57 protein-coding genes (1 of these 57 cut by a window edge) are annotated in these 55,426 nt (G+C 69.2%); 34 read left to right on the plus strand and 23 right to left on the minus strand.

Annotated features, from left to right (window positions below):
• Nucleotides 1-120: 120 nt before the first annotated feature.
• Complete coding sequence (locus ACIBL3_RS43295; RefSeq protein ID WP_396359845.1) at nt 121-1,386, minus strand: glycoside hydrolase family 18 protein; 1,266 nt, start codon at nt 1,384-1,386, stop codon at nt 121-123.
• 103 nt (nt 1,387-1,489) lie between these two features.
• Nucleotides 1,490-2,380, minus strand: a complete 891-nt coding sequence (locus ACIBL3_RS43300; RefSeq protein WP_396359846.1) for an SDR family oxidoreductase — start codon at nt 2,378-2,380, stop codon at nt 1,490-1,492.
• 135 nt (nt 2,381-2,515) lie between these two features.
• Here ACIBL3_RS43300 and ACIBL3_RS43305 point away from each other — a divergent pair, with 135 nt between their 5' ends.
• From ACIBL3_RS43305 to ACIBL3_RS43320, 4 genes are all read left to right on the plus strand, one after another.
• A complete protein-coding gene (locus ACIBL3_RS43305; RefSeq protein WP_396359847.1) occupies nt 2,516-3,394 on the plus strand; it encodes a LysR family transcriptional regulator in 879 nt (292 codons plus the stop codon).
• A 10-nt stretch (nt 3,395-3,404) separates the two neighbouring features.
• The gene (locus ACIBL3_RS43310) at nt 3,405-4,115 is read left to right on the plus strand and encodes a transporter substrate-binding domain-containing protein (protein WP_396359848.1); all 711 of its coding nucleotides are present in this window, start codon (nt 3,405-3,407) and stop codon (nt 4,113-4,115) included.
• Nucleotides 4,116-4,239: 124 nt separating this feature from the next.
• Nucleotides 4,240-4,872 carry a hypothetical protein gene (locus ACIBL3_RS43315; protein WP_396359849.1) on the plus strand — a complete coding sequence of 211 codons (633 nt, stop codon included), beginning with the start codon at nt 4,240-4,242 and terminating at the stop codon, nt 4,870-4,872.
• Between the two features lie 108 nt (nt 4,873-4,980).
• Nucleotides 4,981-5,460 (plus strand): S8 family serine peptidase, encoded by a 480-nt coding sequence (locus ACIBL3_RS43320; RefSeq protein ID WP_396359850.1) that lies wholly within the window; start codon nt 4,981-4,983, stop codon nt 5,458-5,460.
• Nucleotides 5,461-5,532: 72 nt separating this feature from the next.
• Here ACIBL3_RS43320 and ACIBL3_RS43325 read toward each other — a convergent pair whose 3' ends face one another.
• A complete protein-coding gene (locus ACIBL3_RS43325; RefSeq protein ID WP_396359851.1) occupies nt 5,533-6,525 on the minus strand; it encodes a malate dehydrogenase in 993 nt (330 codons plus the stop codon).
• A 182-nt stretch (nt 6,526-6,707) separates the two neighbouring features.
• Between ACIBL3_RS43325 and ACIBL3_RS43330 the strand changes: the two genes are divergently transcribed.
• Both ACIBL3_RS43330 and ACIBL3_RS43335 read left to right on the plus strand, forming a co-directional pair.
• A complete protein-coding gene (locus ACIBL3_RS43330) occupies nt 6,708-7,850 on the plus strand; it encodes a glycerophosphodiester phosphodiesterase (protein ID WP_396359852.1) in 1,143 nt (380 codons plus the stop codon).
• Between the two features lie 23 nt (nt 7,851-7,873).
• Nucleotides 7,874-8,680, plus strand: coding sequence for a spermidine synthase (locus ACIBL3_RS43335; protein WP_396359853.1), 807 nt, complete (start codon nt 7,874-7,876; stop codon nt 8,678-8,680).
• A 17-nt stretch (nt 8,681-8,697) separates the two neighbouring features.
• On the opposite strand, the gene ACIBL3_RS43340 is transcribed toward ACIBL3_RS43335, so the two are convergent.
• A complete protein-coding gene (locus ACIBL3_RS43340) occupies nt 8,698-9,210 on the minus strand; it encodes a helix-turn-helix transcriptional regulator (RefSeq protein ID WP_396359854.1) in 513 nt (170 codons plus the stop codon).
• A gap of 77 nt (nt 9,211-9,287) precedes the next feature.
• Here ACIBL3_RS43340 and ACIBL3_RS43345 point away from each other — a divergent pair, with 77 nt between their 5' ends.
• The gene (locus ACIBL3_RS43345; RefSeq protein WP_396359855.1) at nt 9,288-10,151 is read left to right on the plus strand and encodes an MOSC domain-containing protein; all 864 of its coding nucleotides are present in this window, start codon (nt 9,288-9,290) and stop codon (nt 10,149-10,151) included.
• Nucleotides 10,152-10,222: 71 nt separating this feature from the next.
• Here the strand turns inward: ACIBL3_RS43345 and ACIBL3_RS43350 are convergent, their stop codons facing one another.
• Nucleotides 10,223-10,984 (minus strand): MBL fold metallo-hydrolase, encoded by a 762-nt coding sequence (locus ACIBL3_RS43350; protein ID WP_396359856.1) that lies wholly within the window; start codon nt 10,982-10,984, stop codon nt 10,223-10,225.
• Between the two features lie 81 nt (nt 10,985-11,065).
• Here ACIBL3_RS43350 and ACIBL3_RS43355 point away from each other — a divergent pair, with 81 nt between their 5' ends.
• Nucleotides 11,066-12,001: a GlxA family transcriptional regulator gene (locus ACIBL3_RS43355; protein ID WP_396359857.1), complete on the plus strand. Its 936-nt coding sequence runs from the start codon at nt 11,066-11,068 to the stop codon at nt 11,999-12,001.
• A gap of 1 nt (nt 12,002) precedes the next feature.
• Here the strand turns inward: ACIBL3_RS43355 and ACIBL3_RS43360 are convergent, their stop codons facing one another.
• Both ACIBL3_RS43360 and ACIBL3_RS43365 read right to left on the minus strand, forming a co-directional pair.
• The gene (locus tag ACIBL3_RS43360; RefSeq protein WP_396359858.1) at nt 12,003-12,263 is read right to left on the minus strand and encodes a hypothetical protein; all 261 of its coding nucleotides are present in this window, start codon (nt 12,261-12,263) and stop codon (nt 12,003-12,005) included.
• 80 nt (nt 12,264-12,343) lie between these two features.
• Entirely contained in the window at nt 12,344-13,078 is a 735-nt protein-coding gene (locus ACIBL3_RS43365) for a CAP domain-containing protein (RefSeq protein ID WP_396359859.1), read from the minus strand.
• Here ACIBL3_RS43365 and ACIBL3_RS43370 point away from each other — a divergent pair.
• Nucleotides 13,062-13,463, plus strand: a complete 402-nt coding sequence (locus tag ACIBL3_RS43370; protein ID WP_396359860.1) for a hypothetical protein — start codon at nt 13,062-13,064, stop codon at nt 13,461-13,463. The two genes, ACIBL3_RS43365 and ACIBL3_RS43370, sit on opposite strands and share 17 nt — an antisense overlap.
• Before the next feature lie 177 nt (nt 13,464-13,640).
• Nucleotides 13,641-14,018 carry a hypothetical protein gene (locus ACIBL3_RS43375; RefSeq protein WP_396359861.1) on the plus strand — a complete coding sequence of 126 codons (378 nt, stop codon included), beginning with the start codon at nt 13,641-13,643 and terminating at the stop codon, nt 14,016-14,018.
• A gap of 111 nt (nt 14,019-14,129) precedes the next feature.
• On the opposite strand, the gene ACIBL3_RS43380 is transcribed toward ACIBL3_RS43375, so the two are convergent.
• The 4 genes from ACIBL3_RS43380 to ACIBL3_RS43395 all read right to left on the minus strand — a co-directional run bounded on the left by ACIBL3_RS43380 (nt 14,130) and on the right by ACIBL3_RS43395 (nt 18,063).
• Complete coding sequence (locus ACIBL3_RS43380; RefSeq protein ID WP_396359862.1) at nt 14,130-14,987, minus strand: CAP domain-containing protein; 858 nt, start codon at nt 14,985-14,987, stop codon at nt 14,130-14,132.
• Nucleotides 14,988-15,249: 262 nt separating this feature from the next.
• Complete coding sequence (locus ACIBL3_RS43385) at nt 15,250-16,035, minus strand: CAP domain-containing protein (RefSeq protein ID WP_396359863.1); 786 nt, start codon at nt 16,033-16,035, stop codon at nt 15,250-15,252.
• Between the two features lie 98 nt (nt 16,036-16,133).
• A complete protein-coding gene (locus tag ACIBL3_RS43390; protein ID WP_396359864.1) occupies nt 16,134-16,796 on the minus strand; it encodes a GNAT family N-acetyltransferase in 663 nt (220 codons plus the stop codon).
• 142 nt (nt 16,797-16,938) lie between these two features.
• The gene (locus ACIBL3_RS43395; protein WP_396359865.1) at nt 16,939-18,063 is read right to left on the minus strand and encodes a GNAT family N-acetyltransferase; all 1,125 of its coding nucleotides are present in this window, start codon (nt 18,061-18,063) and stop codon (nt 16,939-16,941) included.
• A gap of 80 nt (nt 18,064-18,143) precedes the next feature.
• Between ACIBL3_RS43395 and ACIBL3_RS43400 the strand changes: the two genes are divergently transcribed.
• The gene (locus ACIBL3_RS43400; RefSeq protein ID WP_396359866.1) at nt 18,144-18,959 is read left to right on the plus strand and encodes a DeoR/GlpR family DNA-binding transcription regulator; all 816 of its coding nucleotides are present in this window, start codon (nt 18,144-18,146) and stop codon (nt 18,957-18,959) included.
• Between the two features lie 49 nt (nt 18,960-19,008).
• On the plus strand, nt 19,009-20,244 hold the full coding sequence (locus ACIBL3_RS43405) for an MFS transporter (RefSeq protein ID WP_396359867.1): 1,236 nt from the start codon (nt 19,009-19,011) through the stop codon (nt 20,242-20,244).
• Here ACIBL3_RS43405 and galK read toward each other — a convergent pair.
• Nucleotides 20,218-21,348: a galactokinase gene (gene galK / locus ACIBL3_RS43410; protein WP_396359868.1), complete on the minus strand. Its 1,131-nt coding sequence runs from the start codon at nt 21,346-21,348 to the stop codon at nt 20,218-20,220. The genes ACIBL3_RS43405 and galK overlap by 27 nt on opposite strands.
• Nucleotides 21,345-22,391 (minus strand): galactose-1-phosphate uridylyltransferase, encoded by a 1,047-nt coding sequence (galT, locus tag ACIBL3_RS43415; protein WP_396359869.1) that lies wholly within the window; start codon nt 22,389-22,391, stop codon nt 21,345-21,347. The genes galK and galT overlap by 4 nt, the downstream gene beginning before the upstream one ends.
• Before the next feature lie 167 nt (nt 22,392-22,558).
• Here galT and ACIBL3_RS43420 point away from each other — a divergent pair, with 167 nt between their 5' ends.
• Nucleotides 22,559-23,869, plus strand: coding sequence for a hemolysin family protein (locus ACIBL3_RS43420; RefSeq protein ID WP_396359870.1), 1,311 nt, complete (start codon nt 22,559-22,561; stop codon nt 23,867-23,869).
• On the opposite strand, the gene ACIBL3_RS43425 is transcribed toward ACIBL3_RS43420, so the two are convergent.
• From ACIBL3_RS43425 to ACIBL3_RS43440, 4 genes are all read right to left on the minus strand, one after another.
• A complete protein-coding gene (locus ACIBL3_RS43425; RefSeq protein ID WP_396359871.1) occupies nt 23,829-25,091 on the minus strand; it encodes an MFS transporter in 1,263 nt (420 codons plus the stop codon). The genes ACIBL3_RS43420 and ACIBL3_RS43425 overlap by 41 nt on opposite strands.
• 2 nt (nt 25,092-25,093) lie before the next feature.
• On the minus strand, nt 25,094-25,696 hold the full coding sequence (locus tag ACIBL3_RS43430; protein ID WP_396359872.1) for a helix-turn-helix domain-containing protein: 603 nt from the start codon (nt 25,694-25,696) through the stop codon (nt 25,094-25,096).
• A 67-nt stretch (nt 25,697-25,763) separates the two neighbouring features.
• Nucleotides 25,764-26,627, minus strand: coding sequence for a serine/threonine-protein kinase (locus ACIBL3_RS43435; RefSeq protein ID WP_396359873.1), 864 nt, complete (start codon nt 26,625-26,627; stop codon nt 25,764-25,766).
• A gap of 56 nt (nt 26,628-26,683) precedes the next feature.
• A complete protein-coding gene (locus tag ACIBL3_RS43440) occupies nt 26,684-27,526 on the minus strand; it encodes an alpha/beta fold hydrolase (protein WP_396359874.1) in 843 nt (280 codons plus the stop codon).
• Between the two features lie 168 nt (nt 27,527-27,694).
• On the opposite strand from ACIBL3_RS43440, the gene ACIBL3_RS43445 reads away from it, so the two are divergent.
• Nucleotides 27,695-28,078, plus strand: coding sequence for a YciI family protein (locus ACIBL3_RS43445; RefSeq protein ID WP_396359875.1), 384 nt, complete (start codon nt 27,695-27,697; stop codon nt 28,076-28,078).
• A 128-nt stretch (nt 28,079-28,206) separates the two neighbouring features.
• Here the strand turns inward: ACIBL3_RS43445 and ACIBL3_RS43450 are convergent, their stop codons facing one another.
• Entirely contained in the window at nt 28,207-29,196 is a 990-nt protein-coding gene (locus ACIBL3_RS43450; protein WP_396359876.1) for an N-acetylglucosamine kinase, read from the minus strand.
• A 257-nt stretch (nt 29,197-29,453) separates the two neighbouring features.
• Here ACIBL3_RS43450 and ACIBL3_RS43455 point away from each other — a divergent pair, with 257 nt between their 5' ends.
• The 10 genes from ACIBL3_RS43455 (at nt 29,454) to ACIBL3_RS43500 (ending at nt 38,617) form a co-directional block, all read left to right on the plus strand.
• Nucleotides 29,454-30,242 (plus strand): sugar isomerase domain-containing protein, encoded by a 789-nt coding sequence (locus ACIBL3_RS43455; RefSeq protein ID WP_396359877.1) that lies wholly within the window; start codon nt 29,454-29,456, stop codon nt 30,240-30,242.
• A gap of 23 nt (nt 30,243-30,265) precedes the next feature.
• Nucleotides 30,266-31,687, plus strand: a complete 1,422-nt coding sequence (gene ngcE, locus ACIBL3_RS43460) for an N-acetylglucosamine/diacetylchitobiose ABC transporter substrate-binding protein (protein ID WP_396359878.1) — start codon at nt 30,266-30,268, stop codon at nt 31,685-31,687.
• 127 nt (nt 31,688-31,814) lie between these two features.
• Complete coding sequence (locus tag ACIBL3_RS43465) at nt 31,815-32,726, plus strand: carbohydrate ABC transporter permease (protein ID WP_396359879.1); 912 nt, start codon at nt 31,815-31,817, stop codon at nt 32,724-32,726.
• Between the two features lie 13 nt (nt 32,727-32,739).
• A complete protein-coding gene (locus tag ACIBL3_RS43470; RefSeq protein WP_396359880.1) occupies nt 32,740-33,642 on the plus strand; it encodes a carbohydrate ABC transporter permease in 903 nt (300 codons plus the stop codon).
• A gap of 13 nt (nt 33,643-33,655) precedes the next feature.
• Nucleotides 33,656-35,002: an N-acetylglucosamine/diacetylchitobiose ABC transporter substrate-binding protein gene (gene ngcE / locus ACIBL3_RS43475; protein WP_396359881.1), complete on the plus strand. Its 1,347-nt coding sequence runs from the start codon at nt 33,656-33,658 to the stop codon at nt 35,000-35,002.
• A gap of 20 nt (nt 35,003-35,022) precedes the next feature.
• Nucleotides 35,023-35,424, plus strand: coding sequence for a hypothetical protein (locus ACIBL3_RS43480; RefSeq protein ID WP_396359882.1), 402 nt, complete (start codon nt 35,023-35,025; stop codon nt 35,422-35,424).
• A 67-nt stretch (nt 35,425-35,491) separates the two neighbouring features.
• Nucleotides 35,492-35,896, plus strand: a complete 405-nt coding sequence (locus ACIBL3_RS43485; RefSeq protein ID WP_396359883.1) for a hypothetical protein — start codon at nt 35,492-35,494, stop codon at nt 35,894-35,896.
• Between the two features lie 54 nt (nt 35,897-35,950).
• Nucleotides 35,951-37,012, plus strand: a complete 1,062-nt coding sequence (gene trpS, locus ACIBL3_RS43490) for a tryptophan--tRNA ligase (protein ID WP_396359884.1) — start codon at nt 35,951-35,953, stop codon at nt 37,010-37,012.
• An 8-nt stretch (nt 37,013-37,020) separates the two neighbouring features.
• Nucleotides 37,021-37,533: a 2'-5' RNA ligase family protein gene (locus ACIBL3_RS43495; protein ID WP_396359885.1), complete on the plus strand. Its 513-nt coding sequence runs from the start codon at nt 37,021-37,023 to the stop codon at nt 37,531-37,533.
• 28 nt (nt 37,534-37,561) lie between these two features.
• Nucleotides 37,562-38,617: a YihY/virulence factor BrkB family protein gene (locus ACIBL3_RS43500; RefSeq protein WP_396359886.1), complete on the plus strand. Its 1,056-nt coding sequence runs from the start codon at nt 37,562-37,564 to the stop codon at nt 38,615-38,617.
• Here the strand turns inward: ACIBL3_RS43500 and ACIBL3_RS43505 are convergent, their stop codons facing one another.
• Together ACIBL3_RS43505 and ACIBL3_RS43510 are read right to left on the minus strand one after the other, a co-directional pair.
• Complete coding sequence (locus ACIBL3_RS43505; RefSeq protein WP_396359887.1) at nt 38,618-39,751, minus strand: D-alanyl-D-alanine carboxypeptidase family protein; 1,134 nt, start codon at nt 39,749-39,751, stop codon at nt 38,618-38,620.
• A 44-nt stretch (nt 39,752-39,795) separates the two neighbouring features.
• Entirely contained in the window at nt 39,796-40,737 is a 942-nt protein-coding gene (locus ACIBL3_RS43510) for a zinc metalloprotease (protein WP_396359888.1), read from the minus strand.
• Nucleotides 40,738-40,957: 220 nt separating this feature from the next.
• Between ACIBL3_RS43510 and ACIBL3_RS43515 the strand changes: the two genes are divergently transcribed.
• The 8 genes from ACIBL3_RS43515 to ACIBL3_RS43550 all read left to right on the plus strand — a co-directional run bounded on the left by ACIBL3_RS43515 (nt 40,958) and on the right by ACIBL3_RS43550 (nt 50,890).
• Complete coding sequence (locus tag ACIBL3_RS43515; protein ID WP_396359907.1) at nt 40,958-42,295, plus strand: glutamine synthetase family protein; 1,338 nt, start codon at nt 40,958-40,960, stop codon at nt 42,293-42,295.
• Nucleotides 42,276-42,989 (plus strand): gamma-glutamyl-gamma-aminobutyrate hydrolase family protein, encoded by a 714-nt coding sequence (locus tag ACIBL3_RS43520; protein ID WP_396359889.1) that lies wholly within the window; start codon nt 42,276-42,278, stop codon nt 42,987-42,989. The genes ACIBL3_RS43515 and ACIBL3_RS43520 overlap by 20 nt, the downstream gene beginning before the upstream one ends.
• Nucleotides 42,986-44,332, plus strand: coding sequence for an aldehyde dehydrogenase family protein (locus ACIBL3_RS43525; RefSeq protein WP_396359890.1), 1,347 nt, complete (start codon nt 42,986-42,988; stop codon nt 44,330-44,332). The genes ACIBL3_RS43520 and ACIBL3_RS43525 overlap by 4 nt, the downstream gene beginning before the upstream one ends.
• Nucleotides 44,333-45,109, plus strand: coding sequence for a 3-oxoacyl-ACP reductase (locus ACIBL3_RS43530; protein ID WP_396359891.1), 777 nt, complete (start codon nt 44,333-44,335; stop codon nt 45,107-45,109).
• Between the two features lie 9 nt (nt 45,110-45,118).
• Nucleotides 45,119-45,844, plus strand: a complete 726-nt coding sequence (locus ACIBL3_RS43535; RefSeq protein WP_396359892.1) for a FadR/GntR family transcriptional regulator — start codon at nt 45,119-45,121, stop codon at nt 45,842-45,844.
• A gap of 79 nt (nt 45,845-45,923) precedes the next feature.
• Nucleotides 45,924-47,456 carry an amino acid permease gene (locus ACIBL3_RS43540; RefSeq protein ID WP_396359893.1) on the plus strand — a complete coding sequence of 511 codons (1,533 nt, stop codon included), beginning with the start codon at nt 45,924-45,926 and terminating at the stop codon, nt 47,454-47,456.
• Nucleotides 47,457-47,730: 274 nt separating this feature from the next.
• Nucleotides 47,731-50,487, plus strand: coding sequence for an AAA family ATPase (locus ACIBL3_RS43545; RefSeq protein WP_396359894.1), 2,757 nt, complete (start codon nt 47,731-47,733; stop codon nt 50,485-50,487).
• Nucleotides 50,488-50,653: 166 nt separating this feature from the next.
• Nucleotides 50,654-50,890 carry an SCO4848 family membrane protein gene (locus ACIBL3_RS43550; RefSeq protein ID WP_396359895.1) on the plus strand — a complete coding sequence of 79 codons (237 nt, stop codon included), beginning with the start codon at nt 50,654-50,656 and terminating at the stop codon, nt 50,888-50,890.
• On the opposite strand, the gene ACIBL3_RS43555 is transcribed toward ACIBL3_RS43550, so the two are convergent.
• Complete coding sequence (locus ACIBL3_RS43555; RefSeq protein ID WP_396359896.1) at nt 50,862-51,653, minus strand: AraC family transcriptional regulator; 792 nt, start codon at nt 51,651-51,653, stop codon at nt 50,862-50,864. The two genes, ACIBL3_RS43550 and ACIBL3_RS43555, sit on opposite strands and share 29 nt — an antisense overlap.
• Nucleotides 51,654-51,677: 24 nt before the next feature.
• Here ACIBL3_RS43555 and ACIBL3_RS43560 point away from each other — a divergent pair, with 24 nt between their 5' ends.
• Together ACIBL3_RS43560 and ACIBL3_RS43565 are read left to right on the plus strand one after the other, a co-directional pair.
• Nucleotides 51,678-52,508: a M55 family metallopeptidase gene (locus ACIBL3_RS43560; protein WP_396359897.1), complete on the plus strand. Its 831-nt coding sequence runs from the start codon at nt 51,678-51,680 to the stop codon at nt 52,506-52,508.
• A 912-nt stretch (nt 52,509-53,420) separates the two neighbouring features.
• Nucleotides 53,421-53,843 carry a DUF2000 family protein gene (locus ACIBL3_RS43565; RefSeq protein WP_396359898.1) on the plus strand — a complete coding sequence of 141 codons (423 nt, stop codon included), beginning with the start codon at nt 53,421-53,423 and terminating at the stop codon, nt 53,841-53,843.
• On the opposite strand, the gene ACIBL3_RS43570 is transcribed toward ACIBL3_RS43565, so the two are convergent.
• Nucleotides 53,818-55,074, minus strand: a complete 1,257-nt coding sequence (locus ACIBL3_RS43570) for an NAD(P)/FAD-dependent oxidoreductase (RefSeq protein ID WP_396359899.1) — start codon at nt 55,072-55,074, stop codon at nt 53,818-53,820. The genes ACIBL3_RS43565 and ACIBL3_RS43570 overlap by 26 nt on opposite strands.
• A gap of 8 nt (nt 55,075-55,082) precedes the next feature.
• Nucleotides 55,083-55,426: the end of an amino acid ABC transporter ATP-binding protein gene (locus tag ACIBL3_RS43575; RefSeq protein ID WP_396359900.1), read on the minus strand. The gene runs 427 nt beyond the window's last position; 344 of the gene's 771 nt are visible here — the last part of the coding sequence; its start codon lies beyond the right edge, outside the window — the gene reads right to left on this strand; the stop codon is at nt 55,083-55,085.

The following is a 55,426-nucleotide window of genomic DNA, read 5'->3' on the forward strand; positions in this document are numbered from 1 at the left end:
TTGCGCCCCCCGCCCCCGCCCCCCCCCCCCCCCCCCCGCCGCCCCCCCCCGCCCCCCCGGGGGGGGCCGCGCCCCCCCCCCCCCCCCCCCCCCCCCCCCCACCAGTGCGTTCAGGTCCACTCAGTGAAGATTACGGTGCAACGCCTTGATCAGCTCGCCATTTTCGGTGTCCCCGTCGAGCGACCAGATCATCGCCCCACCCAGGTCGCGCTGCGAGATGTACTGCGCCTTGCGCTTCATCTCGACCGGGTCGTCCCAGGTCCAGAACGTCGTACCGTCGAACAGCCAGGCGAATCCCGCCTGCTCGTCGCGGTGCACGGTGAAGCCGGACAGCTTCGCCTTGAGCAGCCGGTAGTCCTCGTAGCCGGCCTCGTACGTCGCCGGCGCGGGGCCGGTGGCCGGTTGGAACAGGCCGTTGTTCTGGTTCGTCACACCGGTCCAGCCGCGGGAGTAGAACGGCACGCCCATCACGAGCTTGCCGCGCGGCGCACCGCGGGACAGGTAGGCGTCGATCGTCACCTGCGAGCTGAACTCGGCGGTCGACGGATCACCCGCCGGGCCGTCGATCGCGGACTGCTGGTTGGTGATCGGGTCCCACGAACCGTGGTAGTCGTAGCCCTGCGTCGTACCGAAGGTCAGGTCCTTGAACAGTTTCGTGACCTCGAACCCGCGGTCGACCTGCACCGGGTCGGCCGGCAGGAACGCCGTCAGGTTGTAGCGGTTGTGCCACGACAGTCCGTCGAGCTGCTTGCGGTACTCGTGCACCAGCGCGGTGAAGTTCTGCTTGTCCTCGGGCCGGACCACGTTGCCCGGGTTGCCCTCGCTGGCCGGCCACTCCCAGTCCAGGTCGATGCCGTCGAAGACGCCCTTCGCGGCGCCGGCGGGCAGACCCGGCAGGTTGCCCTTCAGCCACAGGTCCAGGCAGGACTTCACGTGCGCGGCCCGCGACGCCGGCGTCAGGGCCGCGTCGGAGAAGTACTTCGAGCCGGTCCAGCCGCCCAGCGAGATGCTGATCCGCAGCTTGGGGAACTTCTGCTTCAGCTGCTTGAGCTGGTTGAGGTTGCCGTTCAGGGCCTGGCCCGGCTCGTCGGCCTTGCCGTTGACGCTCTGCTCCGCGGTGAACGGCCGCTGGTAGTCGGCCCACGGATCGCTGCTCACACAGGTGCCGTGCTCGTCGACGAACCCGAACGCGTAGTTCAGGTGCGTCAGCCGCGCGGCCGTCCCGTTCTTCACCAGATCGCTGACCAGGAAGTTCCGGTCGTACCCACTCCAGTTGGTGTAATACCCCACTACTCGCTTGCTGCTGTGCGCTTCGGCCGGTACGGCGGTCAATCCCGCGAGCACCGTGGCAGCCGCCACCAGCAACCCCACACTCCGACGCTTCATCTGACTCCCCATCGGGCGGTTCAGGTAATCAAGTGGCGCCGACTCTAGGGCCCCTCCGACGATTTACGCAATGACTCTGCTGAAAGATCGTCAGGAAAGTTTCCTACCGGTTCTGGAAGTAGTGCCCCTTCTCGAGATCGGCGATCAGCCCCGGGTGGGTCGGGTGCCAGTCGAGCAGTGCCTGGGTCCGGGCGCTGGAGGCGGGTGCGTCGAGGGTGGCGAACCCGGCCAACCAGCCGAAATGACCGGGCTCCTCGACGGCGGTGACCGCGAGATCGAGATGGCGGCCGATGACCTCGGCGATGTCGTGCAGCGGGATGCCTTCCTCGCCGACCGCGTGCAGCTTCGACCCAGCCGGGGCCGACTCGAGTGCCAGCCGGTAGAGGCGTACGGCGTCGAGCCGATGGACCGCGGCCCAGCGGTTCGTCCCGTCACCCGGGTACGCCGAAACGCCCTGCGCGCGGGCGATGTCGATGAGACCGGGGACGAAACCGTGGTCGCCTTCGTCGTGCACGGTCGGCGGGAGCCGCAGGACGGACACTCGCACGTCGTGGTCGACGTACGACAGGGCAACGTCCTCGTTCCCGCGCCGGCCGTTGGTGGGGACCTTGGGGTCCGGCTCGCTGTCCTCGGTGGCGATGCCGTCGCCGCCGACCAAGCCGGTCCCGGAAGTGACGACGAACGGTTTGCCGGAGCCGGTCAGGGCCTCGCCGATCGCCTCGATCGCGTGCCGGTCCACCTCGACGGACGCCGCGAAGTTGGCGAAGTCGTGGATGAAGGCCGTGTGGATCACGCCGTCGGCTGCGGCGGCCGCCGTACGCAGGCCGTCGAGGTCGGTGAGGTCGCCTCGGTGGACCTCGGCGCCGGCTTCGGCGACGGACGCTGCGCCGGCGTCCGACCTGGCCAGGCCGACGACCTGGTGTCCGGCGCCGATCAGTTCGCGGACGACCGCCGAGCCGACGAAACCACTGGCGCCGGTGACGAAAACACGCATGAAAAGCAACTCCTCAAAGACCGGGGGAAGGTGCTTCCATCGTGTGATCGCGATCCGCCGCGATTCCAAAGCTTGTTTCGCATGGCGTAATACGTTTCAGGCATCACCGCAGCTCACCGTCCTATGCTGGGTGGCATGCCCTCCGATCTCGACCTGCGGCTGGTGCGGTACTTCACCGTCGTCGCCGAGCAGCGGCACTTCGGCCGCGCCGCCGCGGAGCTGCACATCACGCAGCCGTCGCTGAGCCGCCAGATTCGTAGCCTCGAGCAACAACTGGGCGCCCGCCTGCTCGACCGCACGCCGCAAGGCAGCCGGCTCACCGAGGCCGGCGAGGTGTTCCTGCCGCGGGCGCAGGCCCTGCTCCGGTCGGCCGCCGAAGCCACGGCTGCCACCCAGGCCGCGGCCTCGCCCAGCCGGATCGTCATCGGGTACACGACCAACCTGATCGTCACCCCGGTCGCCCGCGAGCTCCGCCGCCGGCACCCCGAGGCCGACGTGCAGGCGGTCCACATCGGCTGGAACGAACCGCACTCGGCTCTGACCGAGCATCGGGTCGACGCGGTCGTGGCCCGGCTCCCGTTCGCGAGCGAGCGGCTGCACGTCACCGTCCTGTACGACGAGCCGCGGGTGCTGATGGTCCCGCTGGACCACCGCCTGGCCGGCAAGGAGTCCGTCACCGTCGACGACATCGCGGACGAACCGCTGCCCCGGCTGCCCGACGCCGAGTGGAACGCCTTCTGGCGCATCGATCCCCGGCCCGACGGCCGTCCCGCGCCGGACGGCCCGTTCGTCAAGGACGTCGAGGACAAGCTGGAACTCATCGCCGCCGGCCAAGCCGTCGCGATCGCGCCGGGCGTCGTCGGTGGCCCCCGGCTCCGGCCCGACATCACCTTCATTCCGCTGGAGGGTGTCGAGCCGAGTCACGTCGTCCTCGCGACCAGGGCTGGAGACCGCAGCCGCCTGGTCGCGGACTTCCGCAAGTACGCCGAAGCGCTGCTGCGCCCCGGCGAGTAGGGTCGCCGGCATGACGAGTGTTCGTGAGGATCTGGCGCCGTCGGGCGTGCTGCGGGCGTCCATCAACCTGGGCAACCCGGTGCTGGCCCAAGGGACACCGGAGGAGCCGGCCGGGGTGACCGTCGACATCGCGCGCGAGATCGCCCGCCGCCTCGAGGTCCCGCTGGAGCTGGTCTGTTTCGACGCGGCTCGCAAGTCGTTCGAGGCGCTCACCACCGGCCAGGCCGACCTCTGCTTCCTCGCGATCGAGCCTGCCCGGGCCGACCAGGTCGCCTTCACCGCGCCGTACGTGATCATCGAAGGGGTCTTCGCCGTACGGCGGGAGTCCGGTCTGCAGGCCCTGGCCGACGTCGATCAGGCCGGTGTCCGGATCGGCGTGAAGCGGGGATCGGCGTACGACCTGTACCTGACCCGCACGGTGCAGCACGCGACCATCGTCCGCGGCGACCAAGGCGCCGACGTGTTCCTGGCCGAGGACCTGGAGGTTGCCGCCGGCATCCGCCAGCCGATCACCCGGTTCGTCGCCGAGCACCCCGAGGTGCGGCTGATCGACGAGCGCTTCATGGAGATCCAGCAAGCCGTCGGCACCACCAAAGACCGCCACCCCGACACCGTCGGCTACCTGCACGCCCTGGTCGAGGACCTCAAGTCGAGCGGCTTCGTCGCCGACTCCCTCATCCGCTCCCACCAGCCCGACGCCGCGGTCGCCCCTCCCGCCTAGCGAGGAGGTCGAGCCGAGCACGGACCCGGAGGACCCGTTCCCAGTCACGATCAGCCGGCTGAGCTCGCCGGACCGTGAGTACAAGGCGGGCAAGACGTACCGAGAGCGCTTCAACGCGGTCGCCTTGACGTCCACGCCGGGGGTCGCGGTCCGGGCCGGCGACGGGCTGCTGCTGTCGGCCTACCTGCTGTCCGATGCCGATGGCAACAAGGGCTACGGGGTGACGGACACTGAGTTCAGCAAGCTGATCCGGGACGGGCAGGTCGTCGCCGAGTCGCCGTACTTCGGTTACATCGAGGCGACCGGGTTGCCGGCTGAGAAGGCGACGTACACGCTGGAGTCCTCGCAGACGCGGCCGTCGTACTCGACGTTCAGCACCAGGACGGACCTGAAGTGGACGTTCACCTCGGGCGAGACGGCCGAGGAGACGCTGCTGCCGATGCTCGGGGTGCGGTTCCAGCCGAAAGTGAACAGCCACAACGTCGCCGAGCGCAAGCCGGTGACCGTGCTGCCGGTCGTCGTCGAAACCCAGCCGGGCGCCACTCTGCCGGGCATCAAGAAGCTGGAGATCCAGGTCTCCGGTGACGACGGCAAGAGCTGGCAGAAGGCCGCGGTCGCGCCGACCGGCAAGGGCGCGTACAAGGCGATCTTCGCGACGCCGAAGGACGCCAAGTCCGTGTCGCTGAAGGCTCAGCTGGTCGATGCCCAGGGCAACGTCACCGATCAGACCGTGATCGGCGCCTACTCGATCGGATGACGAATCCCTGACGGACAGAGAAGAAACCGCAATCAACACTGGCCGGTTCGCCCGCGTCAGACTCCTGCGAGAGGCCCGATCTCAGGCCGCTGACTCGGGGAGGAACCCATGGGGTTGAACAAGAAAGCGCTGGCAGGCACCGCGGTCGTCACGGCCGCGGCGTGGAAGGCCGGCTACACCGGCAAGGATGTCCGGGTCGCGGTCGTCGACACCGGGATCGACAGCACTCACCCGGACTTCAAGGGCCAGGTGGTCGCGACCAAGAACTTCACCACCGGTCCGGCCGGTGACGGCTTCGGCCACGGCACACACGTGGTCTCCACGATCGCCGGCACAGCGGCCGCGTCACAACCCGCGTCCCGATGTCGGAGGGTTTTCGTCATATGCGCAGCAAAACCCGCCAGGGTTGGCTGCAAACAGTGCAACCGACACCGAATTCTGGGGAGGGCCCTCGTGGCTTTCAGTTCGACATCGAAGCACAGAGCAGTGCCCGCGGTCGCCGCGCTGGCGACCGCCCCGCCGGCCCCTCCCTCTCCCTCAAAGCAACCGTTGTGGACACCACCGGCAACACCACCACCCAAACGGTGATCGCCGCCTACACCTTCCGCTGAAACAGCAGAACCCCCGGGGAGTTCCCCCGGGGGTTCTCGGTGGTGTGGGTCAGCCGATGAGGCCGAGGGACTTGACGGCGTCGCGTTCTTCGGCGAGTTCGGTGGTGCTGGCGTCGATGCGGGTGCGGGAGAACTCGTTGACGTCCAGGCCCTGGACGATCTCCCAGTTGCCGTCCTTGGTGGTGACCGGGAAGGACGAGATCAGGCCCTCGGGTACGTCGTACGAGCCGTCGGAGACGACCGCCATCGACAGCCAGTCGCCGTCGGCCGAGCCGCGCAGCCAGTCGCGGGTGTGGTCGATGGTTGCCGCCGCAGCCGACGCCGCCGAGGACGCGCCGCGGGCCTCGATGATCGCCGCGCCGCGCTTCTGCACGGTCGGGATGAAGTCGCTCTCCAGCCACGCCTGGTCGTGCACGACCTCGGCCGCGTTCTTGCCGGCCACCTCGGCGTGGAAGATGTCCGGGTACTGGGTCGCGGAGTGGTTGCCCCAGATCGTCATCTTCTTCAGGTCGGTGACGTGCACACCGGCCTTCTTCGCCAGCTGGGCCAGCGCGCGGTTGTGGTCCAGCCGGGTCAGCGCCGAGAACCGCTCGGCCGGGATGTCCGGCGCGTTGCTCTTCGCGATCAGCGCGTTGGTGTTGGCCGGGTTGCCGGTCACGGTGATCCGGATGTCGTCCGCGGCGTGCTCGTTCAGCGCCTTGCCCTGGACGGTGAAGATCGCGCCGTTCGCCTCCAGCAGGTCACCGCGCTCCATCCCCTTGGTCCGCGGCCGGGCGCCGACCAGCAGCGCCACGTTGGCGCCGTCGAAGATGACGTTCGGGTCGTCGCCGATCTCCACCGCGGCCAGGGTCGGGAAGGCCGAGTCGTCGAGCTCCATCACGACCCCCTCGAGCGCCTTCAGCGCCGGGGTGATCTCCAGCAGTCGCAGCTGCACCGGCGTGTCCGGGCCGAGCAGCGCACCGCTCGCGATCCGGAACAGCAGGCTGTAGCCGATCTGACCAGCGGCCCCGGTAACGGCCACCTTCACCGGTGTAGTGCTCACGACTCGCTCCTCGAACTCTTGTGACTGTGTGCTTCGGACGCTAGCAAGCCCAGTGCGTGCGACCAACGCTGGGGGACCCACGACTTGCTCACATCGCGGCGAATCGTTCACCGCGCGGACATCCGCAGGTCTTGGCAGTATCCAAGGGTGTCTTCCAGTTCCTGACCCGTGAGGAGAACTTCATGAAGCGAACGGTGCTGCCCCGCCGATTCGTCCCGGCTGCCGCGTCGGCGCTCGCCGTGGCCGCGGCCGTGCTGGTCCCGCAGGCCCTGCCGACGTCGGCCCCGGCCGACGTCACGGCCGCCCAGTCCGCTGACAAGCACCGCGACGACTTCGTCATCGTCGGGCACCGGGGTGCCTCCGGCTACCGGCCCGAGCACACGCTGGCGTCGTACGAGCTGGCGGCGCGGATGGGCGCCGACTACATCGAGCCGGACCTGGTGATCACCAAGGACCGGGTGCTGGTCGCGCGGCACGAGCCGGAGATCGGCGGTACGACGGACGTCGCGGCGCACCCGGAGTTCGTCGGCCGGAAGAAGACCAAGCAGCTCGACGGCGTCGCGGTGACCGGCTGGTTCACCGAGGACTTCACCCTGGCCGAGCTGCGCACGCTGCGCGCCAAGGAGCGGATCCCGGCGGTCCGCCAGCACAACACCGTGTTCGACGGGCGCTACCAGGTTCCGACCCTGCAGGAGGTCATCGACCTGAGCCGCCGGCTGTCCCGCGAGCTCGGCCGCCCGATCGGCATCTACCCCGAGACCAAGCACCCCACCTACTTCCAGCAGCAGGGCCTGGCGCTCGAGCCGGAGCTGGTGAAGACGCTGAACCGCAACGGCCTGAACCGCCCGGACGCGAAGGTGTTCGTCCAGTCCTTCGAGGTGTCCAACCTGAAGGCCCTGCGCAACCAGCTCCGCGTGCCGCTCGTCCAGCTGACCAGCTCGTCCGGAGCGCCGTACGACTTCGTGGTCGCCGGCGACAAGCGCACGTACGCCGACATCGTGAGCGCGACCGGGTTGCGCGAGGTCGCGACGTACGCGAAGGGGCTCGGGCCGGCGAAGGACCAGGTGATCCCGCTGGACGCCGCCGGCAACCTGGGTCAGCCGACCGCGCTGGTCGCCAACGCGCACAAGGCCGGCCTGGTCGTGCACCCGTACACGTTCCGGGTGGAGAACAACTTCCTGCCGGCGAACTTCGACAGCTCCGCGGTCGCGGCCGAGTCGGGCAACCTGTTCGGCGAGATCGCGGCGTACCGCAAGGCCGGGATCGACGGGCTGTTCACCGACAACACCGACGTCGCGGTGGCCGAGGAGGCCGAGGCGCGCTGAGCGTCCGGTGACAAGATAGGCGGGTGGAACGCAAGGTCGGGTCCGGGACGGCGACCGTCGAGGCCGAGGCCGACGGCACCTTCGTGCTCCGGGTCGACGGCTCGCTGCAGTCGCAGGTCGACCTTGCCGACCCCACCAACCTGGCCTTCGAGTACATGCGGCGGATCGGCGACGTCGTCGATGCCGCCGCACCTCGGCGTCAGCCGGTCGCCGTCGCGCACGTCGGCGGCGCCGGGCTGAGCCTGCCGCGGTACGTCGCGGTGACCCGGCCGCGGTCGCGGCAGATCGTGCTGGAGCCCGACGAGGACCTGACCGAGTTCGTCCGCGAGGCGCTTCCACTTCCGAAGCGCTCCGGGATCAAGGTCCGCGGGGTCAGTGGCCGGGCCGGGATCACCGAGCTGTACGACGACTCGATGGACCTGCTGATCCTGGACGCGTTCGAGCGGGAGGCGGTCCCGGCGAACCTGGTCACCACCGAGTTCTTCGCCGAGTGCGCCCGCGTCCTGCGGCCGACCGGCGTACTGGTCGCGAATCTGATCGACGGATCGGCTGGGCTGCCGTTCATCCGCCGTACGGCGGCGACCGTCCGCGGGGTCGTGGGCGACGGGGTGGTGCTGGCCGAGCGGAAGGTGCTGCGGGGCAAGGGATTCGGGAACGTCATCCTGGTCGCGTCACGCCAGCCCGTCCCGGATCTGACTGCGCTTGGCCGGCGGGCGCAACCGCCGTACGACGTCCTCCCACTGAGTGAGCTGGCCGGCAAGGCGGCTCCACTCATCGACGCAGAAGGCTTCATCACCCCGGCTGCGCCCGCCGGTACCTTCCGCCGCTGAGCCGCTTCAGCTGATCGTCAGGCGGCTGCGCGGGGCCGTCCGGAGCTGATCCGGTCGAGGGCGTCGGCGACCGCGGCACGCTCCGCGAGTGTCGCGCCGACGGCGCGGACCAGCCGGTCGAGGCGGTCGCGGCCGGGCATGCGCGCACCCTGGAACCATGCCTGGATGGTGGTCCGGGGGATTCCGGTCAGCTGCTCCAGGCTGCGCGAGGACCGCGGCCGCGCGAGCGCCGCCAGCGCGGTCCCCAGGTCCTGCAGGGTCTCGGCGGTCCGGAGCAGCTCGACGACGTCCTGCGCGTCGCGGACGGCCGCCTCCCAGTGCCGCCGCCAGACCGGGAGGAGCTCAGCCGGTACACCGCACCCGGTCAGGAACGCCGCAGTCACGTCCCAGGTCGGCAGTTGCTTCCCGCTGGTCGCTCGAACCAGGTGTGCGTGCGAGTAGTGCGCGCGGTCGGCCAACTCACGGTAGGTCAGGCCGGCCTGTCGCCGTACCCGTTGCAAGGCTGCGGCGAACGCCGGCACATCATGCATCTCGACCTCCTCGTGATCAAACATAATCCAACATGAACAAACAAGGCAAGTGTCAGGAGTCAAGCTACGATTGGGCAATGTCTGTTGCGAAGGTTGCCGGTCTCGCCTACTACCCGGTGAAGGGGCTGGCCGGGGTGTCCGTGGACCGGTCCGAGGTCGGTCCGGCCGGGCTCCGGCACGACCGGAACTTCATGCTGGTCGAGCCGGACGGGACGTTCCTGAGTCAGCGCAGCCTGCCGGCGATGGCCGCGTTGCGGGTCGAGGTGCTCGACGACGGCGCCGCGCTGCGGTTCTCGGCCGCGGGCGCCCCGGACCTCGAGATCCCGGTCCAGTACGACGGGAAGCGGCGCGACGTCAGCCTGTTCGGGAAGTGGTTCGGCCTGGGCGTCGTGCAGGACCCGGCCGCGGACGAGTGGTTCACCGCGCGCCTCGGCCGACCGGCTGCGCTGGTCCGGGTGACACCCGAGCACGAGCGGCCCGGTTGGGGCGTGAACCCCGGCCAGACCGGGTTCGGTGACGCGCACGCCTTGCTGATCGCCTCGCTGTCGTCGCTGGACGGCCTGAACGAGCGGATCGTCGAGCGCGGCGGCGACGCGATCCCGGTCAACCGCTTCCGGCCGAACATCGTCGTCTCCGGCTGGCCGGAGCCGCACACCGAGGACCGGGTGCTGCGGATGACGGCCGGCTCGGTGGAGATCGGGTACGCGGCCCGCGCGATCCGGTGCGCGGTCCCGACCGTCGATCAGGCGACCGGCGAGAAGCGAGGTCCGGAGCCGACCCGGACGCTGGCGACGTACCGCCGGCAGCCGGACTACGGCGGCGGGGTCAGCTTCGGCATGAAGGCCGCGGTCCTTGCCGAGGGCACCCTTCACGTAGGCGATGAGATCTTGGTACACGAATGGCTCCCGGACGGGCCGGATCCGGCGCCGACCACTCGGTAGCCCGCAGACTCCACCAGCACGGGGAGTCTGCGTCGTTGCCGGCCGCAATCACCAACCCGATGTCCTAGCGTTCAGCCGACGGTGGTTGCCACACCGTGGGTGAGGAGGTTCAGGCGGCTGGCCAAACCGGCGGCGGCGAAGGTGGTGGAGAGGTGGTCGGGGCCCTCCGAGAAGTGGGTCCAGCCTTCGGTGTGGACGGGGACGATGGTGGCGGCGCCTAGGAGGTGGGCGGCTTCGGCGGCGGCTTCTGAGGTGAGGGTCAGGGGGGCGCCGTCCATCAGCGGGGTGCGGGCGGCGCCGGCGAAGAGGATGGCGACGTCGACGGTGAAGCGGTCGGCGATCTGCTTGACGAGGTCCACGGAGGCGTTGTCGCCGGAGACGTAGACGGTGGGGAGGTCGTCTCCAGTGAGGACGAAGCCGGTGACGACACCGAGCACGGCTTCGGCACCTTCCGGCCCATGCAGCGCCGGTACGCCGGTCACGGTGATCACACCGCCATCGGGCCGAGCCAACTCCACCGACTCCCAGCTCTCCAGACCGCGTACGCCGGGGATCCGCGTCGCAGCACCCGGTGTCGACAAGACAGTCGGCACCGACGGGAGCAGGGCACGTCCCGCGTCATCCAGGTTGTCCTTGTGCTCGTCGTGTGACAGCAGTACGACGTCGACCGGGCCGAGCTCCGCCACCGGCACCGCGGGGCCGATCAGTTTGGTCATCACCCGCCCGGTCGGCAGCACGTAGTCCTGTGGCTCGTCGAAGGCGGGATCGGTCAGAAAGGTGAGTCCACCGAGGCTGAACAGCGCGGTCGGGCCGCCGATGTGCGTGATCTTCATGCCTCGATCGTCGCGGCCGCCGACCTCGTCCACCATTGGCCCGAGAGCCACAGTTCCTGAAGATCGGGCCATACTGGTTCCATGCGCACTGTCGCCGTCCTCGCTTACGACGGGATCAGCCCGTTCCACCTGTCCGTGCCGTGCCTGGTCCTCGGCGACCGCCTCGGCGAACCCGGCGAGTACGACGTCCGCGTCTGCGCCGAGGAACCCGGTCCGCTCCGGACCAACGCCGGCTTCGGGATCAGCGTCGACCACGACCTCGAGGTGATGGACACCGCCGACCTGGTGATCCTGCCGAGCTGGCATCCGGACCGCGAACCGTCCGCCGTGCTGATCGACACCATCCAGCGCGCGCACACCCGCGGCGCGACCGTCGTCGGCCTGTGCATCGGGGCGTTCCTGGTCGCGGCGAGTGGGATCGCCGACGGCCGGGAGGTGGTCACGCACTGGAAGTGGGCCGACGAGTTGCAGGCCAAGCACCCGGACATCACCGTCCGCGCGGACGTCCTCTGGTCCGATCTCGGTGACCTCGTCACGTCGGCCGGGACCGCCGCCTCACTCGACTGCTGCCTGCACCTCGTCCGCACGCATCACGGTGTGGAGCTGGCCGAGCGGCTGGCCCGGAGCATCGTGGTCGCACCACATCGCAGTGGCTCCCAGGCGCAGTACATCCCGGTCCCGGTGCCGCCCGATCCCAGCGACGACGTGATCGAGAGGGCGATGCTGTGGGCGCGGACCCGACTCGACCAGCCCGTCACCCTCGACGAATGGGCGGCTGCGGTCGCACTGTCCCGCCGTACCTTCACCCGGCAGTTCCGCGCCCGCACTGGCAGCTCCGGGCAGGCGTGGTTGCTGCGTCAGCGCCTCGATCGGGCCCGGTTGTTGCTCGAGACCACGGACCATCCGGTCGAGCGGATCGCCACCGAGAGCGGCTTCGGCAGTAGCGCCGCCCTGCGCCACCACTTTCACGCCCTGCTCGGTACGACGCCGCAGCGGCACCGTCAGGAGTTCGGCTGACTCACAGGAGGAGCAGGAGAGTGTAGAGCGCCGGCGCCGCGAACGTGACCAGCAGGATCCACGCGATCATCCGGTGACCGGGTTTGCCCCGGTCGAGCGAGGACGCGAAGTACAGGACCGCGCCTTCCTCGGTGTGCCGGCTCAGGCCCATCCGCTTCGCCTCGTCCGGGCGCGGATCGGGGCGCTCGTCGGCGAGCGCGTCCGGCGGAATCCCGAAGTGGGCGGGCCGGGGCGGGTCCAGGTCGTCGTGTTCCCCGTACATCCGGCCTCCCGCAGGGTTGGTGGACCAAGGGTCGTTCCCTCCCATGGTCCCACCAACACCCTACGAAAGTGCGCTCCGCCCTACGTGAAGTCCGCGACCCAGGCGACCCGGGTCTTGTTGGAGCAGATGAACAGCAGGCAATCCTTGTACTTGGCCTTGTCCGTCCCGACACCCAGCGTCGTCAGACCGCAGTTGAGGATGGTGTTCCGGCTCTGGGCCATCATCTGGTCGAAGGCATCCTGAGCGGTCCACTTCTCGCCACCGGCGGTGGATGACGACGAACTGAACGAGTTGGTGTTCCCGGACGCGGCGCGCTGGGTGGCGTCGGCGCCAGCGCCGTCGCTGAGGTCGCTGTCGCGCTTGAGCGGCGCACAACCGTTGTCCTGCCGGGCATTGTCGATCATTTGGAACAGTTGCAGCTCGTCGGCCGACATGTCGCCGTCGTCAACCGGCGGAGGCGGAGCAGTCGTGGTCTCCGTTGGCTTCGGCTGGGTCGACGTGGTGGTGCGGTCACCGGTTGGGGTCGGGCGGCTGGTGGGGGCCGTGGTCATCCGGCGCTCGGTGGGTGACGACGTCGGCCGGTCAGTGGGCGAGGTCGTCGGGGTACGCGTCGGGGTGGCCGACGGCGTGGGGGTGGCGCTGGGGGTCGCCGGGGGTGTGCTCGGCTTCGGCGTCGGAGGGTTGGAGACCGGCTTGGTGGTCGGGGTGACGTAGGTGTCGTCGGTGCGGGTGACGATCGGGATCGAGGCGTCGGCCTCGTCGTTCTGCGGCTGGTGCAGCAGGATCCAGGAGATCGGGGTGATCACCAGAATCACGGACGCGACCGCGATCACGGGTCGCTTCGCCCTCGAGCCACGTCCGCCGCCGGCGGCGCGGGCGGCGGTGCGCGAGCCGACGCGTCCGCCGCCACCTGAGGAGGCAGCCGCTGCGGTCGTCGTCGGTGCGGTCGTGGCCGCGGTGGTGATGGCTGTGCCGGCGACCCGCGAGCCTGCGGTGGCGGTGGGCGCCGACTCGGCCTCGGCGGCCTCAGTCGTCGAGGCGAAACGCCGGCCGGCGCGCGCCGCGGTCTCGGTCGCCGTCGCGGAGCCCGCGGGGGACTGCGTCACCCACGAGGGTGAACCGCCGGCCGCCGCCGCGCGCGAGTACGAACGGGAGGAGGCGGCGTCGGACGTCGTACCGGCTGCTGCTGCCTGGGAATAGGACCGGTCGGAGTCGCTCGCACGTGTGTAGGAGCGGGAGGAGGCGGATTCGCCGGCGCGGGAGTAGGACCGGGAGGAGGCGGTTTCGCCCAGGCCGGAGTCGCTCGACCGCGAGTACGAGCGGGACGACGCGGTCTCGCCGAGGCCCGCCGTACGGGAGTAGGAGCCCTGGCCGGGGGTGACGCTGGAGGGCGAGGTCGGGCGGGCGATCGGCTGGGTGCCGGCGCCCGGGGCGGACTGGGTGTTCGCCCAGAAGGGAGACTCGTTGGCCGCGCCGGCGGACTGCGCGGTCGCCCAGAACGGCGACTCGTCACTCGTCCGCGGAGCGTACCGCGGCGGTTCCGGTGGTGGCGGCGGAGTGGTCTCCGCCGGAGTAGGCCGGTTTGCCGCGCTGGACCGGGATCCGCGGGATGCGGCCCGGGTCGCCTTCCTGCGCGGCTTGTACCGGCCGTTGCCGGACTCGGACATTATTTCGTTGTTCCCTTCACTGTCTCGCCCCCAAGACATGCCTCATCACTCGTCTCACCGGAGCCCCCAGGACGGTCCGGCGACATGACAAGGACGGATCTACCCGCAGTGACCGGCCGTGAAGCGGCCGGACGTTGTGGCGCTGAGACAACGTCTTCGCCACACTCAGTGTTTTCAGCACAATGACAGCCCGCCGCCCTCAGCTGCGTCCGAAGTCTTGGACCCAACTGCCCGGACCCCAGTCGGACCGGACCTGGCCCGGGTCGTAGCCGATGCCGATCGACGTGAAGCGGCAGTTCAGGATGTTCTTGCGATGTCCTTCGCTCTTCATCCAGGCGGCGACGACCTTCTGTGCGGAGTCGTAGCCGGCGGCGATGTTCTCGCCCCAGCCGGAACCGCGGTACCCGGCGGCCGTCATCCGGTCGCCCGGGTCCTTGCCGTCGGGGTTGGTGTGGTCCATGTAGTGCCGGCGGACCATGTCGGAGGCGTGCCTTCCAGCCGCCTCGACCAGTGCGTTGTCCAGGCGGAGCGGGCCGCAGCCCTGCTGCTCGCGGATCGCGTTGGTGTAGTTGAGGACCTCGCGCTCCTGCGAGTTGGTGCCGCCACCGCCGGCCGGAGGCTCGCTCGGCCGGGGCTCGCGGCTCCGCGTCTTCGTCGATGTGCTGCTCGACGGCCGCGGCTTCGGCTTGGTGCTGGTCTGCGTGGTGCGCGATCCCGTCGGGCTCACCGTCACGGTCGTCACGCTGGCGGTCGGCGCGGTGGTGACGGTGCTCGTCGGCGTCACGGACGGAGTACCGGTGGTACCGGTCGAGGCCGGTGTGTCCGAGGTCGACGTCGAGGCCGCCGAACCGAGGGCCGGGGTGCCGGAGACAGTCGTGCCGTTCGGAAGCGTCATGCCGGCCGGCGCACCGGAAGAGTTGGTGCCGTCGACAACTGAGCGACCGGCGTCGTCCCGGGTGTTCTCCGAGACGTTCAAGACCTTGGTCGCGCCGTCGACGGTGGAGTTGTCGCTGGACATCATGTAGACGACCGGGCCGGTGGCGAGGAGAACTGACAACGCGCTGACGGTAGGGCCGATCAGGCCGCGGCTCCGCCGGGGAGCTCTTCTGCTGCCGCGGTGTCGCCGGGGGGTAGGCGAATCCGTCATGGGTGGGCGAATCCTCTTCGTTTTCGTCGTACCGAGTGCTCGTCGTTCCCCGCGTTCAGTTGTTGCCAGGTCCCCCCTGGTTCACCGAACAGCGACCTTAACCGACCGTAGAGGTCACTGTTACAGGTTCGCGACGCCTCTTAACGATTATCGAAGGTTTACTCGGCAAGCGTTAACCGCCGAAGTCCTGCACCCAGCTTCCGCTGCCCCATTCGGGCTTCACCTGGCCGCTGTCGTAGCCGATGCCGATCACGGTGTAGGTGCAGTTGAGGATGTTCTTGCGGTGCCCGGCGCTGTTCATCCAGCCCTCGACCACGGCCGCCGGGCTCTTGTAGCCGACCGCGATGTTCTCGGCCATCGCGCCGCCGCTGTATCCGGCCGCCTTCATCCGGTCGAACGGGCTGCGGCCGTCCAGACTGTCGTGCGAGAAGTAGTGCTGGTCGACCATGTCGGCGGCGTGCGCCTCGGCGGCCTCCGTCAGCGCGCTGTTCATCTTCAGCGGACCGCAGCCGGCCTTCGACCGCTCGTTGTTGGTGAGGCTCAGCACCTGCGCTTCCGCCGTACCCGATCCGCCGGACGGCGCGCTGGTCGTGGTCTTGGTGGCCGTCGGCGTGCTGGTGCTGGTCCGGGTCGGCGACGGCTTCGAGGTCCGGGTGCCCGCCCGGCTCGGGGCCGTCGTCGTACGGCGCGGGGTCGGCTTCGGACTGCTGGCTTTCGCGCGGGTCGGCGTACGAGTCGGTGTGAGAGATGGAGTCGTACGGCGAGACGGCGTGACCGACGGGGTCTCGGAGAGCTCGTCGGTCGTCGAGGTCAGCGGCCGGTCCTGGCTGGTCAGGACATTCGCGGTCCGGTCCAGCACGAACCACCCGATGCCGGCGATCAGCACCAGCGCCGAGAGTGAGGCCAGTACCGGCCCGATCACTCCATGGCGTTGCTGGGGGCGGCGGTGGTTCGTCATGGTCTGCAGCCTTGCCCAGGTCGGGTCGGGCTGACTCCCCGGGCAGGCCGCACTTCACGAACCTTTGACAATGTCAGTCGTTTGAAACGTGTGCGCGGTCACCGGGAGCGGGCGATCACGATGTCCGCGACGACCTTCCAGCCCAGGCTGCGATACAGCCGCAGGCCGTCGATCGAGGCGATCAGGATGCCGCGCTTGGCGCCCTGGGCGGCCGCCGTCTCGACCAGCGAGGCCATCACCGCGCTGCCCAGCCCGCGCCGCCGGTGCGCCGGATCGGTCTCGATCCGGTCCGCGACCGCGTCCTCGCCGACCACGGCCATCCGCCCGCTGGACACCACGCCGCCGTGCAGCGTGGCCCGGGTGATGATCAGGTCGGACTCGAGCTCGGTGTGCAGGGCGTAGCGCTCGTGCAGCTTCAGCGCCGGCTGCTCGGACAGCTGGATGGTCATCAGCCAGTCCTGGTCCTGCTGCACCTCCAGACCGAGATCCTCGAGCTGCTCGATCCGGGCTTCCTTGTCGTCGGTGGCCAGCGTGATCCAGCCCGCGCCCCGGCCACCGCCGGCGGCCAGCGCCAGCTCGGCGGCGCGTTCGACGCGTTCCGGCTTGTCATCGGCGTCCAGTACGACGTACTCCGTCGCGCGATTCTCCTCACCCGCACGGACGGTCAGAATGCCGTCGTTGTCGTCCTCCACGGTGGTCCAGCCCCTCGAAACCGACCACCCGGCCTGCCAGCGGCGGACGAGCTCCTCACGATCTCTCACCAGTCGATTCAAGCAGCCGGATGCCGAGACGGCGAGGGGAAGTGGTGTCGGATGACACCAACTGGCCGTACATCACCGATTCCGGGCGGTCACCAATACCGCCCGGAGCCACCGCTGGGCAACCCTTCGGCGCCCGCGGATCTCAGGTCCGCTCGGCCGCGAGCAGGTCGAAGCCGTGCAGGTCGGCGAAGCTGCCGTCCCGCCGCGGGCTCGCCGACCGCTCGAGCACGACGTGGGTGAAGCCGTTGATCTCGGCAACGTGGGCGGACGCGGTGTTGCCGTCGGCAGCGAACAGCACCAGCCGGCGCCGTCCGAAACCGCCGTCCTCGACCGGCTTGAACGCCTGCTCGATCACCAGGCGGACCGCCGCCGACATCACCCCGCGACCCCGCGCCTCCGGATGCAGCCAGTAACCGATCTCGGCCATCGTCTTGTCGATCCGGTTGGTCATGTCGAACAGGCTCACGCAGCCGATCAGCTCGTCGGTGCCGGCGTCCGCGATCGCCCAGGACACTCCTTCGCCGGTGGCCAGGTTCTCGTGCCGGCTCCCGAGGAAGCCTTCCGCATCCGGCAGCTGGTACGGCGACGGCAGCCCGGGCAACCAGTACTGCGTCCGCTCGTCGCTGCACGCCTCGACGATCCGCTTGGCATCCGACGGCTCGAACGGGCGCAGCCGGAATCCGTTGCCTTCGACGACCGGCGCCTTCCACCAGTTGCCCACCGGCTCCAGTGCGTCGTCGCGACCGACGGTGGCGACCCACTCGTCGTACCGCACGCCCCGCGCTTTTCCACCACCTGGCACGACGACCAGGCCACGGAATCCCGCCTTCCACGCGACCCGGCGGGACGCCCAGTTGCCGACGAACGCGCGCCAGATCACCCGGTCCCACTCCAGGACGTCGAACGCGTGCCGGACCACCAGCCGCAGCGCCCGCGTCATCACCCCGGCGCCCCGAGCCGACGGCGCCACCGCGAACCCGACCTCGCCGACGCCGCCGTCACCGTCGCGCAGGTCGACGGTCCCGGCGTAGCGGCCGTCGTACTCGATCGCCCAGGCCCACATCCCGCCGTCGCGCCACCCGTTCGGGATCTGCTCGGTCAGGAAGTTCTCCGCGTGCTCACGCAGGTACGGCACCGGAATCGTCGTCCAGCGCTGCATCTCGGGGTCCTGGCACATCTCGAACACCGGGTCGATGTCCGCCGGGGTGTGCGCACGCAGGGTCACCACGTCGTCGGACAGCACCGGCACGTCTTCGGGGAATCGCATGCTTCAGCGTGCCAAGCCGGGCCCGCCGCGGCAACGCGATTTCCCTGACAGACACCGATTTCCGCACTAGGCTGTGCCTCGTGAACGCAGCAGCCGGAGCAGAGGCACCGCGGGGCCGGGGAGGGCAGCTCGCCGCTCAGCGGCAGGCCACGATTGTTGCCGAGGTCAACAGTCGGGGCGCGGTCACGGTCGCCGAGCTGGTCGAGCGGTTCGGGGTGTCGGACATGACGATCCGGCGCGACCTGGACGCCCTCGACTCCAGCGGCCTGCTGCACAAGGTGCACGGCGGGGCCACGTCGGTCGGGCTGCGCAGCGCGCACGAGCCCGGGTTCGACGCCAAGCTGACCCAGGAGTCCGCGGCCAAGCAGGCGATCGCCGCCGAGGCGGCCAGCCGGGTCCAGCCTGACAGCGCGATCGGCATCGGCGCCGGTACGACGACCTACGCACTGGCCCGGCAGCTGCTCCGGGTGGAGAACCTGACCGTCGTGACGAACTCGGCCCGCATCGCCGACGTGTTCCACGGCAACAGCCGGTCCGACCGCACGGTCGTCCTGATCGGCGGTATCCGGACGCCCTCGGACGCGCTGGTCGGCCCGATCGCCACCGCCGCGCTGGGGTCGCTGCACCTCGACCTGCTGTTCCTCGGTGCGCACGGCGTCGACGCCGAACACGGGCTGTCCACGCCGAACCTGATGGAGGCCGAGACCAACCGGTCCTTCATCGCCGCGAGCCGCGAGGTCGTGGTCGTCGCCGACCACACCAAGTGGGGCACGGTCGGCCTGAGCACCTTCGCCACCTGGGCGGACCTCGACGTCATCGTCACCGACGCCGGCCTCTCCACCCAGGCCCGCAAGGCCATGCGCGACACCGGGTGTGAGCTGGTCATTGCCTCATGAACTTCCGCCATGGGCGGCTGGAGGTCCGCTCGGGTGGAGGAGGAAGTGATTGAGGGGGGTTGTTCGGCGGCGGCAGGAGCCGCTCGGTAGGCCGTACTGGGTGCTCTGGACCGCCGGCGCGATCTCGTTCCTCGGCGACGGCATCACCTTCGGGGCGCTACCGCTGCTCGCGGCCTCGATGAGCCGGGACCCGCGGATCGTCTCGCTCACCGAGGCGGTCACCGGCGTCGGCTGGCTGCTGCTCGGCCTGGTGTCCGGCGTGATGGTCGACCGCTGGCGCCGTACCAGCACGATGTGGATCGTGGACGCGATCCGGGCCGTCATCGCCGGCGCGTTCGCGGCCGCGGTCCTGGCCGGGCAGGAAAGCATCCCGCTGCTGCTCATCACCGGCTTCCTGCTCGGCATGCTCGCGCCGTTCTTCGACAACGCGTCCTCGGTGGTGATCCCGGACATGGTCGTGGGGACCGCGCTGGAGCGGGCGAACGGCTACAACCAGGCGGCCCTGGTCCTCCTGGCAAACCTGATCGGCCCACCGGTCGGCGCTGTGCTGTTCGTGATGCACCACGGGCTGCCGATCCTGATCGACGCGATCTCCTTCGCTGCGGCCGCCGTACTGGTCTTCCTGGTACGGCGTGCCGCACCAGCCCGCGCGGTGTCGCCGGACCGGCATCTCGGCCGGGAGCTCAAGGAGGGACTGCTCTATCTGTGGCGGCACAAACTGCTGCGGTCGCTCTGCTTGCTGCTTTTGGTCGCGAACGCGGTCGGGGCCGGCATCATCGCGATTCTCGTTCTCTACGTGCTGGAAGCGTTACACCTGCCGGAGGCGTGGTTCGGCTGGCTGGTCGCCACCTATGCAGTCGGTGGCGTCGTCGGTGCAGCGCTCGCGCCCCGACTGGCGCGCCGCCTCTCGACGTTCAAGAACCTGATCGTCTCGATGCTCGTGCTCGGCCTGGCGGTCGTCATGTTCGGGATCTTCACCGAACTGGCGCTGATCATCTGCGGCGCCGTGCTGATGGGCTTCGGCAGCACCTGGTGGAACGTCATCTCGATCACGCTGCGGCAGCGGATCGTGCCGGCCGCACTGCTCGGCCGGGTGACCGCGGTCTACCGGATGGTCGCGTTCTGCGCGGCCCCGCTGGGCGCGGTCGGTGCGGGTTTGCTCGCGCACCGCACCGACCTGCGCACGCCGTACCTGGTGATGGGACTGGTCCAGGTGATCGCCACCCTGGCCTTCGCCCCACTGATCAAACGGGAACTGTCAGTCGACCCGGGACGCCCCGGCTGACGGATCCGCGGCCAGTGCGCTGGGCGCGGTGAAACCGTGCTCTGCGAACGCCTTCTCGATCGCGGACAGTACGGCGTCCGCCGCATCCGCCTCGGTGAGCGCGATGATGCAGCCGCCGAAACCGCCACCCGTCATCCGGGCGCCGACCGCGCCGGCCTCGAGCGCGGTGTCGACCGCGACGTCCAGCTCCGGCACGGTGATCTCGAAGTCGTCCCGCAGCGACACGTGCGACGCGGTGAACAGCGGCCCGACCTCTCGCAACCGGCCGGCCCGCATCAGCTCGACGGCTTCCTCGACCCGGCGGATCTCGGTGACCACGTGCCGCACCCGGCGCCGTACGACGTCGTCCTCGAGCCGGCCCAGTGCGTCGTCGAGAGCGTCGTACTCGATCGAGCGGAGCGCGGGGACGCCGAGCAGGGCCGCCGCTTCCTCGCAGCTCTTCCGGCGGGCGGCGTACTCACCGTCGACGTGCCGGTGCGGGGCCTTCACGTCGACGACCAGCAGCGCGAGCCCGTGGGCGGCCGGGTCGAACGGGATCTGGTCGGTGGTCATCGCGCGGATGTCGAAGTACAGGGCGTGGCCTTCGGTGCAGCACATCGAGGCCATCTGGTCCATCAGGCCGACCGGCGCACCGACGTACCGGTTCTCGGCCTTCTGTGCGAGCCGGGCGACCTCGGCCGGGTCGACCTCGAGGTCACGCAGCCCGAGCAGGGCGACCGAGGTCGCGCAGAGCAGGGCAGCCGACGACGACAAGCCGGCGCCGGACGGGAGGTCGGAGTCGACCAGCAGGTTGGCGCCGCCGATCGCGTAGCCGGACTCACGCAGGATCCAGGCCGCGCCGGCCGGGTACGCCGCCCAGTCGCCGACCGAGCCCGGAGTCAGTTCGTCGATCGCGAACTCGATCACGCCCGGGTGGCCGCTCGACGCGACCGCGATCCGGCCGTCGTCGCGCTTCGACGCGGTGACCAGGATCCGGTTCGGCAGCGCGATCGGCAGTACCAGGCCGTCGTTGTAGTCGGTGTGCTCGCCGATCAGGTTGACCCGGCCCGGCGCCCGCCAACTGCCCTCCGGCGCAACCCCGAAGACGTCTTCGAAGGAGCTCACGAACCCACCTTCCGCAAGGTCTCGGCCACGTCCTCGGGCCGGGTGTCACTGATGAACGCGCCCATCCCGGACTCCGAGCCGGCCAGGTACTTGATCTTGTCCGCGGCCCGGCGGATCGACAACACCTCGAGATGCAGGTAGCCGAGCTCGCGGTCGATCCGGACCGGCGCCTGGTGCCAGGCGGCGATGTAGGGCAGCGGGTCGCCGTACAGGCCGTCGAGGCGGCCGAGGACGTCCAGGTAGAGCTCGGCGAAGTCGTCCCGCTCGCCGACCGAGAGCTCGCTGATGTCGGCGACCTGGCGGTGCGGGTACAGGTGCACCTCGACCGGCCAGCGGGCCGCCTCCGGCACGAACGCGGTCCAGTTGGTATTCTCCGCGACGATCCGGGCGCCGTCCTTCTTCTCCGCGGCCAGGATGTCGGCGAACAGGTTGCTGCCGGCAACCGCCTGGTGCTCGCGGGCGCGGGCCAGCAGGGTCCGGATCCGCGGCGGCAGGAACGGGTAGCCGTAGATCTGGCCGTGCGGGTGGCTCAGCGTGACACCGATCTCGCGGCCGCGGTTCTCGAACGGGAAGACGTACTCGACGTCGTCGCGGGCGCTCAGGTCGGCGGTCCGGTCGGCCCAGGTGTCGACGACCAGCCGGGCCTGGCCCTGGGACAGGTCGGTGAACGACTGGTTGTGGTCGCTGGTGAAGCAGACCACCTCGGTCCGCCCGGGACCGGCGAAGGAGGGGAACCGGTTCTCGAACACCGCGACGTTGTAGTCGTGGTCCGGGATCTCGGTCGGGTTGCCCGGCTTGCTGGCGCACAGCGGGCACTGGTCGGCCGGGGGCAGGTAGGTGCGGGTGTTGCGGTGGGTCGCGTACGAGATGACGTCGCCGGTGAGCGGGTCGGTGCGCAGGTCGATCTGCGGCTGCGGCGCCGGCAGCCCGCGGGTGTCCTCGAGCGGCACCCGGGCCGGCGCGTCGGCCGGGTCGTAGTAGATCAGCTCGCGGCCGTCGGACAGCTTGGTGTCCGTACGGCGTGCGCCGCGCGGTGTGTTCATCGTGTGACCCTCCCGGCCGTCGGACACCGACGGCCAGGAATCATCGTAAACCAACAAACTCGAACATGCACGGTGATGCGGCACACCGCTAGGCTTGCTGAATGGACGACTACGCCCAACGCACGCCCTCTCGACATACGGCGAGAGGGCGCTAGGAACCCCCACCCATGAACGCCACCCTGCTCAATATCGTCCTGATTCTGGTCTTCGTGCTGATCGGTGGGGTCTTCGCCGCAGCCGAGATGGCGCTGGTCTCGCTGCGCGACAGCCAGCTGAAGTCGATCTCCCACCGCGGCCGGCGCGGCGAGACGGTGGCCCGGGTGGCCGCCAACCCGAACCGGTTCCTGTCCGCCGTCCAGATCGGCGTGACCCTGATGGGCTTCCTGTCCGCCGCCTTCGGTGGCGCGACCCTCGCCGACGGACTGTCCCCGCACCTGCAGGACCTCGGCCTGCCCGAGTCGGTGGCCAACACCACCGCGCTGGTGCTGATCACCATCCTGATCTCCTACGTCTCGATCGTGCTCGGCGAGCTCGCGGCCAAGCGGCTGGCGCTGCAGCGGGCCGAGACCTTCGCACTCGGCCTGGCCCCGCTGGTGGACCGGATCGCCTCGATCGCCCGCCCGGTGATCTGGCTGCTGTCGAAGTCGACCGACCTGGTCGTCCGCGCGCTCGGTGGTGACCCGAACGCGAACCGTGAGGTGATGACCGACGAGGAGCTGCGCGACCTGGTCTCGGCGCACGAGTCGCTCGGCGAGGAGGAGCGCCGGATCGTCGACGACGTCTTCGAGGCCGGCAGCCGCCAGTTGCGTGAGCTGATGCTGCCGCGGACCGAGGTGGACTTCATCGACGCCGAGATGCCGGCGTACAAGGCGGTCAAGTTCGCCGCCGAGCGGCCGCACTCGCGCTACCCGGTGATGAACGGCTCGGCCGACGACATCGTCGGGTTCGTGCACGTCCGGGACCTGTTCGACCCGGCGGTCGCGTCCCGCTCGGTCCGGGTCGGCGACCTGGCCCGCGAGGTGCTGCAGCTCCCGGACACCGCGAAGCTGCTGCCGACGCTGACCGAGATGCGCCGCCGGTCGACCCACCTGGCCATCGTGCTCGACGAGTACGGCGGAACCGCGGGCATCGTCACGCTGGAGGACCTGGTCGAGGAGCTGATCGGCGACATCAAGGACGAGTACGACGAGCAGTCGGTCGAGACCACCCGGTTGCGCAGCGGCGACATCGAGGTCGACGGTCTGCTCAACCTCGACGACTTCGCCGACGAGACCGGTGTCGAGCTGCCCGACGGCCCGTACGAGACAGTCGGCGGCTTCCTCGCCGCCCGGCTCGGCCGCGTCCCCACCGTCGGCGACGAGACCCCGATCGACGGCCACCTGCTCACCGTCACCACCATGGACGGCCGCCGGGTCGCCCGCGTCCGCATCCACCGGGTCAAGCCGACGGACGAAGAGCCGGTTCCGGAAGAGGCGTAGCCGAGAGCATCCGGCGGCGGGCGAGGATGACCGAGCCGCCGACGACGTACCCGAGACCCTGGAAGACCAGGACCGGGATGATGCCGACCAGTTCGCCGAGGACGCCCGCGGACGCGATGCCGATCAGCACCGCGACGCCCTCGGCGGCGGCGATCGCGCCGAAGATCCGGCCGCGGGACGCATCCTCGGTACGGCGCTGGAGCACGGTCATCATCCCGGCGATGGTGAACGCGCCGGGCAACCCGACGACGATCATGCAGGCGAAGGCGGGCAGCAGGCTGTCCCAGAACAGCGGGTAGCAGAACAAGGCCAGGTCGATCAGGCCGAACAGGAACGCCCCGGTTCCCCACATCGTTGCCGCTGGCAACCGCGAGCCCACGGCGGCCGCGACCAGACCGCCCACGATCCCGCCGATCGCCTGAGACGAGACGATCAGGCCGTACGCCGTACCGTCGCCGCCGAGCTCGGAGCTGACGAAGGGCGCGAACAGCGTGCTCATCACGCCCTCGCCGACGCCGGTCACCACGCAGAACACGAACAGCAGCCGCATCGCGGGTCCTGTGACGCAGAGCCGGATGCCCTCGGTCCACTCCGCTTTCAGCCGCCGGATCGCACCACCAGCCGGCGGCGCGAGCACGCGGACGACGCGGTGCCGGACCCGAATGATCAGCCCCATCGCGAAGAGGAAGGTCGCGGCGTCCACGAGCGCGAGCAACGGCAGACCGCCGAGACCTGCCAGCACACCGCCGATGCCGGCGCCGACCAGCCGGGCGATGTCGCTGGTCTGGCTGTTCAATGCGTTGGCAGTCACCAGTTGCCGCGGCTCGACCAAGACCGGGATCAGTGACTGCTCGGCCGGACGGAAGAACTGCTGCAGACAGCTCTGCACCAGGACGACGGCGTACACGATCCAGATCGCGCTCTCGTCGCGGACTGCGAGCAGCGGCAGCAGGAGAAGTGCGTGCAGCAGGTTGGTGACGATCATCGTCCGGCGCCGGTCCCAGCGGTCGACGAAGACGCCGGCCAGTGAACCGAGGACGACCATCGGCACGAACGACGACAGCAGCAGACCGCCGGAGGCGAGCGTCGACCCGGTCAGTACGTAGACCTGGAACGCGAGGCCGGTCTTGAGGATCCAGTCGCCGGTCAGCGACACCAGGCCCGCGGACAGCACCAACCGGTAGTCGCGCTGCCGTGCGAGCACGCCCCACAGCTCTTTCACGGCTACTCCTCGGGCTCTTCCGGTGGCGCGACGGTCACGATCCGGGTGATGTCGACCAGGCGGCTGCCGGGAGGCCGGGTCGACTTCACGTCGATCGGGCGCTGGTCGACGTACTCCTGCAGCAGCCCGCTGATCTTCGCCTCCAGCTCGGCGAGTTCGTCGGCGGTGAGATAGATGCCGGTGTGACCGATGCCCGAGTTGTGCACCCAGATGTCCGGCTCGGCGGTCCGACGCTGCTGCCAGTCGGCCAGCGCGCCGAGCGCACGCTCGGCGAGCAGTTGCTCGAGTACGTCGGCTGCCGCGACACCCTCGGCAGTGAGCTTCGAGCTCCGCCACGACTGGGACGTCGACACCAGCCGCCAGGGTCGTTCGCGGTTGTCCTTGCCGGGGGCGGGCTCGACGAAGTCGTACTTCGCGAGCTGCCGCAGGTGGTGAGACGCCAGGGCCTGGCTGATCCCGAGCCGCCGGGCCGCGTCGGCCGCGGTCATCGGCCCCTCCTTGCCGAGCAGGGCCTGTAGATCCAGCCGGACCGGGTGCGCCATCGCCCGGATCGCCAGTGGGTCGTCCAGCAGCCGCGACCGGCGCGGATCCTTTTCCAAAGACATGCTTGGAATATGACGCCGACGTCCGCCAGATGTCAAGCCTTTGCTTGGAATCGACCGGGTCAGCGGATCAGCGGGCCGCGGCGAGCAATGCGCGCCAGAGTCGGCCGAGTTGTGGCCGCCGCCTGACCTGACCGTCAGTCACCGGCATCGCGCCGTCGACGATCTCCGCGGTGGTCGGACGGTCGGCCGGATCCTTCGCCAGCATCCGGAGCAGCAAGTCCTCGATCGGGCCGGCAAGCTCCGGGCACTCCACGCTCGGCGGGACCGGGGCGGTCCCGACGTGGTCGCGCAGGACGGCTGTCGGGTCGTCGCCGGTGAACGGCGGGTGCCCGGTCAGCAGGTGGTAGAGGACGCAGCCGAGTGCGTAGATGTCGGACGCGGCGGTTGCCGGCTTGCCCAGGGCCCGTTCCGGGGCGAGGTACAAGCTGGTTCCGAGTACCTGTCCGGGGGTCGTGGTCGCCGGGTCGGTGACGAACCGGGCGATGCCGAAGTCGGCGACCTTCACCGTGCCGTCGGCGTCGATCAGCAGGTTGGCCGGCTTGATGTCGCGATGGACGACGTCGCGCCGGTGTGCCGCCGCCAGTCCGGTCGCCGCCTGCTGAACGACGTCAACGGCCCGCTCGGGTTCGAACGGGCCGTGCATCGCCAGTTCGTGGGCCACGCTGCGGCCCTCGACCAGCTCCATCACCAGGTAGTAGCAGCCGTCCTGCTCCCCGAAGTCGTAGGCCGCCACCACGTGCGGGTCCTTCACGATCGCGGCCGTGCGCGCCTCCCGCCGGAACCGGGCCGCCGCGAACGGATCCCCAAGTCCCGGCAGCAACAACTTCACCGCCACCGGCCGTCCCAGCAACTCGTCGCACCCCCGAAACACCTCGCCCATCCCGCCATGGCCGAGAATTTCGGTCAATCGGTACCGACCCGCCAGCAGCACGTCACTCCAGTACCCAGGCTCTTTGCTGCTGAATCAACAGTTGCCTCAGGCATCGGTCAGCCGGTCTGCTCGCGGATCCACTCCAGGGCAGGCTCGGTGTGGTTCAGGATCGAGATGTGGCTGTCGCCCGGGTACGTGCGCAGCGCGGCCGACGGGATGTGCTCGGCGAGCCAATGGCCGTGGGAGCAGGGGATGATGCCGTCGTCTTCACCGTGCAGGAGGAGTGTCGGCGCGGTGATCGCGGCCGGAGAGCAGTCCCACGGGATGACATAAGAACAGTCGTCGTCGATCAGGCCGTCGGGGCCGTTGGGCATCGACTTGTCGCCGGCGACCGAGCCGAGCCAGCCCCACGGGCCGTCGAACGTGGCCAGGTCGCGCGGGGTGAACTCCGGGTCGTACTCGGCGCCGGACGTCTCGTGCCGCACCTTCGCTTCCCGTCCGGCGGCGGCCGCCTGGAGTGATGCGACACCGGAGCGAATCATGCCGCCGTACCAGTCGAGACCTTCGGCGTCGTACGGCGCGATGGCGGCGAAGGTGGCGACGGCCTCGACCCGCGACCCGAGGATCGCCGCGGTGCCGAGCGCGTACGTGCCGCCGCCCGAGTAGCCCAGCACGGCGAAGCGGTCGATGCCAAGCTCGTCGGCGACCGTGGTCACGTCGGCCGCGACTCCGGCCACTGTCCGCCCCGGCGCGGCGGTCGAACCGCCGTACCCGGGTCGGTCGAAGGAGAACCACCGGATCCCGAGCCACTCGCCGGCCTCGAACAGCGGCTCGGGCGGGGCGCCCAGGTTCGGGGTGCCGTGGTGCCAGAACACCGGCAGCCGGCCGTCGTCGCCCGTCGCTGTGTCGTACACGTGCAGGGTGCGGCCGTCCGCCAGCCGGAGGTCCGTCTCGTTCATGGCGCTCACCTTAGGTCCGTGGAGGTTTGGCGAGCGGTACGTCGGAAAGCTGCCGGCGGACTCGACATTTCGGGGCACCCGAGACTGCCCGAGGGCGAAATGTCGAGTTGTCCCGGACGGCCCCGACCTCTGCTGCGAAGATCCAGCCAGACTCCGAAAGGAACGGTCATGAAGTACCTGCTGCTCATCCACAGCAACCCGATCACCTGGGGCCATCCGTCCTTCCTGCACACCGAGGAAGGAAGGAAGCTGCCGAAGAAGGCCCGCGACGCCCTGGCCAAGCAGTTGGACGACCTGCTCACCGGGTTGGACGAGTCGGGTGAACTGATCACCGCCGTACCGCTCGAACCGCCGGCGCGGACCCGGGTCGTCCGCGTCCGTGAGGGTATCCGGGCCACTACCGACGGTCCCTACTCCGAGGCGAAGGAGCAGTTGGCCGGCGTCTTCCTGATCGACGTCGCGACCGCCGAGCGCGCCGAGGAGATCGCCGCCACCATCCCCGAGGCCCAGTTCGTCGCCGTCGAGGTCCGTCAGGCGTCAGTGTTCGACTAACCCGACTCCCACTCCCAGTCCCACCCCCCGCCGCATTTGATGGGTTGACCACCGGTCTTGGGGGTTCTCCGCTGGTATACGAGTGGAGAACCCGCGACGGGAGGGGTTAACCCATCGAATGGGCGTGGCTAGCTGACCAGGCGGGTGTGATTCTCGCGGGTGGCCAGGGCGGGGTCGAGGGTGCCGAGGGCGAGCCAGGTGGCGCCTCCGACCCCGTCGCGGGCGGTCAGGACCTCACCGGAGAAGTGCCGGTGGATGGTCTCCCGGATCAACCGGCCGACCGGTGAGGATTCACCGGCGACACTTCCGGCGAGCACCATCGGGCCCTTGTCCGACGTTGTCCGCAGCCGGCCGACGGTTTCTGTGAGCAGTTCGGCTGCGCGTTTCACCAAGGCGTGCGCGGTCTCGTCGTTCTGCTCGAAGGCCCACACCACGGTCCGGGCCAGTTCGGCCAGCATCACCGGTGGACGGCCGTTCACCGCGCGGATCAGGTCGTCACGCAGTACGTCGTACCCCTCACGCTGGGCGATCGCGTGCTCGTCGCGGTCCGGCAGCACCGCCTTGGCGACGGCCTGGCCGAGCACACCGATCGGTTCACCCAGATCCAGTTTGCGCAGCACACTGCGCACAGCCTCCCGGCCGAGCCAGAAGCCGGAGCCGTCGTCGCCGAGCAGCCAGCCGTGGCCGTCGGCCGTCCGGATCAGCTGGTGGTCGCGGACCAGGCCGGCCGCGCTCCCGGTGCCCGCGATCAGCACGACGCCGTCCGGTTCCGGCGTACCGGAGGCGAAAGCGACCTCCAGATCGCCGATGAACTCCGGTTTCGCGCTCAGCCCGGCGCCGTCCCAGGCGGCGTCGAACTGCGCCCGGACGTCCGGCCGCGCGAGCGCCGACCCACCGGCCGCACCGATCACCGCGGCCTTCACCGCGCTCGGGTCCAGCCCGGCCAGCGCGGCGTGAAGCGCCTGGCCGAAGTTGGCTGCGGCACTCACGGGGTGGCTGGTCGGGTTTCCGCCCGCGGCCGCCCCTCGACCGACTACGTTGCCGTCATGGTCCGCGATCACGATCCGGGTGGAGGTGCCGCCGAGGTCGCCGCCCAGGACCAGTGCCGATGCTGGCATCAAGACCACCGAGTCCGCAGGTTCCGGCAGTTGGCGTTCGACCGACATACGCAATGCTCCAAACTGCTCGAAAGAGTGCACTAGTGGACAACAACAACCAAGGTCACGCAACGGTCCCGATCTGGGAAGAAGAGTGAGATGAGCCTTGACTTTAGCTGCCAGTTGAGAAAAGTTCTGTCCAGCAAACCGCAAACTTGCGCACTTGTCGGCACCAGGTGTGTCGCGGCGAACACATTAGTCGAGGGGTGGGGCCGCTGATGGCCAGCAGTAACCAGGGCGGACCGGGCGAGAACGGCGGGGTGAGCGCGCACGCTTATGTTCACGCGCTGACGCCGATCATGACCGCCGTCACCGAGCAGATCGACGGCCCGATCCAGGACGCCGCCGACCTGTTCACCACGGCGCTGCGCAAGAACGGCGTGATCCAGGCGTTCGGCTCGGGCCACTCCGAGGCGCTGGCGATGGAGATCGCCGGCCGGGCCGGCGGGCTGATCGCCACCAACCGGATCGCGCTGCGCGACCTGGTGCTGCTCGGCGGCGAGCCGCTCGAGCTGCTCAAGGGCGGTGAGCTGGAACGCGACCCGTCGATCGCGCGCCGGCTCTACGACCTGGCCGAGCCACACCCGGCCGACCTGTTCGTGATCGCGTCCAACTCCGGGGTGAACGGCTCGATCGTCGAGTTCGCCACCGTGGTGAAGGAGAAGGGCCACCCGCTGATCGCGATCACCTCACTGCAGCACACCGGCGGGATGGACTCGCGCCACCCGTCCGGCAAGAAACTGATCGACTTCGCGGACGTGGTGCTGGACAACCATGCGCCGTACGGCGACTCCGTGCTCGACCTGCCGAACGGCGCCAAGGTCTGTGCGGTCTCGTCCATCACTGCCGCACTGATCGCGCAGATGCTGGTCGCCGAGGTCCTGCGCCGGCTGACCGAGGCAGGTGAGACCGCACCGGTCTACCTGTCCGCGAACATCCCGGGCGGCGACGACCACAACCACGCCCTTGAAGCACAGTACGCCGGCCGGATCCGGCGTACTGCATGAAACACTCTCGGAAGGCGGGACCCATGAGCACTCCTGACAACCTGTCGCGGCGGCTGTTCCTGCAGCGCGCGGCGGTCGGCACCCTGCTGGCCACCGGCGGCAGCACACTGCTCTCGGCGTGTGCCAGCGGCGGCAGCGAAGACGAGAACACCGGCGGTGGCGGCGCCGAGCAGACGGCGGAGAACCCGTTCGGCGTCAAGTCGTCGGACCCGCTCGACGTGGTGATCTTCAAGGGTGGGTACGGCGACGACTACGCCAAGGCCCACGAGGAGATGTACAAGAAGAAGTACCCCGAGGCCACCATCAAGCACGCCGGCATCACCGACATCACGCCGCAGCTGCAGCCGCGGTTCAACGGTGGCAACCCGCCGGACGTGATCGACAACTCCGGTGCCTCCGCGCTGCCGGCGTCGACGCTGGCCACGAGCGGTCAGCTCGCTGACCTGACCCAGCTGTTCGACGCCGCCTCGATCGACGACGCGAACAAGAAGGTTCGCGACACGATCGTGCCGATCACCCTGGAGGCGGCCCAGCTGAGTGGCAAGCCGCTGCTGCTCAACTACGTGCTGACCGTCTACGCGATCTGGTACAACAAGCCGCTGTTCGCAAAGAACGGCTGGGAGCCGGCCAAGACCTGGCAGGAGTTCCTCGACCTGTGCGAGGAGATCAAGAAGACCGGCATCGCGCCGATGGCCCATCAGGGCAAGCACCCGTACTACATCGGCCAGGTGCATATGGACATGGCCGTCAAGCACGGTGGTCACGACGTCATCAAGGCGATCGACGAGCTCGAGCCGAACGCGTGGAAGCACGAGTCGATCAAGGCCGCCGCCGAGGCGATCCTGGAGATCAAGGGCAAGGGCTACTTCATGCAGGGCACCGAGGGCCTGGATCACATCCAGTCCCAGACGGCCTGGAACCAGGGCAAGGCCGCGTTCATCCCGTCCGGCTCCTGGCTGGAGAACGAGCAGAAGCCGGTCGCGCCGGCCGACTTCGAGACCACCGCGGCCTACACCCCGCTGCTGGACGGCTCGAAGCTGCCGGTCGACTGCACCGAGATCGCCGCGGGTGAGCCCTTCATCGTCCCGGAGCAGGCGAAGAACAAGGCCGGTGGCCTGGAGTACATGCGGATCATGCTGTCGAAGGAGGCGGCCGGCAAGTTCACCGAGCTGACCGGTTCCCCGACCGTGGTCAAGGGTGCCGGCGAGGGCCTCAAGCTCAGCGCGGGCGCGTCGTCCGCGGGCGCGCTGCTGGCGTCCGGTGGCGACAACAACTGGACGACGTACTTCGCCGCCTGGTACTCGACGATGGACAAGCCGATCCGCAACGTCTGGGGCGAGCTTGCCGCCGGCCGCATCACGGCCGACGAGTTCTGCACCCGGGCCCAGAAGATCGCGGACGACACCGCCAAGGACCCGAAGACCGTCAAGCAGACCCGTAGCTGAAATGAAAGAGCTGGCTGTGGGTGGATGCAAGCAGACCCGTAGCTGAGTTTTTGGGTGCATGCTGGGCTGTGGGGGGACGCTGACCCCGCAGCCCAGCTGAACCTGCCCCTGCGCTGTTAGGAGAAAGATGCGGCACGGCAGTTACCGGTTCGTCGCGAGTTTCCTCGCGATTCCACTGGCGTTGTATGCGATCTTCGTGATCTCGCCGTTCGTCCAGGCGTTCTACTACTCCCTGACCGACTGGACCGGGATCTCGCCCGAGTTCAAGTTCGTGGGCCTGGACAACTTCCGGACGCTGGCCAACGACTCGGTGTTCCGCCAGGCGCTCGGGCACAACCTGATCCTGCTGGTCGGCCTGCCGCTGATCACCATCTTCCTCGCCCTCACGTTCGCCTACCTGCTCAACGTGGGCGGGCGGTCGAACACCGCGGGAGTGCAGGGAGTCAAGGGCAACGGCTTCTACAAGCTGGCGTTCTTCCTCCCGCAGGTGCTCGCGGTCCCGGTCATCGCCGTCATCTGGTCGACCGTGATGACCTCGACCGACACCGGGCTGGCCAACTCCGTCACCAAGGCGCTCGGTCTGGGGACGTCGGAGTTCCTGGCCGACCCCGACATCGCGCTGTACTGCGTGATGTGGGTGCTGATCTGGGGCAGCGTCGGGTTCTACCTGGTCTTGTTCAACGCGGCGATGTCCGGGATCCCGAAGGACATCTTCGAGGCCGCCATCATCGACGGCGCGGGCCGGATGTCGACGTTCTTCCGGATCACCCTGCCGCTGCTGTGGGACACCATCCAGACGTCGTGGGTGTACCTGGCCATCATCGCGCTGGACGCGTACGCGCTGGTCGCGGTCATGACAGCGGGACCGGGCGGACCCGACAACTCCACTCAGGTGATGGGTCTGCAGATCGCCGACAACGGGTTCCAGTACGGCCGCGCCGGCTACGCCTCGGCGATGGGTGTGGTGCTGTTCTTCCTGACCCTGATCATCGCCGCCGTCTTGCTCCGGGCTACCCGCCGCGAGCGGATCGAATACTGAGGGGCCGACGGAAATGACCGTACCTGTACAGATCGACGTCGAGGACACCCGGTCGAAGACCGAGGCCGTGGCCCATCCCGCCGGTGGCAAGGATCGTTCCTTCAGCCCCGTGAACGTGTTCTCCCACACGGTGCTGATCGCCTGGAGCATCCTGGTCGTGGTGCCGTTCGTGTGGGCGGTGATCGCCTCGCTGAAGAGCACCGGCGAGATCTTCGGCGACAACCCGTGGGCGCTGCCCAAGGACCTGCTCTGGTCCAACTACACCAAGGCCTGGGACAAGGGCATCGGCCAGTACCTGTTCAACAGCCTGGTCGTGGTGACCGGCGGTGTCTTCGGCACCATGCTGTTCGGCTCGATGGTGGCCTACGTGCTGGCCCGCTACGAGTTCCCCGGCAACCGGTTCATCTACTACCTGTTCGCGGCCGGCATGATGTTCCCGGTCTTCCTGGCGATCGTGCCGCTGTTCTTCGTGGTCAAGGGCTTCGGGATGGTGTCGACGTACCAGGGCCTGATCCTGGTCTACATCGCGTACTCGCTGCCGTTCACCGTGTTCTTCATGCACGCCTTCTTCCGAACGCTGCCGACCTCGATCGCCGAGGCGGCGCTGGTGGACGGCGCGTCGCACAGCACCACGTTCTTCCGGGTGATGCTGCCGATGGCCAAGCCCGGCCTGATCAGCGTCGGCATCTTCAACGTGCTGGGCCAGTTCAACCAGTTCGTGCTGCCGTCGTTCCTGTCGCCGGAGAAGCCGGTGCTGTCGCAGGGCATCGCGACCCTGCTGGGCAGTCAGCGCTACGAGAACGACTGGGGCACGCTGTTCGCCGCCCTGACCATCGCCATGGTCCCGGTCATCGTGGTCTACCTGATCTTCTACCGTCAGGTCCAGGCCGGCCTGACCGGTGCCACCCTGAAGTAGCTACCCTGCCGGGGTGCTGAAACGTCGGACTGTTCTGCAGGGCGCGCTGGCCGGCGCCCTGCTGAGCGGCTGTTCCTCGGGTACGACGCCGCCGCCGGCTGTAGATCCAGCGAATCCGTTCGACGTGGCCGCCGATGCGCCGCTGGAGGTGCTGACCGGGCAGGAGTACGGCGGCTTCGGAGCGGCGGCCTACCGGAAGAAGTATCCGGCGGTCACTGTGACTCCGACCGTGTCGGACAAGCTGCGGGACCTGGTGCTGCCGCGGGTCGCGGCCGGCAACCCTCCGGATGTCGTGCTGAACACCGGCGACGGGCAGCTCGCTCTCCCGCGGCTGGTGGGGCAGGACCAGTTGGCAGATCTGCGGTCGCTGCTGGAGGCGCCGGGCTGGGACAACGCCGATGTGACCGTGCAGGACGCCGTACTGCCGGGGATGCTCGAGGCGGGGCGGTACGACGGGACCCAGCGGACCGTGAACTACGTCGCGACCGTGTACGGCCTGTGGTACTCGGCCAGCCTGTTCCAGCGGTTCGGCTGGGACGTGCCGCGGACCTGGCCGGAACTGCTTGCCCTCGGCACCGAGATGAAGGCGGCCGGGCTCGGCCCGTTCGTCTATGCCGGCGCGCACCCGTACTACGTGCTGGAGCTGGTGCTGACGCTGGCCGCGAAGACCGGCGGCCACGACGTGCTGAAACGGATCGACAACCTCGAGGACGGCGCCTGGAAGGACGAGAGCGTCACCCGGGCGATCACCGCGGTCGGCGAGCTGGCCAAGCGCGGGCTGATCGCGCCGGGCAGCCTCGAGTTCGACCACATCGCGTCGCAGAAGCGCTTCCTCGCCTCGAAGGCCGGCCTGCTGCCGTGCGGCAACTGGCTCGAGAACGAGATGAAGCCGCTGATCCCCTCGGGCTTCGTGCTGACCATGCTCGGCGTCCCGCCGCTCGACGGCTCCCCGGCCCTGGTCCGCGGCGTGCACGTCGCGGCCACGGCGCCGTACCTGGTCCCGGAGAAGGCGAAGAACAAGGCCGGCGGGCTCGAGTACCTGCGGGCGATGCTGTCCAGGGACGTCGCCGCCCAGGTCACCACCGAGTCGAACCAGCTCACCGTCGTCCGCGGCGCCGCCGACGGCTTGGAGATCGGTACGGCGCTGCGCTCCGCCCGCGATCTGCTCACCGCGGCCGGTGACCAGGTCATCACCTGGTACTTCGCCGACTGGTATCCCGACTTCGCCACCACCGCCGCCCAGGCGACCGGCCAGTTCCTTGCCGGCGGCCTCGCGCTGCCCGAGTGGACCGCCCGGATCCAGTCCGCCGCCGACAAGCTCAAGCAGGACAAGGCGGTCACCAAGTACCACCGGGACTGATTCCTGACGGCGTGCGGGAGGTGGGGACGACCGAGTGGTTCGGGGATAAGCCCGGGGCGTTGTTCCCGTGGGCGAAGGAGAAGCTCGGCGACTTCGGGTTCACGCTGCCGGAGGGACTGGACAAGGTGATCGGCGACAAGTTCGGCGGCAACGTGAGCGCCGAGCGACTGTCCGTGCTCGACCAACAGGTGCTGGTCTGGTTCCCGGCCAAGGGCGGCACCGCGAAGCTCAAGGCGGATCCGCTCTACAAGAACTTCAAGGTCCGCACCGAGGGGCGGGACGTGTTCGTCGAGGAGAACTACGACGACCAGCTGTACGGCGCGATCCAGTTCGTCTCGGTGCTGAGCCTGCCGATCGTCATCGACCAGCTCGTTCCGAAGCTCGCCGCGGCGGTCGACGGCGATCCGGCCACCAACGCGTAACGCCGCGGAAAAGATCTCGCCGGTGGGTAGGCAGCCGACGTAACCTCGTAAGAGGGTGGTGAGGTCGATGGAGTGGGTAGCTGTGCTGCTCCTGTTCGTGTTCTTGTGCGTGCTGCTGAACCTGGTGCTGCCGCAGCCGCCGGCGTCGCGCTGGCGCCGCGGCGTGCAGACGTCTGCCGGACGGATGACCCGTCGGCTGCGCCGGCCGACCGTGCCCGACCCCGACCCGTTCGACACGCTGCGCCTGCAGACCCGGCTCGGCCACCTGGCCGGTGAGATCCGGCGGATCGAGTCCGCCCCCGGGGTCTACGCGCGCGCCCACAAGCTGATGGCCGTCGAGGCGGCGTACGACGACCTCCTCGACGAAGCCTGCCGCCTGGCCGGAGTCCCCACCGAGGACGAGCTCGAACGCAGCGAAGAGAAACGCTGGCGCGAAGAACAAGCCCTGACCTCCCGCGGCTGGTCCTGGTAGCCGGTGACCCGCCCCGGTGTGGGGTGGAGCTGGGGCGCTGGCAGAATCGGGGGCATGTCTGTAGCTGCGCCTGACCCCTCCGCAGCCGGATCCCAGCGTCGCCCTCGGGTGCTGTCCGGGATCCAGCCGACGGCCGACTCCTTCCACTTCGGCAACTACCTCGGTGCGTTGCGTCAGTGGGTGGCCCTGCAGGACGACCACGACGCGTTCTACTGCGTCGTCGACCTGCACGCGATCACCGTGGAGTACGACCCGAAGGCGCTGCGGGAGCGGACCCGCCGTTCGGTGGCACAGCTGCTCGCGGCCGGGATCGACCCGGAGCGGTCCACGCTGTTCGTCCAGTCGCACGTGCCCGAGCACGCTCAGCTCGGCTGGGTGCTGGGCTGCCTGACCGGGTTCGGCGAGGCCAGCCGGATGACCCAGTTCAAGGACAAGTCCGCCAAGGGTGGCGCCGACCGGGCCACCGTCGGCCTGTTCACCTACCCGATCCTGCAGGCCGCGGACATCCTGATCTACCAGGCCGACCGGGTCCCGGTGGGTGAGGACCAGCGCCAGCACCTGGAGCTGACCCGCGACCTGGCCGGGCGGTTCAACCACCGGTTCGGCAAGACCTTCCGGCTGCCCGAGCCGTACATCGTCAAGGAGACCGCGAAGATCGCGGACCTGCAGGACCCGACCGCGAAGATGAGCAAGTCCGGCTCGTCCCCGGCCGGCATCATCGACCTGCTCGACGACCCGAAGGTGAGTGCGAAGAAGATCCGCTCCGCGGTCACCGACTCCGGCCGCGACGTCGTCTTCGACCCGGAGAACAAGGCCGGCGTGGCCAACCTGCTGACCATCTACTCGGCGCTGACCGGTCGCAAGATCAGCGAGCTCGAGGACGAGTACGCCGGCCGCGGGTACGGCGACTTCAAGAAGGACCTGGCCGAGGTGGTGGTCGAGTTCGTCACCCCGTTCCGGGAGAAGACGCTCGGCTACCTGGACGACAAGGCGGGGCTGGACGCCATCCTGGCCGCCGGGGCCGAACGCGCCCGGGCGGTGACCGAGCCGACGCTGCAGCGGGTGTTCGACCGGCTGGGCTTCGTGCCCGGGCCGGCCCTCGGATCGGGCCGGTAGGCCCGCGGATGCCGACGATCGGTGTCGCGATCCCGATTGCCGAACCCTACGGCTCGGAGCTGCAGAAGCACCGGGCCGAGTTCGGTGATCCGATGGCCTCGTCGATCCCCACCCACGTCACGCTGCTGCCGCCGACCGAGATCGACGGGGCCGACCTGGGGATGATCGACGACCACCTGCTCGAGGTGGCCGCGCGCTTCCCGAGCTTCCGGATCCGGCTGCGCGGTACGGCGACCTTCCGGCCGATCTCGCCGGTGGTGTTCGTCCCGCTGGCCGAGGGCATCTCGTCGTGCGAGGTGCTGCAGTCGCAGGTCCGCTCCGGGCCGCTGGAGGTCGAGCTGCGGTTCCCGTACCACCCGCACGTGACGGTGGCGCACGACCTGGACAAGGACGCGCTGGACCGCGCGTACGACGCCCTGGCCGAGTACGACTGCGCCTTCGACGTCGACGCCTTCAGCCGCTACGAGCACGGCGCCGACGGCGTGTGGCGCCCCCAACGCTCGTTCCCCCTGAAAGGCTAGGCCTCCGCACCTCGGGTACAGGAGACAGATGAACGTGAAGGCGGCCTGGAAGCGGTTCAGCCGGACGCAGTTGTGGCGGGCCTGGACGCGGTACGGCGACCGGCGGGGCAACCGGCTGGCGGGGGCGACGACCTTCTTCGCGTTCCTGTCGATGTTCCCGCTGATTGTGCTGGCGGCCGCGGTCGTCGGTTCGCTGCTCGGTGACGACGCGATCGAGAGACTGAAGGTGACGCTGGACAAGACCCTGCCCGGGATCGGCGACCGGATCGACATCGACGCGCTGATCAGCCACGCCAGCACCATCGGGCTGATCTCGGCTGTCGCGCTGCTGTTCACCGGCCTGGGCTGGATCGACTCGCTGCGGGCCTCGATCCGGTCCATGCACGAGCTGGACGACGAGCCCGGCAACATCGTCCAGCTGAAGCTGGTCGACTTCGGCGCGCTGCTCGGGCTGGGCGCGGTCGGCGTGATCGCCACCGGCGCCTCGTCGGTCCTCGCTGGGCTGTCGGCGCGCATCATCGACTGGGCGGACCTCGAAGGGACCTGGCTGGCGCAGTGGGGGATCGAGGCCTGCAGCATCGTGCTCGGCATCGGCGCCGGCGCCGTACTGATCCTCTACATCCAGACTGTGTTGCCGCGGATCATCCTGCCGCGCAAGGTCGCGCTGATCGCCGCGCTGGCCGGCGGGATCCTGTTCTACGCGGCGCAGAAGCTCGGCAACGCCTACGTCGACCACGTGATCGGCCGCAACGCGGCGTACGGCGCTCTGGCGTTGCCGCTGGCGCTGCTGGTGTGGATCTACCTGCTGACCAGGGCGATCATGCTGATCGCGGCCTGGAGCAAGGAGGCGACGCTCGACGCGCAAGCAGTAGCGGAGGCGGTCGCCGAGCCGGCGCCGGAACCAGAGCCGGTGGAGGTCGAGGAGCCGCTGCTCCCCGGGCCGCCTGGCAAGCGCTACAAGGTGGTGCCGGTGCCGCAGAAGAAGGCGGACACGGTTGCCGTCGCAGCTGGTGCACTGCTCGGCGTTACAGTCAGCGCTCTGGCCATGCAGGTGGCCAGAGCGGCCCGCTCCATCCGTCGCTAGCTAGTGTCGGCGCCTGCGGAGGGCGCGGGGCCGTCGGAGGAACAGGCCGAGGAGCAAGACCGGTGGTGCGGCGTAGGCCCACGGCGGGATGCGTACGACGAGGGACTGGACTGCCTGCCCCGGGTTGAGGACCGTGCGGCTGCGCGGCGGCTGCGTCGTACCGGACTCGGACTGCTTGCGGCCGGCCGGGCCGCTGGCAGCCTTCGACGGCGGTGCCGCGGCGGGCTTGACCAGGGTGCCGACCGGGTTGAGCTGGTCGTAGTTCTTGAATGTCCAGCTGAGCAGGTTGGTCGCGTCCGTGGTGATGCCGTGCGGTGCGTTCATCAGCGTGACCACCAGGGTGTGGCCGTTGCGGCGGGCTGCTCCGACGAACGTGTTGCGCGCCAGCGTCGTGTACCCGGTCTTGACGCCCAGTGCGCCGTCGTAGTTGAACAGCAGCTTGTTCTGGTTCGCGACCTGGTACGTGCCCTTGTTGCCGACGTTCGGGAAGGCCGTGTACTTCGTCGCCGCGTACTTGGCGAAGTCCGGCCGTGCCAGCCCGGCTCGCGCGAACAGGGCCAAGTCGTAGGCGCTGGAGTACTGTCCGTCGGCGTCCAGACCGGTCGGGTCGGTCACGGTCGTGTCGAGCGCACCGAGCTCCTTGGCCGTCTGGTTCATCCGCTGGATCGTGCCCTTGACGCCACCCTGGTCCTGGACGCACAGGGCGTGCACCGCGTCGTTGCCGGACGCCAGGAACATGCCCTGGAAGAGCAGGTCGACCGTGTAGCGCAGCCCGGGGTAGACGCCGACCTTGCTGCCCTCGATCCCGGCGTCGTCGTCGGTGCCGACCACCACGTTCGACTTCTTGAGCCGGGGCAGCAGGACGAGCGCGGTGAGGGTCTTGAGCGTGCTGGCGGGCCGCATTTTGGCATGCGGCGCCTTCGCGGCCAGCACTTCGCCGGTGTCGATGTCGGCGACGACGTACGCCGATGCCTGGACAGCCGGCGGTGTCGCGCCATCGGCGACCACCGTCGGCTTCGTGGTCAGCAGGTCGCCGCCGACCGGGCCTTGTGGGCCCTGGCCGGCGGCGGTTGCTGTCAGCGGACCGCTGGCCACCAGTGCGGCGGTAGCGGCTGCCGTCAGAAGCACACGCATCGGCGGCACTCTAGACGGCCTTGGGGTTAGGAGTCACGCCAAGGTCAGGCTCGGTACGCGGTCCACATGTTGCTGATGCGGGTGCTCTGGCCCGGAGTGAACTGGTTGTAGCAGGCGTCGTACGAGTAGTCCATGTAGTTGTGGATCGGGTCCAGACCGGGCAGCGAGCAGGAGTCGCGACCGGACGGGCAGCCGCTGGTGGCGCTGCCCTGGGCCGGGGTGTCGGAGACGGAGTCGTTCGTGCTCGTGCAGCCGCCCTGGAACGTGTGGTAGAGCCCGAACCAGTGGCCGGCCTCGTGCGTGGCGGTCTTGCCGAGGTTGTAGTTCGTCGCCGAACCACCCGGCAGCGAGGTGTACTGCACCCGGATGCCGTCGATCGACGGGTTGCTCGCGTAGTCCCACGGGAACGTCGCGATGCCGAGGTAGGAGAAGTTGACCAGCCAGATGTTCAGGGCGTTCGCCCCACCCCTGCGGGTCTGGGAACGGTAGGTCGTGCTCTGGCCGTCGCGGTGCCAGGTGCTGTTGTTGTAGCGGTAGGTGCCGGCCAGGTAGAAGCTGAAGCCGGTGTTCGCGGCCTGGGACGACTCGCCACCGGCGAAGTTCTGGTTCAGCTCGGCGATCTGCTGCGAGATCTGGGTGTTGGTCACGTCACCGGCGCCGGAGCTGCTGCGCATCACGTGCACGTACACGGGCACGCTGGCGGCCGCGAGCGTGCCGGCCTGCGGCGCCATTTTGCGGGCTGCCTTCGCCTTCAGGATCTGCGCGGTCCTCGCGTCGATCGCCTTCTGCTCGGCCACCGACAGCTCGCGGTGGTCGGCCTCCTGGCCACCGCGGGCCGACGTCGGGTCGGCCGGCTGGAAGCACGGGTTGCCGACCTGGTCGACCGGCAGCTTCGCCGACGCCTGACCACCGAGTGGGCTGAAGGTGAGCGCCGTACCGGCCAGCAGAACGGCCAAGGCGCGGGGACGGGTGATGAAAGATCGCATAGGAGCGTCCTCCGTGAATCGGGCCGCTTGGGCGGTGCGGCCGAATCCCCCGATTTTCCGCACGATCCCGGCAACTGCAAACCCATCCGATGACAGTTGAGTGCCACGGCACCACCGCGCCGGGCGTTGACAGCGGCGGGGTAGGCTTGAGTCAATGGACTGGATGTAGACCAATAGACCCGTGGGAGTGGCTGTGGCTTCTGGTGGTGGGAAGTTGAGCGTGCAGGAGCTGCGGGACCTGGTGGCTCGTGGTCAGGTCGACACCGTGCTGGTGGCGATCACCGACATGCAGGGCCGGTTGCAGGGCAAGCGCTGCGGCGGGAGGTACTTCGTCGAGGAAGTGCTGAAACACGGCACCGAGGGGTGCAACTACCTGCTCGCCGTGGACGTCGACATGAACACCGTGGACGGCTACGCGATGTCGTCCTGGGCCCGCGGGTACGGAGACATGGTGATGGCGCCCGACCTGGACACGCTCCGGCTGGTCCCCTGGCTGCCCGGCACGGCGCTGGTGCTGTGCGACGTGGAGTGGCTGGACGGCACGCCGGTGGTGGCGTCGCCGCGGCAGGTCCTCAAGGCGCAGCTGGAGCGGCTGGCCGACCGCGGCATGAAGGCGTACGTCGGCACCGAGCTGGAGTTCATCGTCTTCGACGACACCTACGAGTCAGCCTGGGACAAGCGCTACCGCGACCTCACCCCGGCCAACCAGTACAACGTCGACTACTCGCTGCTCGGCACCGCCCGGGTCGAGCCGCTGCTGCGCGACATCCGCAACGGGATGACCGGCGCCGGCATGTACGTCGAGTCGGCCAAGGGCGAGTGCAACCTCGGCCAGCACGAGATCGCCTTCCGGTACGACGAGGCCGTCGCCACCTGCGACAACCACTCGATCTACAAGACCGGCGCGAAGGAGATCGCCGCCAAGCACGGCAAGAGCCTGACCTTCATGGCCAAGTACGACGAGCGCGAGGGCAACTCGTGTCACATCCACCTGAGCTTCCGGTCCGTCGACGGCGCGGCGGTGCTGGCCGGTGACCGCGAGCACGGGTTCTCCGCGCTGATGGAGCAGTTCATCGCCGGCCAGCTCGCCTGCCTGTCGGAGTTCACCTACCTGCTGGCGCCGAACATCAACTCCTACAAGCGGTTCACCAAGGGCAGCTTCGCGCCTACAGCGGTCGCGTGGGGCCTGGACAACCGCACCTGCTCGCTCCGCGTGGTCGGCCACGGCGAGTCATTGCGGGTGGAGAACCGGTTGCCCGGTGGCGACGTCAACCCGTACCTGGGAGTCGCCGCGATCATCGCCTCCGGGCTCTACGGCATCGAGAACGAGCTGGAGCCCGAGCCGTTGCTGGAGGGCAACGCCTACGAGTCGGACAAGGAGCACGTGCCGTCGACCCTGCGTGAGGCGGCCGCGCTGTTCACCGGCTCGAAGATCGCCCGCCAGGCGTTCGGCGACGAGATGGTCGACCACTACGCCAACGCGGCGCGGGTCGAGCTCGACGCGTACGACGCCGCCGTCACCGACTGGGAGCGCATCCGTGGCTTCGAACGCCTCTAGGCCGCGCATCGGCATCACGACGTACCTCGAGCCGGCCACGTGGGGGATCTGGCAGCGCGAGGCGGCGCTGCTCCCGCGGGTCTACCTCGACGCGGTCGTTGCCGCCGGCGGCGTACCGCTGCTGTTGCCCCCGGTCGGCACGGATCCGACCATCCTCGAGTTGCTCGACGGTCTGGTCGTATCGGGCGGCTGCGATGTCGATCCAGGCGCGTACGGCGCTCAGTCGCATCCGGAGACGGTCGACACCAGGCCTGGCCGGGATGAGCACGAGCGGACCCTGATCAGCGCGGCTCTCGATCAGGACCTGCCGTTGCTGGCGGTCTGTCGCGGTCTGCAGATGCTCAACGTCACGCTCGGGGGCACGCTGCACCAGCACCTGCCGGAGGTCGTCGCTCACGACGCGCACCGACCCTCACCGGCGGTGTTCGGCACCACCGAGGTCAAGGTCGAGCCGGACACCCTCGCCGCCCGGATCTTCGGTGATCGCGCGAGCGGCCGTTGCTACCACCACCAGGCCCTCGACGTGGTCGCCCCGAGCTTGCGGGTGACCGCCCGGGCGGGTGACGGGACGGTCGAAGCCGCCGAGGTGGACGGGCACGACTTCGCCATCGGCGTGCAGTGGCACCCGGAGGAGAACGCGGAAGACCTGCGCCTGTTCACCGCACTGATCGACGCATCCAGGAGAGCTTCATGACCTACGACGTGATCAACCCGGCTACCGAGAAGGTCGTCCGGACGATCTCGCCGGCCGCCGAGGCGGACGCGGACGCGGCGATCGAGCGGGCCGCGAAGGCCTTCGAGACCTGGCGGAACGTCACCCCTGCGGATCGCGGCCGGCTGCTGCGCCGCTTCGCCGACGTGGTCGACGCCGACCTGGAGAACCTGGCCGCGCTGGAGGTCGAGAACGCCGGCCACACGATCGGCAACGCCCGCTGGGAGGCGGGCAACGTCCGGGACGTGCTGACCTACTACTCGGCGGCGCCGGAACGCCTGTTCGGCAAGCAGATTCCCGTTGCCGGCGGCATCGACGTGACGTTCCACGAGCCGCTCGGCGTGGTCGGCGTGATCGTGCCGTGGAACTTCCCGATGCCGATCGCCGGCTGGGGTTTCGCACCCGCGCTGGCGGCGGGCAACACCGTCGTACTGAAGCCGGCCGAGCTGACTCCGTTGACCGCGCTCCGGCTCGGCGAATTGGCGCTGGAGGCCGGGTTGCCGCCGGGTGTGTTCGAGGTGGTGCCGGGCAAGGGATCGGTGGTAGGGCAGCGGTTCGTCACGCATCCCGCCGTACGCAAGGTGGTCTTCACCGGGTCGACCGCGGTCGGCAAGCAGATCATGGCTGGCTGCGCCGAGCAGGTGAAGCGGGTGACGCTCGAGCTCGGCGGGAAGTCGGCCAACGTCGTGTTCGCGGACGCGGATCTGGAGAAGGCCGCGGCCCAGGCGCCGTACGGCGTGTTCGACAACGCCGGCCAGGACTGCTGCGCGCGGTCGCGGATCCTGGTCGAGCGGACGGCGTACGACCGGTTCCTGGAGCTGCTCGAGCCGGCGGTGAAGGGGTTCAAGGTCGGTGATCCGAGCGATCCGGCGACCGAGATGGGGCCGCTGATCTCGGCCGAGCAGCGCGCCAAGGTCGAGTCCTACGTGGAGAACGTGGCCTTTCAGGGCACGGCGCCCAGCGGTCCCGGCTTCTGGTTCCCGCCGACCGTGCTCGTCTCGCCGAGCGCGCGGGTGCTGCGGGAGGAGATCTTCGGGCCGGTCGTCGCGGTCGTCCCGTTCGAGGACGAGGCGGACGCCCTGCGGATCGCGAACGACAGCGAGTACGGGCTGTCCGGGTCGATCTGGACCCGGGACGTCGGCCGCGCGCTGCGGGTCGGCCGCGGTGTCGAGGCGGGCAACCTGTCGGTCAACTCGAACTCGTCGGTGCGGTACTCGACGCCGTTCGGCGGCTACAAGCAGTCCGGTCTCGGCCGCGAGCTCGGCCCGGACGCGCTGGACGCGTTCACCGAGACCAAGAACATCTTCATCAGCACGGAGGACTGAATGGACGTGAAGGCAAGCCGGCTGGAGGGCCGGGTCGCGGTGGTCACCGGCGGCGCGAGCGGGATCGGCCTGGCCACGGTACGGCGGCTGGCCGCGGAGGGCGCGCGCGTAGTCATCGGTGACCTCGACCCCGCCGCCGGAAAGGCTGCCGCGGACGAGGTCGGCGGCATGTTCGTCGCCACCGACGTCACCGACGCAGCCGCGGTCGACAACCTCTTCAAGCAGGCCTTCGACACCTACGGCAGCGTCGACATCGCGTTCAACAACGCGGGCATCTCACCGCCGGACGACGCGTCGATCCTGGACACCGGGCTGGAGGCGTGGCGCAAGGTTCAGGAGGTCAACCTGACCTCGGTGTACCTGTGCTGCAAGGCCGCGATCCCATACATGCAACGGCAGGGCAAGGGCTCGATCATCAACACGGCGTCGTTCGTCGCGGTGATGGGCGCGGCCACGTCGCAGATCTCGTACTCCGCGTCCAAGGGCGGCGTGCTGGCGATGAGCCGTGAGCTCGGCGTCGAGTTCGCCCGGCAGGGGATCCGGGTCAACGCGCTCTGCCCGGGACCGGTGAACACGCCGCTGCTCACCGAGTTGTTCGCGAAGGACCCGGAGCGGGCCCAGCGCCGGCTGGTGCACGTGCCGATGGGCCGCTTCGGCGAGCCGGAGGAGATCGCGGCCGCGGTCGCCTTCCTGGCCAGCGACGACGCCTCCTTCATCACCGCCAACACGTTCCTGGTGGACGGCGGCATCTCGGGCGCTTATGTGACTCCGATCTAGTCTTTGACCATGGTTGCCCAGGCAGACGACGCGTTGTTTCGGCCGGTCCGGACCGGGAACCCGTTCGAGGAGACGGTCGAACGGTTGCTGCAGGCAATCAAGCTCGGAGTCGTGGTGCCGGGGGACCGGCTGCCGTCCGAACGTGACCTCGCGGCCCGGCTGAACGTCAGCCGGGTGACCTTGCGCGAGGCAATCCATGCGCTGACCGAGGCGGGGTACGTCGAGTCCAGGCGAGGGCGGTATGGCGGGACGTTCGTCAACGAGCGGTTGCCGAAGCCTCGCCGTACTCCGGCCAAGCGACTGGCCCGTGAGCTGGGTGATGGCCTGGATGATGCCTTGGTACTGCGCGCTGCCTTGGAGACCGGGGCTGCGGAAGCGGCGGCTGCTCGCTCGTTGAGCGTCGGCGAGCAGGAGCACCTCCGCCGTTGCCTGGCGGAGACTTCGGCCGCTTCATTGGCTGACTACCGCCGTCTGGACTCGCGGTTGCACTTGGCCATCGCGGAGGTCACCGGCTCGCCTTCGCTGACCTCCGCGACGGCCGATGCCCGGATGCGGCTGAACGAGCTGCTCGACGCGATCCCTTTGCTGGAACGCAATATCGAGCACTCCAACGAACAGCACGAAGCGATCGTGGACGCGATCCTGGCCGGCGACGTCGAGTCCGCCCGCCGCGCCATGCAGGAACATCTCTCCGGCACCGCAGCCCTCCTCAGAGCCTTCCTCAGTTTCCCTTGACAGGGGTTGTGGCACATGTCTCAATGATCTCCAAAGGTCTAGGGGGAGACCATTGAGGCTGCTGCCCTAGGAGGCCCCGGTGAGCAAAGAGTCCCTTGAACCCACTGGCCTGACCGACGACGAGAAACGCCTGCACCAGCTGGGGTACGCGCAGGAGTTGTCCCGGACGATGTCGGGATTCTCCAACTTCGCGGTGTCGTTCACGATCATCTCGATCCTGTCCGGCTGCCTGACGCTGTACGGGTTCGGGATGAACACCGGCGGTCCGGTGATGATCGTCTGGGGCTGGCCGATCGTCGGACTGATGACGTTGTTCGTCGGCCTCGCGATGGCCGAGGTGTGCTCGAGCTACCCGACCGCGGGCGGCCTGTACTACTGGTCCGCCAAGCTCGCGCCGAAGAACGGCCCGGCCTGGTCCTGGTTCACCGGCTGGTTCAACTTCCTCGGCCAGGTCGCGGTCACCGCGGGCATCGACTTCGGCGCCGCGTTCTTCCTGAACGCTTTCCTCGACCTGCAGTTCGGCTTCAGCGCGACACCGGGACACACCATCCTGCTGTTCGGCATCATCCTGCTGGTGCACGGGTTGCTGAACTCGCTCGGCGTCAAGCTGGTCGCGCGGCTCAACGACATCAGCGTCTGGTGGCACATCGCCGGCGTGCTGTTCATCGTCGGCGCGCTCGTCGTGCTGCCGGACAACCACCAGTCGGCCGGGTTCGTGTTCGGTGAGTTCGTCAACAACACCGGCTGGGGCTCGACCTTCTACGTCGCCCTGCTCGGCCTGCTGCTGGCGCAGTACACCTTCACCGGGTACGACGCCTCCGCGCACATGACCGAGGAGACGCACGACGCGGCCCGGTCGGGTCCGCGCGGGATCGTGATGTCGATCCTGGTCTCGCTCGGCGCCGGGTGGGTGCTGCTGATCGGCCTGACGTTCGCGATCCAGAGCTACGACGGCGCCCTCGAGAGCGAGACCGGCGTACCTCCGGCGCAGATCTTCATCGACGCGGTCGGGCTGACGATGGGCAAGGTGCTGCTGCTGGTCGTGATCGGCGCGCAGTTGTTCTGCGGGATGTCGTCGGTGACGGCGAACTCACGGATGATCTACGCGTTCTCCCGGGACGGCGCGCTGCCCGGGTCCTCGTTCTGGCACCGGATCAACCACCGGACCCGGACGCCCACCAACGCGATCTGGCTGGCCGCCGGTGGCGCGTTCCTGCTGGGCCTGCCGTACCTGTGGAACGCGACCGCGTACGCCGCGGTGACGTCGATCGCGGTGATCGGGCTCTACATCGCCTACGTGATGCCGACCCTGCTACGGCTGCTGCAGGGATCCAACTTCCAGCCTGGCCCGTGGTCGCTCGGCCGTTGGAGCCGGCCGATCGGCATCGTGGCGATCGCCTGGGTCGCCTTCATCACGGTCCTGTTCATGCTGCCCCAGGTCAGCCCGGTCAGTGGCAGCACGTTCAACTACACGCCGGTCGCCGTACTGGTCGTGCTGGGGTTCGCCACGGTCTACTGGTTCGCTTCGGCCCGCCGCTGGTTCAAGGGCCCGAAGGTCCAGGGCACCGAGGAGGAGCTGGCCGCGATCGAACGCGACCTGGAATCCATCTAACTTTCAACCACAACGACTCGGCCGCCGGGGTTTCCCGGCGGCCGAGTCGTGCGTTGTCGTCTGTTGCCGCGCGTTGTCCACAGGGGGCGGCTGCCATCTCGTGCCCCGGCACAACAGTGCCGTCCGGACCGCTCATATCAGGCCTGCATCCGGTGACAGGATGGTGACGGGATGGTTTCCTCATGTGACACTCGCCGTGTCGAACGGTCGTTGCCTGTGATAATCGGCGAGGGCCAGTAAAAAGGATGGCGGCCTTCGAGGAGTTATGTGATCGATGACTGACGACGAGCTGGTCGGGCGCGCCGGACTGGTCGAGCGTGCGCGGAAGCAGCTCGAGACCAGCGGCAGCGTGCTGCTCTACGGCCCGACCGGGATCGGCAAGTCAGCTCTCGGCCGCGCGCTGGTCGCGGATCGCACCAAGGCGGGCTGCCGGGTGCTCAGCGCCGCTCCGTCCCAGTCCGAAGCCGGTCTCCCGTACGTCACCCTTCTCGACCTGCTGTCCAACCAGTTGGAGCTGGCCTGGCAGGTCCTGCCCGACCACCTCCGCCAGCCGCTCGAGGTGGCTCTGCTGAAGGCCAGTGCGCCGGACACTGTCCGCGACGAGCTGGCCGTGCGCCTCGCCGTACTGCATGTTCTCCGTCGCCTGGCGGCCGGTGGGCCGGTGCTGCTCGTGGTGGACGACATCCAGTGGGTGGACCCCTCCAGCCTCGAGGTCCTGACCTTCTGCGCCCGCCGGCTGACCGACGGGGTGCACATGCTCGCCACCGAGCAGGTGGCTGACGGCGACCTCCCGGTGATGGCCGATGCGTGCCCCGAGCCCGTGCTGCAATTGGAGGTGCCGCCACTCACTGAGCCCGACGTGCTCGGTCTGCTGCGGCAGCGTCTGTCCAGCCCGCTGCCGGTGCGCACGGCCCGCCGCATCTTCACGGCGAGCGCAGGGAATCCCTTCATGGCGCTGGAGCTCGGCCGCGCCGTGCTCCGGCATCCGCAGGGTGTCTCGCCGAACGATCCGCTCCCAGTGTCCAGCCGGCTCAAGACCCTGCTCGGCGACCGCTTGGCCGACCTCTCGACCGGTGCGCACGAGCTCCTGCTCCACGCAGCCTCGTCACCGCGCCCGACCACGACTCAGATCGCGCAGTCCCTGGGCCGGCCGATCGACGGCGAGTTGGCCGAGGCGGAGGCGCTCGGGCTGGTCGACGTGTCCTCCGAGCGGCTGCGGTTCACGCATCCACTGTTGAGGGAGTTCGTGTACGCCGAGGCGACGTCGGCTGCTCGTCGTCAGGCTCACGCGCAGCTCGCGGCCGTGGTCGACGAGCCGGTCGAGAACGCGACCCACCGTGCGCTCGCCACGCAGGAGGCCAACCCCGAGCTTGCCGTCACCATCGAGGAGGCCGCCGCCGTCGCGGCCGGCCGTGGTGCGCCCGGTGCGGCTGCGACGCTGTGGCGACTGGCCGCCGAGCGTACGCCGATCAGCCTGCCCGACGACCGTGCTCGACGCCTGACCCGAGCCGCCGACGACGCCGCGGCTGCCGGTCACCTCGCGGAGTCGGCCGAGATGGCGCGTCACGCCGTACAGGCGGCAACGAATCCAGAGACGAAGGTGCCGGCGCTGTTGCTGCTGGTGGACGCCGCGTGGCCCGATCGGGACCGGCGGGTGGAGTTGCTGGCCGAGGCGTTCGAGGCCGCGGTCGGGAACACGCGGCTCGAGGCGCGGGTCCGGATCATGCGCAGCCACAGTGAGTACTTCGACCGCCGCCTTGACGAGGCGCAGGAGGACGCGCGGGTCGCCGAACGGCTGGCCCGGGAGTGCGGGGACACCGAGGCGGTCGTCGACGCGCTGAGTGCGGCTTCGTCGGTGCAGATCGCGCGGGATGCCGAGCAGACCGCGGACGCGCTGCTGCAGCAGGCGGCCGAGCTGTCGCATGACCTGCCGCTCACCAAGACCGTGGTCAACGCGCGGCAGATGGCGGCGATGCGGGAGTTGTTCCGCGGCCGGACCACGGAGGCGATCTCGTCGATCAGCGCGCTGGTGGACGAGGTCCGCGACGGCGGGGCGATGCGGTGGCTGGCGTCCGTGCTGATCTCGGCGACCGCGATCTACGAACGCAGCGGGCGGGGCGCGGACGCACTCGCCGCGGGCCACGAGTGCTACCAGTTGATGCAGGACATCGGCGAAGAAGCCGAGGTCGGCATGATCATCGCGAGCCGCGCGGAGTGGGTCGGCGGTACGGCGGCGATCGGCCGGCACTTGGCCGAGGCTGCGCTGGAGCAGGTCCGCCTGGTCGGGAACGACGAGTGGACCGGGCCTGCCCTGGCTTCGCTTGGCCTGATCGGCGTGCTGACCGGGGATCCGCAGCGCGCGGTGGAGGCGTTCGACGCGATCGCGGACTCGGGGGAGGCGGCGATGCCGTTCGACCCGGCCGTCATCCCGTGGCACGCGGACTACGCGGAGGCCTTGGTCGCGGCCGGGCGGCTGGAGGACGCGGCGACGTTGATCGCCGAGATCCGCCGTCGTGCCGAGACCCTGGACCGTGCGGTCGTGCGGGTCGGGCTGGCGCGCTCCGAGGCGTTGCTGATTGCCAAACAAGGAGATCCGGCCGCCGCGCTGGACTTGTTGGAGAAGACGATCAGTACGGCGGGGGACCGCGTCTACCCGCTCGACCTGGCCCGATGCGAGCTCACGCGCGGCCGCGTCGCCCGGCAGGCTCGCCGCCGTTCGGTCGCGCGGACGGCCTTCCTGGACGCGATCGAGCAGTTCGAGGCGTACGGCGCCCCAGCTTGGCGTGAGGTGGCGGAGACCGAGCTCGCGCGCCTCGACGTACCGAGCCGCAGCCGGCAGCCGTCGGAGCTGACCGACAACGAGCTGCAGATCGTGTCGATGGTCCGCGACGGCTCCACCAACCGCGAGATCGCCGCCGCCCTCTACCTCAGCGTCAAGGCCGTCGAGTCCCAGCTCACCCGGCTCTACCGGCGCTTCGGTGTGGCCAACCGAACCCAGCTTCTGCGCATGGTCGATCGGCCGAATCCGTAGTTGAACGCCGTACCGGTCTGCAGGGAGACCCTTGAGTGACCCGCCGGTAGCTTGGCATCCCTTGCCGTCCGCTCCGCGATGGACGAAGGTCTTTCGCAGTGAGCTCGCCCCTCGCGCCGGGGCGGCCGAGTGAGGCGCGGCCGCCCCGTCTTGGGACAATGACAGCGTGAAACTCGAACGCAAGCACGCTTTCGTCCTGATCGGCATCGCGGTCTGGAACGTGGTGACCTACCTGCGCTTCATCAAGGCGCTGGCCGACACCGAGGGGCGCCCGACCGGGTACTACGTCGCGCACACGATCCTGATCGTCGTGAACCTGCTGATCGCCGGTGTGCTCGGCACCTGGGGCGTCAAGGCGTACAAGGCCTCGAAGGCTAGCGCCGTACAAAACTCGCCGGTGTGACGCCGAGCATCTTCCGGAAGTGCCGGTTGAGGTGTGACTGGTCGTAGAAGCCGGCCAGCGTCGCCACCTCGGCGGGCGGACAGCCGTCGAGCAGATACCGCCGGGCCAGGTCCACGCGCCGCCCGGTCAGATACAGGTGCGGCGGCATCCCGTACTCCCGACTGAACGCCCGCACCAGGTGCGTTGGATGTGCATGCACCAACTTCGCCGCGTCGTCCAGCGTGATCCCGGCCGGCACATGGCCATCCAGTACGTCGCGCAACCGCCTTGCCAGCCCGGGGTCGCGCCGGTCCGGTGGGTCGGCGACGTTCCGCCGGAGGTGCTGGCGCAGGCGCTCCTCGATCAGCGTGAGCCGGCTCTGCGCTTCCAGGTCTTCCTTGCCGTCTCGGAGTACGCCGTGGAGTTGGTGGATGCGGTGTCTTAGGACGGGGTCGACGTACTCGGGCTGGTCGACGGCGGCGCCGATCACGTTGTCCCCCAGGCGATCGGGCTCCAGGTAGAGGACCCGCTTGCGGAAGCCCTCGGGGCGGACCGAGCGGCCGTCGTGCGGGACGTTCGGTGGCAGCAGTGAGACCTGAGCTTGGGCCAGGCCGTGTTCGCGGTGGTCCAGGTCGTACCGTACGGCGCCCTCGTCGACGATCAGGACCGTCCAGGCGTCGTGGGTGTGGCTCGGGTACGCATGCGACGGGAAGTGGGCGTGCAGCACCTCGACGACCCCGCTCAGCGCGGGTCGCCAAGCCCTGACCTCGGCGCCACCGTTCACTCTTCAGAACATACGCTGCCTGCCGTGAAGGTGTATCTGAGTGTGGACATGGAGGGCGTCACCGGGGTGGTCGACGCGGAGGACGTCCAGCCGCCGGGACGTGACTACGAGCGCGGCCGAGTGCTGATGACCGAGGACACGAACGCGGCGATCCGGGGTGCGTACGAGGCGGGCGCGACCGCCGTACTCGTGAACGACGCGCACGGCCCGATGCGCAACCTGTTGCCCGACCTGCTCGACCGGCGCGCCACGCTGATCAAGGGCCGCCCGAAGCCGCTGGGCATGATGGAGGGGCTGACGAGCGAGTACGACGCCGCGCTCTGCATCGGTTACCACGCCCGCGCCGGGGTGCTCGGCGTACTCAGTCACAGCTTCATGGGACACGAGATCGAGGACATCTGGCTCGACGACCAGGTCACCGGCGAGATCGGCCTCTTCCACGCCGCGGCCGCCGCGTACGGCGTACCTGTCGCGATGCTCACCGGCGACGACACCGCCTGCGCCGAAATGACCGCCTTGGACCCGAACGTGGCTGTTGTTCCGGTCAAGTACGCCAAGGACCGCTTCGCCGCCGAACTCGTCCCCGTCCCCGACGCCCAGGCCGCTATCGAGCGAACCGCCGCGTCCGCCCTCGCGTCCCTCCCGCCTCTCCCGCTCAACCGCTCCACCAGCCGCGAACTGACCGTCCGCTGGCAATCCGCCTCAGTCGTCTCCCACCTGACCGCCATCCCAGACGTAACCCGCCGCGACGACCGCACCATCACCGTCCAAGCCGACATGCCCCACCTCTACCGCCTCTTCAACCTCTTCCTCCGCGTAGCCACCGCAGTAACCACCAACCCGCCCTACTGCTGAACGACACCCCAAACGACACCGCCTTCAGCGGCGCCGCGGTGGTTGGTCGCGTGGGCAGGTGTTCGGCGAGTGGACTGTGCTGTGGGGTGAACGACTGCGGTCGGCTCGCGCGAACTGGTGATGGGCGCCGCGGCAACTCCTGCCGCCCCGGCAAACTGCAGGGATAACCACGCGGGTTGTGGGTTCTCTACTCGTATGCGAGTAGAGAACCCACCATTTGAAGGGATATCCGGCTCTTGGGTTGGATGTGTGAGTGATGCGGCGGCGCGTCGGGTCAGCGTGCAGCTCGACAGGTAGTGCACCGCGTCACGCCGTACACTCGCCGACACCCACGCTCAGGTGCACTACCCAGCCCCCGGACACCACCTGTCGAACCGCCCCCTTTGCCCGATGCCGGCCCCAGTGGTGCGACAGTCACCTGGGGGGCTGGGACAGGCGCCGGAGGGGCTGGGACAGTTGCCGGGAGCTGGGCAGCTCCGGGAGTTGGGCAGTCACCGGGGGCTTGGACAAGAAGCCGTGGGCGGGGACCTGTTGTGTCCTGTCCTCACCCACCAGACGGTGTTCAAGCCCCCGCCTTCCCGCCCGCTTTCTGCCCCGGCACCGGCCAGCGTCCGGGCTGACCGGCCGCCCCGGCCAGGATTCGCGCGGGGCCCATCCAGCTCACACCCCACGGCAGACACGGGAGCCGATCGCGGTCCGCGGCCCGCGGCTCCAGGACTGCCGGGGTGCGTCCACCAACCTGCGCGGGGACAGCAGGACTTCTGCGACTCACACATCCGACACAAGAGCCGGACATCCCCTCGAACGTCGGACGGCCGGAGGGCCGGGGAGCCGGGGGCCGGGGGACGGGGAGACGCTAGGAACGTACAAGCCGGGGCGGCTCCGAGGCGGGATGGTGGTGGGGTGGACAGTGTGAGTGAGCCGGTGCGGTTCGAGACGAAGATTGCTGTGGTGCTGCGGGAGGACTTGGCGGCGTGGCAGCGGGTCAATGTGACCGCCTTCCTGGTGAGTGGGATTGCGGGGACTCGTCCGGAGGTGGTGGGGGAGCCGTACGAGGATGCGGATGGGCAGACCTACCTGCCGATGTTTCGGCAGCCGGTGATGGTGTTCGAGGGGGACAAGGAGTTCATGCGGGTGGCGCATGAGCGGGCGGTACGGCGGGGTGTGGAGTGTGCCGTGTTCACCCAGGAACTGTTTGCTACGGGCAATGACCGGGACAATCGGGCCGCGGTGAAGGCGGTGCGGACCGAGGAGCTCGACCTGGTGGGCATCGCCGTGTACGGGCCGAAGAACGCGGTCGACAAGGTCCTCAAGGGCGCGTCCAAGCACCCCTGAGCAAGTAGCGCTCGGGGGCGAAGGGTTTCAGCTCCAGCGGGCGCTCGTCCGACAGGACCAGAGGTACGACGTGGTGCGCGGTGCCCGGCGCCAGAGTGAGGCCGAGCATCCCGTGGCCGGTGGCGACGTACAGGCCGGGGTGGCCGGGGACGGGACCGATCAACGGCAGGCTGTCCGGAGTGGCTGGACGCATGCCGGAGAAAGTTGCCGTCGACAACCCTGGACGCCAGTCGGCGAAGTACGGCCGCGTGCGGTTGAGGACAGTTGTCAGTAGGCGTTCGGCGATGGGGCCGCCCGGGCGGCCGAGGTCCAGCCGTGCGGCCACGCGGACGCCGTCGGCAAACGGCGTGATCGCGATACTCGGCTCGACCAGCTTCACCGCCATCTGCGGAGCGCGACCGGTGCCCGGTGTGGTGATGCTGTAGCCCGTTGCCGCCATCAATGGGAGCCGTACGCCGAGCACAGCCAGCAACTCGGTCGACCACGCACCTGCCGCCACCAGGAGGCGGTCGCAGTCGAAACTCCCCGCACTGGTCTCCACCCGCCAGCCGCCGCCGTCCGGTCCCAGCCTGCTCGCCGTACCGAGCACCAACCGGCCACCCGCGTTCACCAGTTGATCATGCAAGGCGCGCAGTACGTGTTCCGGCCGCACTTGTACCTCGTCGACGGCATGTACGGCGCCAGTCACCGCGGCGCCCAGTGCTGGTTCGCGAGCGCGAGCCGCCGACCCGTCCAGCACCTCGTAGCCGCCCTTGTACCCGGCAGCGGTCGTAGCCTCCGCCAGCTGCGCCACCTCATCCAGACCTGCCTGCGTGACCGCGGCCATCAGCAACCCGGTCTTCCGGAGTTCCAGATCCGCCGTCTCCTGCAACCGGGCGAAATCGTCGACACACCCGGCGCCGAGGTCCAGTACGGCGCGCAGCCCAGCCGCGTACTGCCGAGCCGAGCCACTGCGAACGAACCCGACCAGCCAGCGCAGCAACGTCGACGTGAGCCGGGGAGCCACACTGAACGGCGCCTCCCGACGCAGTGTCTGGCGGGCGGAGTGCAGCAGTACGCCGGGACCGGACAACGGAGCCGACAGCGCCGGCACGACCCACCCGGCCGCAGCAGGCGATGCGAAGCCCGGCTGCGGCCCGGCGTCCAGGACGGTCACGTCCGCACCGGCCCTGGCCAGTTCCACAGCCGACCAGAGACCGATCACGCCGCCGCCGACGACGATGATCCGCATCCCGCTGCCTACTGCCCCGCCGCGTACGACGCGAGGAACGTCCGCGTCCGCAGCTCACGTGGCTTGCCGAGGACCTCGGCCGGCTCGCCCTCCTCGACGATGCGTCCACCGTCGACGAACACGACCCAGTCGGCCACCTCCCGCGCGAAGGGGAGCTCGTGCGTCACCAGCACCATCGTCATCCCGTCGTCGGCCAGTTCACGCATCACTCGGAGCACCTCCGCGGTCGACTCAGGGTCCAGCGACGACGTGGGCTCGTCGAACAGCAGAACGTTGGGCCGCAACGCCAGCGCCCGTGCGATGGCGACTCGTTGCTGCTCGCCGCCCGACATCTGCTCCGGATAGGCGATTC

Origin of the sequence: Kribbella sp. NPDC050124 (assembly GCF_044460355.1) — a bacterium.
GTDB lineage: Bacteria > Actinomycetota > Actinomycetes > Propionibacteriales > Kribbellaceae > Kribbella.

Bases quoted from the DNA above. Each gene is read 5' to 3' on its own strand.
- ACIBL3_RS43295 (WP_396359845.1), bottom strand. From the start codon at position 1,386: ATGAAGCGTCGGAGTGTGGGGTTGCTGGTGGCGGCTGCCACGGTGCTC.
- ACIBL3_RS43300 (WP_396359846.1), bottom strand. From the start codon at position 2,380: ATGCGTGTTTTCGTCACCGGCGCCAGTGGTTTCGTCGGCTCGGCGGTC.
- ACIBL3_RS43305 (WP_396359847.1), top strand. From the start codon at position 2,516: ATGCCCTCCGATCTCGACCTGCGGCTGGTGCGGTACTTCACCGTCGTC.
- ACIBL3_RS43310 (WP_396359848.1), top strand. From the start codon at position 3,405: ATGACGAGTGTTCGTGAGGATCTGGCGCCGTCGGGCGTGCTGCGGGCG.
- ACIBL3_RS43320 (WP_396359850.1), top strand. From the start codon at position 4,981: ATGGGGTTGAACAAGAAAGCGCTGGCAGGCACCGCGGTCGTCACGGCC.
- ACIBL3_RS43330 (WP_396359852.1), top strand. From the start codon at position 6,708: ATGAAGCGAACGGTGCTGCCCCGCCGATTCGTCCCGGCTGCCGCGTCG.
- ACIBL3_RS43340 (WP_396359854.1), bottom strand. From the start codon at position 9,210: ATGCATGATGTGCCGGCGTTCGCCGCAGCCTTGCAACGGGTACGGCGA.
- ACIBL3_RS43345 (WP_396359855.1), top strand. From the start codon at position 9,288: ATGTCTGTTGCGAAGGTTGCCGGTCTCGCCTACTACCCGGTGAAGGGG.
- ACIBL3_RS43350 (WP_396359856.1), bottom strand. From the start codon at position 10,984: ATGAAGATCACGCACATCGGCGGCCCGACCGCGCTGTTCAGCCTCGGT.
- ACIBL3_RS43355 (WP_396359857.1), top strand. From the start codon at position 11,066: ATGCGCACTGTCGCCGTCCTCGCTTACGACGGGATCAGCCCGTTCCAC.
- ACIBL3_RS43360 (WP_396359858.1), bottom strand. From the start codon at position 12,263: ATGTACGGGGAACACGACGACCTGGACCCGCCCCGGCCCGCCCACTTC.
- ACIBL3_RS43385 (WP_396359863.1), bottom strand. From the start codon at position 16,035: ATGACGAACCACCGCCGCCCCCAGCAACGCCATGGAGTGATCGGGCCG.
- ACIBL3_RS43395 (WP_396359865.1), bottom strand. From the start codon at position 18,063: ATGCGATTCCCCGAAGACGTGCCGGTGCTGTCCGACGACGTGGTGACC.
- galT (WP_396359869.1), bottom strand. From the start codon at position 22,391: ATGAACACACCGCGCGGCGCACGCCGTACGGACACCAAGCTGTCCGAC.
- ACIBL3_RS43420 (WP_396359870.1), top strand. From the start codon at position 22,559: ATGAACGCCACCCTGCTCAATATCGTCCTGATTCTGGTCTTCGTGCTG.
- ACIBL3_RS43430 (WP_396359872.1), bottom strand. From the start codon at position 25,696: ATGTCTTTGGAAAAGGATCCGCGCCGGTCGCGGCTGCTGGACGACCCA.
- ACIBL3_RS43440 (WP_396359874.1), bottom strand. From the start codon at position 27,526: ATGAACGAGACGGACCTCCGGCTGGCGGACGGCCGCACCCTGCACGTG.
- ACIBL3_RS43445 (WP_396359875.1), top strand. From the start codon at position 27,695: ATGAAGTACCTGCTGCTCATCCACAGCAACCCGATCACCTGGGGCCAT.
- ACIBL3_RS43450 (WP_396359876.1), bottom strand. From the start codon at position 29,196: ATGCCAGCATCGGCACTGGTCCTGGGCGGCGACCTCGGCGGCACCTCC.
- ACIBL3_RS43455 (WP_396359877.1), top strand. From the start codon at position 29,454: ATGGCCAGCAGTAACCAGGGCGGACCGGGCGAGAACGGCGGGGTGAGC.
- ngcE (WP_396359878.1), top strand. From the start codon at position 30,266: ATGAGCACTCCTGACAACCTGTCGCGGCGGCTGTTCCTGCAGCGCGCG.
- ACIBL3_RS43465 (WP_396359879.1), top strand. From the start codon at position 31,815: ATGCGGCACGGCAGTTACCGGTTCGTCGCGAGTTTCCTCGCGATTCCA.
- ACIBL3_RS43470 (WP_396359880.1), top strand. From the start codon at position 32,740: ATGACCGTACCTGTACAGATCGACGTCGAGGACACCCGGTCGAAGACC.
- ACIBL3_RS43485 (WP_396359883.1), top strand. From the start codon at position 35,492: ATGGAGTGGGTAGCTGTGCTGCTCCTGTTCGTGTTCTTGTGCGTGCTG.
- trpS (WP_396359884.1), top strand. From the start codon at position 35,951: ATGTCTGTAGCTGCGCCTGACCCCTCCGCAGCCGGATCCCAGCGTCGC.
- ACIBL3_RS43495 (WP_396359885.1), top strand. From the start codon at position 37,021: ATGCCGACGATCGGTGTCGCGATCCCGATTGCCGAACCCTACGGCTCG.
- ACIBL3_RS43500 (WP_396359886.1), top strand. From the start codon at position 37,562: ATGAACGTGAAGGCGGCCTGGAAGCGGTTCAGCCGGACGCAGTTGTGG.
- ACIBL3_RS43505 (WP_396359887.1), bottom strand. From the start codon at position 39,751: ATGCGTGTGCTTCTGACGGCAGCCGCTACCGCCGCACTGGTGGCCAGC.
- ACIBL3_RS43510 (WP_396359888.1), bottom strand. From the start codon at position 40,737: ATGCGATCTTTCATCACCCGTCCCCGCGCCTTGGCCGTTCTGCTGGCC.
- ACIBL3_RS43525 (WP_396359890.1), top strand. From the start codon at position 42,986: ATGACCTACGACGTGATCAACCCGGCTACCGAGAAGGTCGTCCGGACG.
- ACIBL3_RS43530 (WP_396359891.1), top strand. From the start codon at position 44,333: ATGGACGTGAAGGCAAGCCGGCTGGAGGGCCGGGTCGCGGTGGTCACC.
- ACIBL3_RS43535 (WP_396359892.1), top strand. From the start codon at position 45,119: ATGGTTGCCCAGGCAGACGACGCGTTGTTTCGGCCGGTCCGGACCGGG.
- ACIBL3_RS43545 (WP_396359894.1), top strand. From the start codon at position 47,731: ATGACTGACGACGAGCTGGTCGGGCGCGCCGGACTGGTCGAGCGTGCG.
- ACIBL3_RS43570 (WP_396359899.1), bottom strand. From the start codon at position 55,074: ATGCGGATCATCGTCGTCGGCGGCGGCGTGATCGGTCTCTGGTCGGCT.